The following is a 54247-nucleotide window of genomic DNA, read 5'->3' on the forward strand; positions in this document are numbered from 1 at the left end:
GGCACGGCCGCGAATTTTTATAACAGTAATCACGGAACACCCTAACAAACGTCTCACGTCATGAGCAGCAGCAGGAAATACGAAGGACTGGTCATCCTCAATCCGAAGACCGAAGGTGCAAGCATCGACGAACTCGTGAAGTCCGTCGGCAAGGAACTCGAAGCCGAAGGCGCCAAGCTGGACCAAGTCCAGGAGATCGGCCGCCGCAAGTTCTCCTACACCTCGCGCCACCTTGAGAGCGGTCACTACGTGAACTACTTCTTCAAGGCTGAGCCGGATGCGATCGACCGCATCAAGGCCAAGCTCAAGCTGAACATCAACGTGCACCTGCAGCACTACCAGCGCGTCGCTTGATTGATCGGATTTCGCTGCGCGAAAAAGCTGTTCAAAAGAACGTCTCCCTAGTCTGATCGACCTGCTATGGCCAATCTCAACAAAGTCCTCCTGCTCGGCAACCTGACGCGCGACCCGGAGGTCCGCTACACGCCCAAGGGGACCGCGGTCGGTGATCTCGGCCTCGCCGTGAACCGGCGGGTGGCTGACGGCAATGGCAACTGGTCGGACGAAGTGACCTTCGTGGACGTGACCGTATGGGGCACGAACGCGGAGAACGCGCAGAAGTACCTGACCAAGGGCCGCGGCGTCTTCATCGAAGGCCGCCTGCAGATGGACACCTGGGAGGACAAGCAGTCCGGCCAAAAGCGCAGCAAGCTCAAGGTCGTCGCCGAAGTGCTCCAATTCCTGCCGGACGGCAAGGGTGGCACCCCGGGCGGCGGTGGTGGTGGCGGTGGAGGCAACTACCAGCAGCGCGATCCTGGCTATCAGGGTGGTGGCGGCGGTGGCGGCCAACAGCGCTCCGGTCCGCCGCAAGGTGGATCCCCGGCCGAGCCCGGGGACTACCGGGATGAAGAGGACGACATTCCGTTCTGATTTGATTTACTGAAAAGGCCGGGCGCTTGCCCGGCCTTTTTTGTTGGAGGAGAGGGAGTGCAACCTGCCATATCTAACATTCAGCCAGAATGAAAACTCGTTCGAAGCACCAACCACTGTTGATCACGTTTGTCTCCATCTTGTTCCTCACAGGCTGTGATCGGAGCGGCTCAGGTTCGACAGGCGGCCAATCGTCCGCTCACGAACAAGCACCCGGAGCCAAGCACGCCGGCGGGGATGCGACGGACACGGGAGAGCGCGGGGCGCAACCTGCAAGGGTTCAGGATCGGGTTCCAACCCCTGAGTCTCAAATGTTGAGAGGCGTAACAGGTCAGCTGGATGAATTGCAGTCCCAGAGACGACTGCTTGAGCCAGCAGAGCAATCCAAGCGAGAGGCATTGAACTCGCTGCGAGGCGTCCCAAAGGAAACCAAGATCGATGTCGAGACCGATCATATCGCTGGAGGAAATGGTCGAGACGCTGTTCCGGGGGAACAGGAGGCCTTGGATGCCTACCTTACCGTGGCACTTGAGCTTCAAACGCTTGAAGCAAAGGAGAAGCTTTTCAATGAGCAGCTCGAAAGGCTCAAGGCGCGCAAGGCAGACAAATCAAAGACGGAATAGTCCGGGATATCCGACGCCGACAGGCCGTGAATTTGAGCTGCTCCGTCCCATACGCGTGTGCGGACTACCTCACTCGCGGTGGAGCAGGGCGTTCTTGATGAGCTGGACGCGCTTGAGGGCGTCGTCGACTTCGGCGCCGAGGAAGTTGGCATGCCCCATCTTGCGGCGGCCGATGGCGCGGCGCTTGCCGTAGAGGTGGAGGAAGGCGGAGCCGTCGGCGAAGAGGGGGGTCCAGTCGGGCGGGTCGATTTCGCCGGGCCACATGTCGCCGAGGAGATTGAGCATTACCACCGGGGAGAGCAGGCGGGTGGAGCCGGCGGGGAGGCCGCAGATGACGCGGACCTGCTGCTCGAACTGCGAGGTGGCGCAGGCGTCGAGGGTGTGGTGACCGGAATTATGGGGCCGTGGGGCCATTTCGTTCACCAGCAAGGAGCCATCCGGCAGGTAGAAGAATTCGACGCCCATGATCCCTTGGTAATCAAGGGCGATGGCGACCTCACAGGCGATCACCTTGGCCTCGGCGGCGACGGCGGGGCTGACGCGGGCGGGGACGATCGAGACGTCGAGGATGTGGTGGCGATGGCGGTTTTCGGCGGGGTCGTAGACCGCCAGGGAGCCATCGGCCGCGCGGGCGACCATCACGGAGAGCTCGCGCTCGAAGGGGATGAAGGCTTCGAGCACGGCGCGCTCGGTGCCGAAGTTGGCCCAGACTTGGGCGGGGTCCTCGCCGCCTTCCAGCTTGAGCTGGCCCTTGCCGTCGTAGCCGAAGGCAGCGGTCTTCAGGACCGCGGGGGTGCCGATCTTCGCGATGGCAGCGGCGAGTTCTTCGGCGGAGGCGACGACCTCGAAGGGGGCGCAGGGGATGCCGTTGGCCTTGAGGAAGGTCTTTTCCCGCTCGCGGTGCTGGCAGATCGCTACGGCATTCGGCGAGGGGTGGAGCTGGATCCGGGCGGCGACGGCTTCGAGGGTTTCGCGCGGGATGTTCTCGAATTCGACGGTGGCGACGGCGGCCTTGGTGACGAATTGCTCCAGCGCCTCGGGCGAGTCGAAGGGCGCGTCGATGGCCTCATCCGCGACCACGATGGCCGGTGCCTCGAGGCCGCCGGTCCAGACGAGGGTGCGGTAGCCCATGCGGCGGGCTTCCATGCAGAACATGCGGCCGAGCTGGCCGCCGCCGAGGATGCCGAGCACGGAGCCCGGCGGGATCACGGGAGATGGGTTCACCGTTGCCATTCAGGGGGGCGAAGGAAAACCACGGAATGCGCGGAATACACGGAAAAAAGACAGGTGCCGGGTGATCAGTGAGTGGTGATCGGTGGAAGAGGCTTGGGTGTGCGCAGCTGTTGGTCAGCCCAGATCGGGGAGTTGGGCGGCCTTGACGGTCTCGTTCTGCTGCTTGCGGAAGGCTTGGAGCTTGGCGAGGAGGGCGGGGTCCTCGCCGGCGATGATGGCGACGGCGAAGAGGGCGGCATTGATGGCTCCGGCCTTGCCGATGGCGAAGGTGGCGGTGGGGATGCCGCCGGGCATCTGGACGATGGAGAGCAGGGAATCCATGCCCTTGAGGGCGTGGGACTCGACGGGGACGCCGAGCACGGGAAGATCGGTGATGGCGGCAGTCATGCCGGGCAGGTGGGCGGCGCCGCCGGCCCCGGCGATGATGCATTTCAAGCCGCGGCCACGGGCCTCAGCGGCGTAGGAGAAGAGTTTGTCGGGGGTGCGATGGGCGCTGACAACCTCGGCCTCCCAAGCCACGCCGAAGTCCTTCAGGGTCTTGGCGGCGTGCTCCATGGTCGGCCAGTCCGAGGTGCTGCCCATGATGATTCCGACGAGTGGGGTTGCCATGCGCGGAGCGCAAAACAGAACGTGGGAGCTTGCAAGTGCCGAGTGATCAGTGGGCAGTGATCCGCGAAATGCAAAAGGCACTTTTGGCGGGCTTTCCACGGATCACCGCTCACTGATCACCTGGCACTCTCCTGCTGACCGCATTCGCGCTCGCGCGTGGGGCGGCGGGCTGCTACGCCCCCCGCGCTCATGCTGAAGGAAGCCATCCAGGAAGTCCGCGTTTTCGCGCCCGCCACTGTCGCCAATGTCGCTTGCGGCTACGACGTGCTGGGCTTCGCGATTGACGCGCCCGGGGACGAGATTGTCGTCCGTCATTGTGACAAACCCGGCCTGCACATCACTAAGATTACCGGTGACGAGGGCAAGCTGCCGAAGAATCCGGAGAAGAACACGGCCGGTGTGGCGGCGCTGGATTTGCTGCGCCACCTCGGCATGACCGACCGCGGGATCGAGATGGAGATCCACAAGAAGATGCCTTTTGGGTCGGGTCTCGGATCCTCTGCGGCCTCGGCGGTGGCGGGTGCCTTCGCAGTGAACAAGCTGATCGGCGAGCCGCTGTCCAAGAAGCAGTTGCTGCCCTTCGCGATGGCCGGTGAGGCCTCTGCGGATGGAGCCTGGCACGCGGACAACGTGGGACCCTGCCTGCTGGGGGGAATCGTTTTCATCCGCTCGAACGACGAGCTGGACGTGGCGCAATTGCCCGCGCCGAAGAATTTGTGGGCGGCGGTGGTGCACCCGGACATCGAGGTGCTGACCAAGGTCGCCCGTGAGATCCTGCCGAAGGACATCCCGCTGGTGAATGCGACCCAGCAGATCGGCAATCTGGGCGGTCTGCTCTGCGGGATCATCCAAGAGGATTACGGCCTGATTTCGCGCTCGATCCACGACGTGATCGCCGAGCCTCGTCGCCAGAAGCTGATCCCGGAATTCTACAAGGCGAAGCGCGCGGCGCTGGCTGCGGGTGCGCTGGGCTTCTCGATCTCCGGTGCGGGTCCGAGTGTCTTCGCGCTCTGCGAGGGTGAGGAGACGGCGCGCAAGGTGGGTGAGGCGATTTCGAAGGTGTTTTCGGCGATCCCGCTGGGGAACCAGGTTTACGTTTCCAAGATCAATCCCCACGGCGTGCACGTGGTGGAGGAGAAGGCGGCGAAGTGAGGGGGTGGCATCATCTACGGGGATGGGCTCTTGAAATGCTACCGGCGTTTGGAATCGTCATAACGGTCATCCGGCGATAGACTGCGCTGGTGGACCCTATTCTTAGATGGACAGGGGAGCTTGCCCGGAGTCCACAGGTAGGGAATTTCCTTCTGAATCGCACCCGGGTTGGAGAGGTCGGTGCCATCCAGCTTTCAAACTTGGAAGGAGGAGGCGTCTTTTACAGGGCCGCCAAGAGGGCAGTGACATGGATTTCACGGTACTGCCCGCAGCGCTACCATCGGCTGGTCCGGCGCATCGGGTGGTTGGAAAACCGGCGATTGGTCCAAGGACCGGGAACCTTCGTGCTATACCTGCCGTGGAGAGTGCTGACGATGGATTTCAGGGATTTAGGGGATGAAGATTTGTCTGCCGCCTATCTGGCATGCGGCTTGGTTGTGCAGGCTTTCCTTCTTAAGCATCGCTACAAGAGAGGAGACATCTCCGATGAGCAACTGGTGAGGCTCGGGCGCGTGGCACACCGCGATGCCGCCCGCTTTCTCAAAGGGCTGGAACGAGATCGTCCGGAGCTCGCGCGGAAGGTGAGGGAAGTTTTTCCGGAGTTTGATCCCGGCCTTTTCCTCGCAGGGCAGCGCATGCCCTTCGCCCGGAAAATCAAATTTGTGCGGAAGAGAAAGCTGGCCGCACCTCGTGCTAATTGAGGAGTGCAGGAGCCAGCGGTTTGCGCTAAAGCTCACTCAAGACAATGACGGGGAAATTCGACGTCGTGATCGAGATGGATGCCGAAGGCTGGCTCGTGGCGAGCGTGCCTTCGCTGCACGGTTGCCACACTCAGGCCCGGTCCTTCCATGGGTTGGAAGCGCGGATCCGCGGAGCGATCGAGCTTTGCCTGGATGACGATGACGCCTCCTGAGGTGGAAATGACGCGGGACGATCTCCGGGAACTGTTTCAATTGGGTTTAAGCTTCCCTCGTCTTGCACGATCATGCTCTACCAATCCGCGCTCTTGCCGAAGGTGAACCGGGCTTTTCGGCTCGCAAATTCCGGTAGATCGCGGATTATCTCCACATGTCCAAGGACCGATGCGAAGAAATGCGCCAAGCTCGCTTGAAGATGCCGCGGCGCAGCTCCGCCGAGGCATGGGCGCAGCACGACGCGGCCGTAATAGCCTCCCGGAACTTCGGGACCTCGAGCGCGGAGTCCTCAAGGACTGGTTCGCCGGTCAAGGAAGGATCTTCCAAGAAGACCCGACGCTGAAGCTGGAGCGCTGCCAGTCGCACGGCGAGCACCGGGTCGGCTTTCATCACGACACCGACTGCTGGTGGAAAACCACGCATCCCGGGAAGTGTGGAGTTGGTGCCGAATTCGACTACGGCGATCTACCTCCCTTCGAGATAGCAGGAATCTCGGCGCGGGAGCTTCTGCCCTCAGAGTATCTGGACCGTCTCTTGCTTTTTAACCGCGAGTTCGGTGACGACATTCGGATCGAGGGTTTCTTGGATGCCGACCTTCCAAGCCTGGTGATTTCGCAGCCTGACATCGTTGGCTCACCTGCCACTGCGGAGCAGATGAAAGACGAAATGCTGGTTTCGGGCTACAAGACGCTTCCCGGCGTTCAGTTGGGAAAGGCTGGGTCCATTTCCTTCTACAATCCCGAATCGAGAATCGCGCTCTTTGATGCTCATCCCGGAAACTTCTTCCATGCCAAAGGCATGACTCTGCCCATCGACGGGATCATTCTACAAATCACCAACGATTCCGAACATGACTGGCTTTGCGCACGTGCAGCAGTGCCGAATTCGTTCTGATTGGCACTTGGCACTTCTTCTTCACCTAGCACTTCCATGCTCTACCACTCCACCAACAATCCCGCCCACCGGGTCGATCTGAAGGAAGCGATCCTGCGTTCGCTGCCGCCGGACAATGGTCTCTACATGCCGGATAGCATGCCGGTGCTGGGCCAGGATTTCTGGGCGATCTGGCGGGAGCTGAGCTTTCAGGAGATCGGCTATGCGGTGGCGCATGCGTTTTTCCATGAGGATGTGCCGGCGGCGGATCTGAAGCAGATCGTGGAGGGCACGCTATCTTTCGACGCGCCGCTGGAGATGCTGGCGCCGGGGGATCATATCCTGGAACTCTTCCACGGGCCGACGCTGGCCTTCAAGGATTTCGGAGCGCGCTTCATGGCGCGGCTGATGGCCTGGCTGGTGCGCGGCGACAACCGTGAGCTGACGGTGCTGGTGGCGACTTCCGGCGATACCGGGGGGGCGGTGGCCTCGGCCTTCCACAAGGTGCCGGGGACGCGGGTGATCATCCTCTACCCGGAAGGCAAGGTCTCCGGACTTCAGGAGAAGCAGCTCACGACGCTGGGTGACAACGTCAGCGCGTTGGAGATCGATGGGACCTTCGATGACTGCCAGCGTTTGGTGAAGTCGGCTTTCTTGGATCGTGCGTTGGCGGAGCGGTTGAATCTGACTTCGGCGAACTCGATCAATCTCTCGCGCTTGGTGCCGCAGAGCTTCTACTATATCCATAGTGCCCGGCAGTTGCCCTTGGGAGTGGAACCTGCCTTCGTAGTGCCTTCGGGGAACTTCGGCAATCTCACTGCCGGTCTGCTGGCGGTGCAGCTTGGCCTGCCGGTGAAGAAGTTCCTGGCGGCGACGAATGCGAATGACGTGGTGCCGGCCTATCTGAAGAGCGGCGATTACCAGCCGCGGCCGAGCACGGCGACCATCTCGAATGCCATGGACGTGGGCGCGCCCTCGAACTTCGCGCGGATGCAGGCACTCTTCGGCAATTCGTGGGAAGCGATGCGCGGCAAGATCGAGGGCATGACCTTCACGGATGATCAGACGCGTGCGGCGATCCGCGAGGTGAAATCACTCTACGACTACGAGATCGACCCGCACGGGGCGGTCGGCTGGCTGGCGGCACGGAAGTGGCGCGCGGCGAATCCCGGCAATGCCACCATTACGCTGCTGACTGCGCATCCTTCGAAGTTCATCGATGTGATGGAGCAGGAGATCGGGAAGGGCAGCCTGGAGATTCCGGAGCGTCTGGCGATCCTGGCAGACCGGGAGAAGGTGGCAGGCAAGATGCCGGCGGATGAGGCGACCTTCAAGGAGTGGCTGGCTTCGGTGCACTAGGGTGCGTCGAACAGCCTGTGAACCACGAATGAAAGGCAGAGGGCCTGCCTTCATTCGTGATGGGGATTTGGTGATCCAGGGGACAGTCTTGGGCCTTGGCTGGCTGCGGGTTCAGATGGAGTTCAGGAACTCGGGGCTGCAGCCTTTGACAGTGAACCAGCCGTCCTTGTGCTTGCGGACGCTGACGGCGTTGGTGATGGCGATGACCACGAGGCTGGCGACCATAAGGATCGCGGCGACGATGGCGACGGGGCCGGCGGCGGAGTTCTCCAGGTAGACCAGACCGGCGATGAGGATGGCCACGCCGGCGAAGAAGCCGAGGGTGGCGAGGGTCTTGCGCTTCACCAGGCGGCTGCGTTCCTCGCGGCAGAGAGTGTAGGTGACCTTTGCGCGCTTGCTCATGAGCGAGGCGAGGAGGAGCACGGGAAGGAGGGCGAAGGGGAGGAAGATATAGATCCAAGGCGGAGTCCAGGTGAGCTGGACCTGCTTGTTCCAGTCCTTCACTTCCTGTGGCTGGTTGGTCTTGATGCAGCGGGCTGGCAGCACGGCTCCATCGCGGATCATGAGGAAGTTCTCGTGGCGGTAGAACAAAGAGCCAGGCGGAGGGGCCGTATCGGTAGTGGCAGGCGCGCTGTAAGGATTCGGTTGAGGAGAATTTTCCATGGAGATGATATTCAAGTTATAGCTTGGATCGCGCTCCGGCGGCGAGAAAAAATCGCCGGGAAGGGCGCCGCATGCAACGAGCTTGGATCCACTTTCCGCAAAGCGGAATCGCTGGCGACCCCTGTAAACGCTCCAGATATCGGGCGCTTGCGGGTTACGGCAGGGGGATGATTTCGCCGAAGATCTCCTTGAAGCGCTTCGCGTCTGCCGCGGTCAACATCAAGGGGTGTCCCGTGGCGGGGTCAGAGTAGGCAAGTCCGATCAAGGCATCTGTAAGTGAAGACGGTACTGTGATCTTCACGTCCCTGCGGCCGAAGGCGGCGAAGTAATCCTCGATATGCATGCCCGCCAGCATGGCGTCGGCGGCTTCCTTGCCGAAGGCTTCCCGGAGCTGCTTCCTCATCTGGACAAGGACGGCATCGCCCGAGGCTTGGTCGCCGGAGATAAAATAGACCTTCTCACCCTCCTTGGCGCCGGGATCGGTGCCCGGGCGAACTCGCTCCGTGAGGAGGCTCTCCATGTCCTTCCATGCCTGGTCGAGGATAGTTTCGGCCTTCGGCCGGTCGGCCTCGGTGAGGCCGGCGTCGATGAGAGCCGCGACCGGCAGGCGCCGCAGTCTCGGGGACGTAGGGGTGCCGGGAGATTTGGTTTTGGCGGCCGTCGTTTTCGTGGACACCAGCAGCGGGCTGGTGTCATGGGCGCTGGCCGGATCCTTGGCCGAGGGAATGATCCAATGCTCCTTGGCCGGCAGCTCGCCGGGATCCTTGCTCAGGCGCAGGGGCCAGCCACCGGGGGCCAGGGCCTTGCCGAAAATCAGCCAGCCGCCCGCCAGCCCGAGAAGGGTGTAGGTCAGCCAGTTGGTGATTCTGACGAGCTTGGATTGCACCGGTAGTAGCTTGGTTGATAGCAGGGCCCGGGGTCGGGCGCAAGAGGACATGGAGCCCGACGGCTAGCGGGCCTAGAGTGAGTCCAGGAATTCCCGGGAGCAGCCTTTGAGCGTGAACCAGCCGTCGTTGAATTTCTTCACGCTGAGCGCATTGGTCACCACCAGAATGATCAGACTCACGAGCAGAGTGAGAACACCGAGACAGGCACCGATTAAGGCCAGATTGCCATTCAGGGTGATGATGGAGACCGTCCCGCCAACCCCGCCGGCCACGGCGGCGAGGAGGGAGATGCTCCGGCGCTGAATCAGCTTCCGGCGGGCTTCGCGGCTCATGCTGTAGGTAACGAAGGCCTTCTTCGCGATGCAGAGTGAGACGATGACGGCGACAAGGAGGTGGATTAGGATCAGGGCCCACACCCATGGCGGAGTCCATGTGAACTTGGTCCGCTTGGTCCAGTCATCCGGGCCGATCGGACGGTTGGTATGGACGCAACGGAGTGGGAGGACGGCGCCATCGCGGATTACCAACATATCACCTTCACGATAAAAGCTGCCTCCGACGGGAGCCGGCGGCAGGTCCATGGCGAGAGGTGCCTGGTAGGGATTGGTGGGTGAACTGGGATCCATTGGGTGGCCGTCTCTTATCGATCGCTGGAGAAAATCGCCAGCCAAGAAGCTTCCAGGAACAGGGGTCGCGGGTTATCAAAGGGTGATGGATGATGTCACCCGCGTGCTGAATGCGATGGCCGCCGGGGATGAGTCCGGCTCGGCGGAATTGCTGGCATCGATCTATGGCGAGCTGCGGCGGATGGCGGCGGGGAAGATGGCGGGCGAGAGGTCGGGGCACACCTTGCAGGCGACGGCGCTGGTGAATGAGGCCTACCTGCGGTTGGCGGGCGGGGCGGGGGATTGGGCGAACCGGCGGCATTTCTTCGGCGCGGCATCGGAGGCGATGCGGCGGATCCTGGTGGAAAACGCGCGACGCCGGGCGACGGACAAGCGGGCGGGGGTGAAGATGGATCTGAATGAGGAGATCCATGAGCTGCAACAGGATGAGAAGCTGCTGCAGGTGCACGAGGTGCTGGATGAGCTGGAAGCGGAGGACCCGCTCAAGGCGAAGATTGTGAAGCTCCGGTTCTTCGTGGGGTTGGGGCACGATGAGATCGCGGCGCTGCTGGAGGTGAATGAGAAGACAGTGCGGCGGCACTGGGAGCTGGCGCGGGTGTGGTTGTTCCGGGCGATCAAGGAGGGCTAGGCGTAGCCCGGAGGAGGGCCTTGAAAAAAGTTTCTTCCGGGTGTCCGTTTTTCGCTCAAGATGGCGCACGTGGGGTCATGATGGATACACATGACGACATCTTCGCGGTGGCACGGGAACTTCCGGCTGCCGAGCGGCGGGCTTATCTGGAGGCGGCTTGCGATTCGCCGGAGCAGATGAGCCGGGTGATCGCGTTGCTCGGCGATGCCGAGGAGGCGGACCAGTTTTTCGCGGTGATGGAGCCGCCGACGGCACCGGAGATTGCCGAGAAGCCGGGCGAGATGGTGGGGCGCTACAAGCTGCTGCAGAAGATCGGCGAGGGCGGCTTCGGGGTGGTCTTCATGGCGGAGCAGCGCGAGCCGATCATCCGGCGGGTGGCGCTGAAGATCATCAAGGCCGGGATGGACACGCGGCAGGTGATCGCGCGCTTCGAGGCGGAGCGGCAGGCGCTGGCGATGATGGATCACCCGGGGATCGCGAAGGTCTTCGATGCGGGATCGACGGCGACCGGGCGACCCTACTTCGTGATGGAGTTGGTCCGCGGCTTGCCGATCACGAGCTTCTGCGACCAACAGCAGTACGATACTTCCCGTAGGATCGGGCTCTTCATGAGTGTGTGCGCGGCGGTGCAGCACGCGCACCAGAAGGGGATCATCCACCGCGACCTGAAGCCCTCGAACATCATCGTGGGCCTGGATGGTGACACTCCGATCCCGAAGGTGATTGACTTCGGGATCGCGAAGGCGACGCAGCAGCAGCTGACGGACATGACGCTGTTCACGCGCTTCGAGCAGTTCGTGGGCACGCCGCTCTACATTTCGCCGGAGCAGGCGAGCCTTTCGGCGATCGATATCGATACGCGCTCGGACATCTACAGCCTGGGGGTGCTGCTGTATGAGCTGCTGACGGGCAAGCCACCGATCGATGCGAGCGAGTTGCTGGCGGCGGGCTTCGACGAGATGCGGCGGATCATCCGCGAAAAGGAAGTGCCGCGGCCATCGACGCGCTTTGGCACGATCGGCGATGAGGAGCGGCGGACAATCGCGCAGGCGCGGCACACGGAGCCGAAATCGCTCAGCTTCATGATCCGCGGCGAGCTGGATTGGATCGTGCTGAAGGCGCTGGAGAAGGACCGCAGCCGGCGCTATGGCACGGCCACGGCCTTGCGCGAGGATCTCGAGCACTTCATGCGCAACGAGCCGGTAACGGCGGCGGCACCGAGCCGGATCTACAAGTTCCGGAAGTTCGTGGTGCGAAACCGCGGTGCGGCGGCGGCGGCAGCGCTGGTCGCGCTGGCGCTGGTCGGCGGCACGGCGGTGTCCTCATGGCAGGCGGTGCGGGCGAAGAAAGCCGAGCAAGCGATGAAGGCGAGCTTGGTGGAAGTCGAGAAGTCCAAGCGCGACTCCGAGGATCTAACAGGTTTCCTGACGGATATCCTGAGCAATCCCGATCCAGGCAGAGAAGGCAGCACGATCACGATGGCGGAGACCCTGGGCCGGGCGGCGAAGCGACTGGAGACTGACTTCCCGGATCAGCTGGACCGGCGGGCGCGCTTCCGTTTGGCCCTGGGGAGCGCTTACTATTCGCTCGGCCTCTATGGTGAGGCGGAGACGCTGCAGAATCTGGCCTACTGGCACTACCGCGACACGGTGGGCGAGGATGATTCGCGGACGATGGCGGCGATCGAGGACCTGTGCCTCTCCTATTACATGGGCGGGAAGCCGGGCTATTCAGTGCAAATGCAGCGGCAGGTAGTGGAGAAGCGCCAGCTCCGCGATGGGTCTGATGCTCCCGGGACCTTGGTGGCGATGCACCGGCTGGCGAATTATTGTGCGGCCAGCGGGCACCCGACCGAGGCGAGGGACCTGCGGACCACCGTCTATCAGAAGTACAAGCTGAAGCTCGGCATGGATGCGCGGGAGACGCTGAATGCGATGCAGAACCTGGCGATCTCGCTGGATGAAGCGGGCAAGGCGAAGGACGCGCTCCAGATGCGGCAGGATGTAATGGATAAAATCAAGAGCGCCGGCCGCACGGAGTCGCCGGACGGCGTGCGGGCGATGGCAAACTTGGCGATCTCCTACGAACGTGCCGGACGTCATGCGGAAGCCTTGAAGCTACGCGAAACGGCGCTGGAGACGAGCCGCAAGATCTTCGGGACCGAGCATCCCGAGACGGTGCGGGCGATGGGCGCGTTGGCCGGCAGCCTTAGCCATGAGGGCCGTGCGGAGGAAGCCAAGACCCTGGCGCAAGACGCGGCGCGACTGCGCGGCAAGGCGCTGGCATCGCCACGGGTGAAGATGCTGGAGGAGATCGCCGAGGTGGCGACCGCTTATGAAAACGCGGGCCTGCCGGAAGAGGGGGCGAAGCTGCGCGATGAGATCGCGCGGCGTGCCGAGTTGGAAGTGCCGCCGAATCCGGACTACCAATGGGTTCATTGGCTGATGCCGCGGGCCGAGGCGCGGCTGCGCGCGGGAAACTGGAAGGGCGCGGCGGAGGATGAGGAGATTCTCTCCGGATTCCCCGGAGGCGGTAGCAGCGATCGGCTCATGCACTGGGCGGCGGTGGCCTTGCGCGCTGGTGATGCGAATGCGTATGCCAAGGTGCGTGACCGGGCCATTGCGGAGCTTCGGGGGTCGCCGTATCTGCTCAATACCGAGCGGCTGGCGAAGATCTGCTGGCTGATGTCGGCACAGGGCTTGGACAAGGAGCAGGCGAAGTCCTGGAACGTGCTGGCGCTGCAGATCGAGGGCTATCAGCGCTCATGGGCGGAGTGGAACATGGGCCTGGCGGAATATCGCTGTGGGAACTTTGCCGCGGCGGAGCCGCTGCTGGAGAAGTGTCTGGCCGCGAACCTGTCGGGCGAGTGCCGCAGCAGCGCGCTGGCGGTGCAGGCGATGGTCTTGCATGAGCTGAAGCGCGAGCCGGAGGCGCGCGAGGCTCTTTCCAAGGCGGCTGCGATCTTGGGCGATACCTTTGCGCAGCCGGATGGAACGACGCAGAAGGTCGCGGCGGGGCAAATGTATGATTGGCTGATCGCTCGTTGCCTTTATCGCGAGGCGGAGAAGGCCTTGGGCCCGGCAGAGGGCGTGGAGCAATAGGCAAGCGGTGATTGCCTTCCCGCGCTTTGCCTAACATGCTGCCGGGAGATGTGGGATCAGGATCCGGACAAGCGGGCTTTCGTCGAGGCGGCGCTGGCGCCCTTGCCGCCCGACGAGGCTGCGCGCGGAATGCTGGAGGAGTCAGTGCAGGTGGCCGGTGACTGGATCGAGGGCGGCGGGGGAAGCGAGGCCCGCGAGGCCGGGGCGAGGATGCAAGCCAGTGCGGCAGGCTATAGGATGCGGCGGCTTGTGAGGCGGGTGCTGGGGCTGGGTGTGATGCTGGCGATCGCGTGGTTCATGCTGTTCTCGCCACGAGCGCTGCACTCCTTGCGGGCGATGCTGGCGAGCACGCAGTTGTCAAAGGAAGTGGTTCCGCGATTCGTCGGGAAGGCTCTCCTTGGCGACGATGCCATTGAGCAAATGTACCGCGAGATGGTCGAGCGTTTCCCGCCGGAGCGGCGTTTGCTTATCGGTGGTGATCTGGCCGCGAGGACAGGTCCTTTGCAGCGTTGGAAGCCGGTGTGGGATCAGCATCCGGATGATCCCGCGCATTTCCTCGTCTATGCGGAAGCGCACCTGCGCAGCAATGGGAAATGGCCTGAAGGCTTTGTGGAGACCGGGGAGAGGCTGGCACCGGGCAACGGGTGGTTTCGATTGCTTGGGACGATGGCCCGCGGTGCGGGGATGGTGCAGCCGGGGACGCCTGGGGCGAGAGGATGGGGTGGCAGGCCTGCAACACCGGCTGTGCCGCCATCAATCAAGAGTGGCTCGGATCTAGCGGCGATTCTCGGGGATTGGGATCGGGCCTTGGAGATGCCGCAGTGGGACGATTACCAAGCCAAGTTGCGGACCTTGCGCTTGAGTGGATGGCCTCAGCCAAGAAATCAGACGGAGCTTGCGCTATCGATCGCTTTAGCCTCCGGGCTGCCCGAGGGCGGCTCAATGTTCTGGAAGTCCAGCCGGGGCTTCGGGGATTTCATATCGGCCTTGGCAGGACAGTATGCTGACAGCGGCGACAAGGAGGGATTGGAAGCTCTGGGGGAGCGCTATGTGAAGACTCTTGAGCGCCTGGAAGAAGACACTCCGGATTTCCGCCAGTTGCTTCAGCAGCGCTTTGCCGTTGCGTCGGCCAAGGGCTTGGGGGCGGCATTTGGAAAGCTGGGAGACGCGGCACGTGCCACGCCCTTCAATGCACTGGGATTGCGGCTGGATCCGAAAACCCTGAGGCCACCGGGGATGATCAGTAAGGATGCCTTGGCGCAGGGGCGCGGCGGCATGATGGCGGGCTATCTCGGCGCGCAGACTTTCCGTGTCACGCCGGTGGAAGAGAAGGATCTGCGTGGTGCTCGCCTGGCCGAGTATGCGATGACCGAGCGGCTGCTGATGTATGCCGTGGTGTTGCTGCTCTCTCTAGTGGTGCTGTGCGTGTGGCTAGCGGGATATCGCGAACGGCGGGGACCGCGGGAGTTATGCGGGCGCTTGTGTGGTTTGTTGCGGCCGGTGGACCGGCTTTGGATCCTGGTGCTTGGAGTCGTTTTGCCCTGGGTGATGTATGTCGCGTGCCTGCGGCTCCCGTGGCTGAAGATGCGGGACTTCACCTTGAATGAAGAGCACGGGCTGCCGATGCTGGCCTTGGGATATGGGCTCTTCCTGGCGCTGGTGGTGTGCACAGTGGAGGCGGCGCGCTGGCGCTTGTCGCGTTGCGGCGAGATCGCGGGCTTTGGCTGGAGCGGGTTTAATCCCGGCAGATGGATCGCGATCATGACCTTGATGGCGATGCCAGCCGCTGTCGCAGGTTGCAAGGTCTTCGTCCACCACTCGATGGATGAGGAGCGGATTCTCTTGCTCTTGGGCTCGCTGGGCGCCCTGCCGGTGCTGTGGATTTTGTGGATCTGCATTGGCTTCTTTGCAGGTGCGGGTCACCGGCGCTTGCAGCGGCTGACGCTGGGGCGCGCTGCCTTGCCCTTCATGATCCTGGCTGTGTTGCTGGCGGCGCTGGCGATGTCGGCACTTCACAAGGAAGAGGAGTATTGGGCACACCGGATCGTCTACGAAGCGGTCAGCGAGCGGAACCCGGTTTTCAACGGTGGCGCGGGCGATGCGTATCTCGCGTGGCTCCAAGGTGAGATCCGGGAGGCGGTGGCGGAGTTGGTGCGCGACCTGCCGTGATCGCGGGAAGGTGCAATGTGACTACCTTGTGGATAAGGCGCGGAGAATACTGAGGCGCTGTTGCGAAGGACGATTGATTCCGAGTTGGTTTGCCATCCATGGTGCGAGCCTTGGATCTCGATCCGGACAAGCAGGCTTTTGTGGATGCGGTGATGGAACCGCTGGGGGATGATGCGCCGCGGCGGGAGGTTCTGGAGGATTGTCTCGGCATGGCGGAGTCTTTCCCGTGGGTTTCGCGCGGGGATTCGATGGCGCTTGCGACGGAGCGGATGAGGAAGACTGCCGGGGAATTCGGAAGAAGCCGTAGTGTTCGGATTGCCGCTTGGTGTGGCGCAGTGGTAGGTGCGGCTTGGTTTGCGGTGGCGGGGTTGCCGGCCCTGAGGTCATGGGACCGCATCATCTTGGCCAACCGGATGAGCGGGACGATCAGCACCATGTGTTGTGAGCACGGAGATATCCCGTCCTTCCCGCGGATCTTCGATGACCCGCCGGAGGATGAGGAAGGCCCCTCTTTCCGGCGGTTGCTTGAGCGGATGGATGCGGACCAGCGCTTGATCCTCACCGGAGACCGTGATCACGGCGACATGGCGCAGTGGATGGCGGTGTGGGAACGCTATCCCGGTGATCCGGCTCACTACTACGCCCATGCCTTGCGCCACTTGGAGGAGTGTGAGCGGTGGCCGGATCGCTTGGTGGAAAACGGCGAGAAGCTGGATCCCGAGAACGGCTGGTTTCGCGTGATGGCCGGAAGTGATCTCTTGAAGTCTGCCATCGGGGAGCCGAAACCGCCGAGGCTGACGCCAGCGGAACGCCGCGCGCTTGCGGCGGCTCCGCCTGTGTCCGCTCGGCGCGGCCCGCCTCCGCCGCCAGCAAAGCCGAAACGGGTGATCCTGGATCAAGCCGCTTTCGAGCGGGCTTTTGATCTGTTAGGCGAGGCGTTGGCGATGCCGCGCTGGGATGACTACGGAGCTTCCCTCGACCGCATTCGCTTCAAGGCCACGCCGGTGGCGCAGGACTTTTCCGAATATACCGCCTTGCGGGCATTGTCTTCCGTGCAGCCGGAAGACCTTTCTAGCGCAGCGGTCGGGTTCCGTGCTTACATCGAGGCCTTCGCCTTTGCCGCGGACAAGGCGGCCAAGGATGGAGACAGCGCGCGGTTGGAGGAATTGGGAAAGACCTTCCTCCGCTCGGCCGAACGATTGTCCGAGATGGAAGGGTCTTTGCTGCACCGCCTGGTTCTCAGGAGCTTTGTCGTTGCGGGCAGTCGGGAGATGGCGAAGGCGTGGAAGGAACTGGGGAATCCGGCGCGTTCCTTGCCCTACGAGCTCGCCGCCAGTGCCATTGATCCGAAGAAGTTGAAGTCGCCGGTGCCTGCGCCGGATGCCTTGGAGCAAGGTCGAGGCAGCGGATTCATCAGCAAGGGCTACCTTGGCACCCGGCGTCCTCATTCAAGCGCCGTGACCGAGCCCGAACTGCGCGGCGGGCGCCTGGCGGAGTATGCCTTGTATGAGCGCTTCATGGTTCATGCGGGTGCCGCGGTTCTTTTCGCGATAGCGATCTTTCTGGGGATCGCATGGCGGAGTGATCGCAAGCGGCTCGACTTGTTGCCGGCGCGGCTGATGGGTTTGCTGAGGATACGGGATCATGCTTGGATCCTGCTGTTAGGTCTGGGTTTGCCGCTGGGTCTCTATGTGCTTGCCACTCGCGCAGGGTATCTAGGCGCGCGGGAATTCGCCTTGGGGGGAGAGAGCTTTATCCTGTGGCTGCTACAGATGCTGTCGCTGGTGATTGCGATTATACTGGTCTCGTTGCTGGCGGCGCGCTGGCGATTGTCGCGGCGGGCACCGATGCTGGGGATGGGAGGGCGGTGGATGGAGCCCGAGGTGTGGGTGGCGGTTCTCGCGTTGAGCATGATCCCGGTGGCGGCGCTATTGCCAAAGTTGCTGGCGGCCGGTGGCAGCCTCCTTGAGATGCTGGCTTGGGCAGGCGCTGGCTTTATGGCGGGGGTGCCCCTGATCTGGTTGCTCTACCTCTCCGCCTATCAATTTGCGGGGAATCCGGAGCGGCGCTTGCACCGCGCGCTGCTGACCCGCGGCGCGGCCTGGCCGGTGGCCTTGGCGATGGTGCTTGCGGCCGGCGCGATTTACGGGTTGCACCAGGAGGAGAAATATTGGGTCGCGCGGATGGACTACGATGCGCTGGATGAGAAGACCAATATGTTCAGTTTGCGCGGGGATTGGGAGGAGGCAGAGTGGATCAACTCGGAGGTGAAGCGGGAGTTGAAGAGCCTGAAGTGAGTGGTTTCAGGTGCCGCATGTTTCGATGACGGGTGGCCTCCTTGTCCCCTTTAAGGGGGCCTCTCGAAGGCGCAGCCCCTCACTCCCGCTCGATCACTGCCTTCTCGCGGAGCTTGGTGGCGAGGTCCTTGAGAACCCGCAGGCGGCGGTCCCGTTCGACCTCCTCGCGGATCTCCGCGCTCACTTGCTCGAAGGGCTGGACGCTGGCTTCGCGGGCTTCCACGACCTTCACGAGGTGGAGGGCCTGCTCGTAGAAGAAGACGGGGCTGACTTCGCCTTCGCGCAGGGAGAAGAGCATGGCCTCGAAGGGATTGAAGATCCGCTGTTGGTCGATCCAGCCGAGGTCGACCTCTCCGCCGCGTTTCTTGGTGTGGGCCTTGGCGAGTTCCGCGAAGTCTTCGCCATCGAGGGCGCGCTTGCGGAGATCGAGCATGGCGGCGTAGTCGTCCCATGGGTCCGAGCCTTCCGGGAAGCGAACCAAATGGAGCGCGTGTGCGGTGGGCGGCGTGCGGAAGCGGGCGACGTTGGCCTGATACCAGGCGTGCAGGTCATCCTCCGTGAGCGCCGGCAAGTCCTGCCAGAGACTGGTGGTGAAACGCTCCATGCGCAGCCGCGAGATGGTCTCCGCGCGCAGGGATTCGCGCTGGGCATCGAGAAGGTCCCAGGAGGCACCATGCTCGCGCCATTGCCGCAGGGTTTGCTCGAAGGCGCTGCGTACTTCCTCAGCCTCCGGGGGCGGGATCCGCTCTTCAGCCTCTTGGGCGAGCAGGATGCCATCGATGGTTTCCTCCTCGGCTTGGAGGCGGAATTCCTCGTCGCGCTCGCAGCAGGAAACCTCGCTGAGCATTTCGGCCTCTGCCTTGAAGCGGGCGAAGGCATCCTCGATCAGGCCGGGATCGGCGATTTCGCCATTGATGCGTAGCATGAGCGGCGGGGGGATGAATCAGCGGCTCGACGTCGGGGTCGGCATCCGCCTGGACGACTCGATGAAGGAGATCCGCGCCTCCTGTGCCGCGCGGTACTGGGCGAGCTGTCCCGGGGTGAGAATGCCGCTCAATCGGCTCAGGCGCTCCTCCATGGCGGCACGTTTGCCGCCGATTATCCGGTTCTGGACCTCCTCGGAGTTGTTGAGCGCTTCCGGGTTGTCGAGGGAGCCGCTCATGTCCTCGAAGGCATCGACATAGGCACCGCCCATCACGCTCATGGTGTCGTTGATCAGACCCCAGCCCTCCGGGCGCTGGGCGAAGGCGGCGGTGCTGGAAGCGCGCAGGGCCTCTGCGGCTTGATCTCTCTGAGATGGGGAAAGATCGATCTGCCCCACGAGGTCCGAGAGGTTGCGCTGGGCGCGGGACTCGATGTCATTGGCCTTTTCGCGGGCCTTGTACTGATCGTAGGCGGTGACTTGCTCGTCATCGAGGATCTCCCTCACGGCCTTTTCGTAGATGCGCTCGGCATTTGCGGCCTCTGCCACCATCTGGGCGGGATTCTTGCCGCGGCCCTGGAGGTCCTTGAAGCCCTCGCGCCGGCCGGACAGGAGGGCAGACATGGAGTCCTTCTGGTCGGGGCTGAGGCCGAGGGCCTCCGCGAGGCGGTTGAGCTGGGCGGTGCGGGAGCGGTCGCCAGCGCTGGAGAAGGTTCGGTTGAAGGCTTGCTCGGCGGCGACCACCTTTTTATCCGCTTCGATTGGGCCGCCGCCCTTGGCCTTGCGGACGAGTGGCGGCTCATCATCGCGGTCGCTGGCCTTGCCGTCGCGGGTGGTTGTCCGCTTGCCTCCATTGCCAGCGGTTTCCGTGGCGGCGGTGGGGACAGGGGCCTCGCCTGCCGGCTTCACCAGCCAGCCCACGGCGAAGCCCGTGAGGACGCAAGCGACGGGGATGATGGCAGGTGATTTCATGGACATGCGTATAGCGCTACCGAAGGCCGGATTCGTCCCTTTTCAAGCCTCCCGGATGGTCCGAATGGCGACGGCCATGTCCGGGGCGCGGAAGGTGGAGGAGCCGGCGACCATCACATTTGCCCCGGCTTTCGCGCAGCGGGCGGCGGTCAGGGCGTCGATCCCGCCGTCGACCTCGATGTGAAAGGACAGCCCGCGTTCCTCGCGGACCTTGGCGGCGGCTTCGATTTTCGGCAGGACCTCGGCCATGAAGGCTTGGCCACCGAAGCCCGGGATCACGGTCATGCAGAGCAGCAGGTCGACATGGGCCAAGTAGGGCAGGGCGGCCTCCAGCGGGGTGGCGGGGTTCAGGGCGAGGCCCGCCTTGCAGCCCGCCTCTTGGATTTTGCGCAGGGTGCAGCCGACATCGTGCTCCGCCTCCACATGCACCGTGATAAGGTCGGCGCCGGCCGCCACGAAGCGCGGCAGGTAGTGGTCCGGGCGCGTGACCATCAGGTGGACGTCGAGGAAGATGTCGTTGGTTTCGTGGACTGCCTGGACCACCGCCGGGCCGAAGGAGATGTTGTCCACGAAGTGGCCGTCCATGATGTCCAGGTGCATCCAGTCCGCCCCGGCATGGATGGCGCGGGTGACTTCCTCGCGGAGACGGGAAAAGTCGGCGGCAAGGAGGGAGGGGGCGATGACTCGGTCGCGGCAGGTCGGCGGGATCACGCGGGGAAGGTGGAGTCCCCCGGGGGACGTGCCAAGTGCCAAGGGAGGCAGAAATCCGCGCTTCTCCGGCGAGCCCTGTCTTGGCGCTTGGAACTTTCTGGCCCGGCTTTATCCCTGCCGCGTGGAGCCGATCATCGATCTCGTCAGCGACGACTATTTCATGGGCCAGGCCATGCGCGAGGCGCGGCGGGCCTATGCCGCCACGGAGGTGCCGATCGGCTGCGTGATCGCGCACGAGGGCAAAATCATCGCCCGGGCTTGGAACCAGGTGGAAACGCTGCGGGATGCGACCGCCCACGCCGAGATGCTGGCGCTGACGGCCGCCCAGAACGTGCTGGGCGACTGGCGGCTGGAGAAATGCACCCTCTACGTGACCAAGGAACCCTGCCCGATGTGCGCGGGGGCGATCGTCCACTGTCGGCCGGAGCGGGTGGTCTTCGGTTGCTCCGACCCCAAGGGCGGGGCGGCCGGTGGCTGGATCAACCTGCTGGATGCCAATCCACCACTGAACCACCGCTGCGAGGTGACCCGCGGAGTGCGGGGCGAGGAATCCGTCGCCCTGCTGCAGGGTTTCTTCCGCGAGGCCCGCGAGCGCAAGAAGGCAGGGGAGGAAAAAAGCCGCCCGGGCGGTAATGGCGCATCATTCGATCCGTTTGGAATTTCCTGAAAATTAGTTAAATCTAACCCCTTCATTTTCGGATTTCCTAACAAGCTGTTAGCCGCCTTGTTCCTTGGATCTGAAGCACTTGAAAGTTGACAAAAGCGAATGGAATGAGTTACAGGTGCAGTACCCATGAAACTAAGCATCCCCATCCTTCTGCTTGCTCTGGCAGCCCCCCTCATGGCCGGTGATTCCGGCCCCAAGAAGAACAGCCGGACCGCGGTGTTCACCTTGTATTTCCGCAACGCCGATCTCAACAGCGACGGTGTGATCGACTGGGAAGAGTTCCAAGGCACTGTCGGGGCCAGCGACATCCCGGTGCTGACCGAATGGCGCTTCCTCTATATGGCCGACTTCATCAAGACGGCGTCCGTCCGCAGCAGGGCCGCGATCCCTGAAGGGATCTTCCTGGATACCTACATCCGCTACGCCGGCGGCTTGCGGGTTCCGAAGCCGTCCAAGATTCAGCGCTTCAACCTGGCCGACGACAACGACGACGGCTTCTTGAACATCGACGAGTATCGCCAGACCCGCAGAACGGCCGCCGCGACCGATGGCAGCATCGGCAAGTCCTTCAATAAGATCGACAAGAACCGCGACGGCAAGATCTCCCCACAGGAGTTCGGCATCACGAAAGTCTGATCTCCCGGTTTTTGCAGAGCCTTGATTTCCAATGCCTGGCTGGTTTTCCGGCCGGGCATTTTCGTTTCCGGAGCTTCCCCGGCTTGCCCACGCCCGCGCCGGGCTCTAGACCTCGCGCGTGGCCGCCAAGTCTCCTATCTACGCCGTCATCGGCAGCGACGATGGTCGCGTGAAGGAGGAAGCCCTGCGCCTGCACCGCGAGCTGACCGGCGGGAATGACGACGGCTTCACCCACGAGACGATCGAGGGCACCGCGGACAATTCCGAGGGCGCCTTCCAGCTCTGCCGGGCGGTAGTGGAGGCCTTGCAGACGCTGCCCTTCTTCGGCGGCGAGAAGGTGGTCTGGCTGAAGAATGCCAGCTTCCTGATCGACGATGTGACCGGGCGCTCAGAGCGGACCCTGTCCGGGGTGGATTCGCTGAAGAGCTGCCTTGAGGCCGGGCTCGGCAAGGGCGTGGTCTTCTTGCTGAGTGCCACCGGCATCGACAAGCGCCGGGCATTTTGGAAGTTCCTGGAGAAGAACTCGCAGGTGAAGGTCTACGACAAGATCGACACCTCGCGCGAGGGCTGGCAGGAGGAAGTGGCAGGTCTGGTCGAGGGTCGCGCCAAGGATCTGGGCCTACGCTTCCAGCCGGACGCGCTGGAACTCTTCGTGATGCTGGCGGGCGAGGCCACGCGGCAGATCGGCAACGAGCTGGAGAAGATCGACCTCTACCTCGGGCCGGACCGCCGCGAGGTGGTGCTGGACGATGTGCGCCGAATGGTGCCGCTGAGCCGCGCCGGCGTGGTCTTCGAGATCGGCAATGCGCTGCAGAATGGCGATGGCGCCCGGGCGCTAGAGCTGATCGACCAGCAACTGGAGCGCGGCGAGAACGCGATCGGCCTGATGCGGGCCTCGATCATTCCGACGGTGCGGAATCTTTTCATGGCCAAGGTGCTGGCGGAAAAGCGCCTGCCGATGCGGAACTACAAGGACTTCGCCGCAGCGGTGGACCGCCTGCCCGAGATGGAGCGGATGTGGCTGCCGCAAAAGAAGGCGGGCGGGGTGAACATTTACCCGCTGTTCCTGTGTTTGCGTGGTGCGGAGGCCTTCACGATGGAAGGGCTGCGCGGCGCAATGGAGTCGGCGCTGCGGGCGGACAAGTCGCTGGTGACGACAGGATTGGATCACCGGCTGGTGCTGCATCGGCTGGTGGCGGAGGTGACTTCCGCGGCGCGGCGGAGGTAAGGTAGTCCACTCAGTCCTCTGAGCGGACGAAGCAGCTATTGAGGCCGAAGGCACCAGATGCCCCGAGTGCGCTGCGACCACTATCTCTCGGCTCGGCTTCAGTGGGAGCGGGTGGTTCGAGCCGCCCCTTTTGCGGCGAATCAGTTTTGATGGCTATTGGAGATCCGGTGCCCCCAGGAAACGTCATGTTTCATCTTCCTCCCGTCGCCGCGACCCCAACGCCGGTTGCTCCCGCTTGGGGTCGCTTCACCCGAGGGCCTCGAGTGAGGTCCGCCGTTAGAACTGCTTCGTCCGCACAGAGGACTGTGCGGACTACTTCGCCTCGTACAATTCCAGCGGCAGCCCGTCCGGATCCGCGAAGAAGGTGAAACGCTTGCCGGTGAGTTCGTCCACCCGCACGGCCTCGACCGCAACGCCGTGGTCTTCAAGATGCTTCACCGCCGCATCCAGGTCTTCCGTGGCGAAGGCGAGGTGCCTCAAACCCTGGGCCTCCGGATAAGAAGGCCGCGGCGGCGCTCCGGGAAAAGAGAACAGCTCGATCTGCGTGCCATCTGGCAAGGCGAGGTCCAATTTATACGAGTCTCGTACGTCGCGGTAGGTTTCTTCGATGATCCTGAATCCTAGGACTCCGGTGTAGAAGGCCTTCGATGCCGGATAGTCGGAGGCGATGATCGCCACGTGGTGGATGCCGCTGAGGTTCATTTGCGTTCGGGAAGCCTGCTCTCAAGGTTTCGCCTCCAGGACCTTGAGTAACTCCGTGCGCAAGGATTGTGCTACCGAATACTCGAAGCGGTTGGTGGCGGGCACGCTGGGATCGATCTTCGACAATGTCTCTCGCCCGATCCAGTAATTCTCCAAGGCGTGCTGGCAGGGAATAGCGATGGCTGTGAGGATCATCGCGAAGGCGTAGGCGGGTAGCACTGCGCGGCAGCAGGTGATCCAGTGCACGGCTTTGCTTCTCTTGGTGAAGAAGGCAGCAAGTGGCAGAACCATGCCAAAAACTACTGCGAGAACGAGCCACGCGAGTGGCCAGCTTGAGCTGTCGGGGTTGTAGCGGTTCGCTTCCGCACTTCCTCCAGCCAGCCAAGCGGCGATACCCACGATGCTGGCGAGGAACACCGGCACGAGAGGTGCGGTCCAACCCAAGCCTCCGAGCCGTTTCACCAGACGATTTCCCGCAATGGTGGCAGGCAGCGCGGCCATTACCACCGAGAGGGCGAGGATCCGCGCGAAGTCTCCGGTGACCGATGCTGCGACGCTGAACGTCCTGCCGCCGAAAGGAGTGGCTTGTTCGACGATTTGGAAAACCAGGAAAGGCAGCAGGACGCCCGCGACCCAGATCCATGCATGGTCGCTTGGCTTCAGAATACGAAGCAGGATCAGCGAAAGGCTCCGGACTTGTTTCCCGTGGCGAAATCTGAGCAAGGTGGTCGCCACTGCCGCTGTTAGGAAAAAGAGCCAAGCCCCGGCGGAGAAGAAGCGGGCGAACATTGCGTGGTCTGCCATCCTTGCGGGTTTCAAATCAGAATCGGAGATGGGCGGCGGATCGGCGACCTGACGGCTCACATTCGCGAACCAATAGGCACCCATACCACCGCGGTCGACGATCCAGGAATTGTCGCTTCTCGCTTTCACGGCCTGCCTTCGCGCTTCCGAGTATTCTTGAAGTCGTAGGAATCGCGCCGTCTCCTCTTCCAAGTGCAAGTCCTTCGCGGCCGCTCCCAAATGGCCGCTGGCAATGGAGATCGCGCCGCTCACCGGGACCAGTGCGCTCCAATCGGAGGCGGCTTGTGTCAATGCGCGCCGGCAGAAGAGATCCCAAGAACGGGCGAGATTCCGGAAGCCATCGGCATCTCCCTTGGCCGCAAGCTCGAATCCCCGGACCGAGACCGCTTGGATGAGGCTCCGCGGAAAGGAGGGCCTAGCGCAGCTCATGTTGATGTACTCGCGGGCGAATTTCCGGCCGAGCACATCATCTCCGGCGGGCAGGATCGCAAGCCGACGCAGGAGAAGGTCGCTATAGTAGCAGTGGTAATCCGGTTGTTTGCCAGCCTCCTCCATGAGCGTGATGGCATCGTCAAGCCGAGCGGGCTTAATGACTTCGAAAGGTGGAGGGCCTGCCGATGTGGAGCGGGGTTTCGCGGTCAGCCGTTGAGCCCCCAATGCTTCCCATGCCGCAATTTCTGCCGCATAGTAGCGAAACCATGAGTTTTGGGGTGCCAGTCGGTCAGCGGTGGCAAGATAGTCAGGTGGCAGAAGCTTCTTCCACTGGGTTGAGGAAACGATGTAATCCGCGTAGAAAGCGGGATTCTCCGGGTCGCTATCGGCTAAGGGTTTGAACCTTTCCTGATAACCCTTCGATAGGTCACCGAAGAGCAGCAGCTTCTCCTTCTTGGTGAACTCGCCGAAAATTCCTGGAAGCCGCTCTTCGTCCGTCCCTGTCAAAGGAATGGCTGGTAGCTGGGGGAATGGGTCGGTCATAGCAAACAGGTTCCGGCCCGCGATCTGACGCCGGTAGCAATCGCGAGCTACCGGGACCAAGGCCGCCACGGATAGGAGCGCGGCGAAGAGATAGAGCGCCGTCCGCCACTTCCATGATGAGGAAGCCGCCTCCAAATCTGCGGCGGCTTCTGCGAGGGCCTTTTCCGAGCCTGGCGAATCCGCAGTGTTGATAGCTTCCGCCAGCTCGCGGGAAGCACTCATTTGCAGCTCCGCATTGTCCGCCAGAGGGGCGGTGGCGGCGGCGATGAAGCGTTCCACGGGGCTAGGCATTTTCACGGGATTTAGCAGAGCCAGGCGAGGAGGGGAATGATGCTGCGTGCCGGTAGGCACAAGTGGCTTGGCATCAACGAAAAATCAAAAGTTAGAGCGCCGGTCGCAGCGTCCGCTTGCCGAGCGAATTTCCCTAGGCCACCCTCCGCTGCCGCCGATGTCCGATTCCTTTGTCCACCTCCACCTGCATACCGAATATTCGCTTCTTGATGGCATGGCCCGCACCAAGGAGGTGGCGGCAAAGACGAAGGAATTCGGGATGCCGGCGGTGGCGATGACCGACCACGGCAACCTCTTCGGTGCGATCGAATTTTACCTGTCTTGCAAGAAGGCGGGGGTGAAGCCGATTTTCGGCTGCGAGATCTACCTCGCGCCGCAATCGCTGGCGGACAAGAAGGACATTCCTGGCCGCAAGCGCTCCTGCCACATGACCCTTCTGGCGGAGACCGACGAGGGCTGGAGCAACTTGCAGAAGCTGGTATCGCTCGGCCACTTGGAAGGCCTGTACCACGGCAAGCCGCGGGTGGACCGCGAGGCCTTGCGCAGGTTCTCGAAGGGCATCATCTGCCTCACCGGCTGCATTTCCGGGCCGGTGAATGAATGGCTGCTCGCCGGTGATGAGGGCAAGGCCCGCGATACGATGGCCGAGCTGGTGGACATCTACGGCAAGGAGAACACTTACGTCGAAATCCACATCCACGACCTTGAGCCGCAGCGCAAGGTCACGCCGGGTCTACTCAAGCTGGCGAAGGAATTCGGCCTCAAGCCGGTGGCGGCGAATGACGTCCACTTCCTGAACAAGACCGATCACGATGCGCACGATGTGATGATCTGCATCGGCACCGGTCGCCTGAAGATCGATGAGAACCGGATGCACTACACCCCCGAGGTCTATTTCAAGACCGCGGAGGAAATGCGCGCGCTGTTCGCGGAGATCCCGGGGGCCTGCGATGCGACGCTGGAGATCGCGGAGCGCTGCAACGTGAGCATCAAGCTGGACTCAACCAGCTCCGAGAAATACCCGCAGTTCGGCACGCCCGACGGCTCGCCGCGCGAGGAATACCTGATGCGCGTGTGCCAGGAGGGCATGGTGAAGCGCTATGGCGAGGAGAAGGCCGCGCTGCCGGAGATCCAGGAGCGCCTGCGCTACGAGGTGGGCATCATCAACCAGCTCGGCTTCGCTTCGTACTTCCTCATCACCGCGGACTTCATCCAGTGGGCGCGGGATCACGACATTCCGGTGGGTCCGGGCCGTGGATCGGCCGCCGGTTCGCTGGTGGCCTATGTGATGGGAATCACGAATATCTGCCCGCTGCAGTTCGGGCTGCTGTTCGAGCGCTTCCTGAATCCCGAGCGCGTCAGCCCGCCCGACGTTGATATCGACTTCTGCCAGAGCCGCCGCCCGGAAGTGATCGACTACGTGCGCCACAAGTACGGCGAACGTAGTGTCTCGCACATCATCACCTACGGCACCCTCGGTGCGAAGAGCGTGCTGCGCGACGTGGCACGCGTGATGGGCGTGAGCTATGGCGAGGCCGACCGCATCGCCAAGATGATCGAGGCGAAGCCCGGCGTGACCCTCAAGGGTGAATATGACGCGAAGCCGGAACTGAAGGAGCTGATCGAAAGCTCCTCGACCTACGAAGAGCTCTGGGACTACGCCTTGAAGCTGGAAGGCCTGACCCGAAACGTCGGCATCCACGCCGCCGGTGTGGTGATCGGTGACCGCGAGCTGGACGAGCACGTGCCCCTGACCCGCGGCAATGAAGGGGAAGTCGTCACCCAGTACGACATGGGTGCCATCACCGAAGTCGGTCTGCTGAAGATGGACTTCCTCGGCCTGAAGAACCTTACCGTGATCCAGGATGCGGTGGAGCACATCAAGCGCCACACGCCGGACTTCGAGATCGACAAGGTGCCGCTCGATAACCAGGCGACCTTCGAGATCCTGAACCGCGGTGAGACGATGGGTGTGTTCCAGCTGGAATCCGGTGGCATGGTCGAGACCTGCCGCAAGTACCAGATCGAGAAGATCGACGACATCATCGACCTTCTCGCGCTCTACCGTCCGGGCGCCATGCAGTTCATCGACCAGATGATCGAGGTGAAGAAGGGCCGCAAGAAGCCCTTCTACGAGCACCCGCTGCTGGAGCAGGTCTGCGGCAATACCTACGGGGTGATGATCTATCAGGAGCAGGTGCAGAACGCCGCGAAGGTGCTGGCGGGCTACACGCTCGGTGGTGCCGACCTTCTGCGCCGCGCGATGGGCAAGAAGGACCCGAAAAAGATGGCGGAGGAGCGCTCGAAGTTCGTCGAGGGCGCGGGCCGCGTGAACAACATCAACGAGAAGCTGGCCAACGCGATCTTCGAAAAAATCGAGATGTTCGCCGGCTACGGCTTTAACAAGTCGCACTCCGCCTGCTACGGCCACATCTCCTACTGGACCGCTTACCTGAAGGCGAATTTCCCGGTCGAGTTCATGGCTGGCTTGCTTTCGAACGAAATCAATAACACCGACAAGATCGGTGTCTTCGTCGCGGAGTGTCACCGCATGGGCATCGAGATCCTGCCGCCGGACCTGAACAAGTCGAAGCTGCGCTTCGCGCCGGAGCAACTTGCTTCCGGGGCCTTCGCGGTCCGCTACGGCCTCGCCGCGATCAAGAACGTGGGTGAAGGCGCAATGGCCCAGGCGATCGCCGACCGCGAGGCGAAGGGTGCCTTTGCTTCGCTGGAAGATTTCTCGAACCGTCTTGATTCGAAGTCGGTGAACAAGCGCATCCTCGAAAACCTGGTGAAGGCCGGGGCGCTGGATTGGACCGGCGAGACCCGCGCGCAGATGTTCAGCCGCCTGGAGCAGGTGGTGGCCAGTGCTTCTTCTGCGCAGAAGGACCGCGCGGCCGGTCAGGTTTCGCTCTTCGACACCATGGACTTCGCCGCGCCGCCACCGGCAAGTACGGCGACAGCCGTAGCAGTGGAGGAGTGGAGCAAGGACGAGCGACTCGCCCAGGAGAAGGAGCTGCTCGGCTTCTACGTCACTGGTCACCCGCTGGATAAATTCCGCGGCGTGCTCGATTCCGATAAGTATTTGAAGCTCGGTCTCCTCGATGAGATCGATGTCAAGAACCCCCGCGACCGCTTCCCCTTCGCGGGGATGATCCGCACGCTGGAGAGCAAGGTTACCAAGAGCGGCAAGCCCTTCGGCGTGATGATCGTGGAAGACTTCACCGGCTCCGCGGAAGTGATCATGTGGGGCGAGTCCTTCGTGCCCGCCCGCGATGCCGGGACCCTGGTCCCCGGCAAGGTCATCAAGTTCAAGGCGGCGATTCAGGTGGACGACCGCACCGAGTCACGGCGCCTGACCGGTTCCGAGATCAACGAGCTCAAGCCACGCGGTAGCTCTGCCAGCAAGGGTGCGGTGGAGCTCACGCTCTGGACCGCGCGCCACTCTGAGCGCGACCTCACGGAGATCCGCACGGCCCTCACCGCCAACCCGGGGAAAGTCCCGGTCTTCCTGCATTTCCAGAACAGCGCGGGCAAGCGCGCCACCGTGGAGTTGGGCGAGAGTTACCACGTGAAGCGGACCGAGGTGCTGGAGAAGGCTTTGGGGCGCTGGATGGACTAGTGGGACGCGCTGCGGTAGTAGTGATCGGATTCCATGCCGCGATCGATACCCATCCGCAACTGTGCAGTCACCTTCCGGAAGGTTTGCCCCTACCAATGGGACAAGCTGAATCCCACGGCGGATCCCGCGGTGCGGAACTGCGACAACTGCAGCCGTGAGGTCTACCTCTGCGAAAGCGATGAGGAAGCACTTCACCACGCGAAGGCAGGCCATTGTATCGCCAAGTCCGAGCCGGATGCATCGGGCCTGCCGCAAATGTTCCTTGGAGAGCCTGATCCTCCGCCTCCCGAACCAAGCCCGGCTCAGATGGCTCTCCTCAAAGAGTTCCAACGGGAGCGGGCGAAGACCGATGCCCTGCGGAATCTCGAATACAGTTCGCGCTTCTGCTCCCCAGTGCGGCTATCCATGCCCGGACTGGAAGCCGGTTTGCCGCGTCTGCGATTTCGAGATCGGACGGATACGGTTTTCTGATGGCCGACCAGAGAAAGAGCCCTCGGGAGATGAATCCCGAGGGCCCGATTGAATCTCGCTTTCGAAGGAGCGGCTGTTGATCAGAAGCCGATCGATAGCTTCTCGTCATCCGCGGCCAGCGGTTGCTTGGCGGCTTCGGCCACATATCGCACCGCTTCTCCTAGGGGTACGTTCCTCAGCCGCAGCTCTTTGATCTTCGCGTCGCGCTTCGCCTTGGGAGTGAGGACCACCTGAGGGACCTCTGCGCCATTGGCAAGTTCCTTGGCCCGCAGGTTCAGGAAGTCCACCGTCTCCTCCAAGCTGGCACCATCGATATCGACGATTGGAATGATGATCTTGGAGGCGGCGAGCATTGCCTTCGTCGGTGGCTTATTCTCCCGGGCTTCGGGTGCCGCATCAGCATCGCCTTGCGGTGCTAGGGTCACTGCGTAGGCATCGACGGAGAGCCGCAGGCCGCTAAGCTCTGCTACGTTTTCCAGCGCCTTGCGAAGGGTCACCTCCTTGAGGTCCAAGGTGAGTCGCTTCGGCTGCAAGGGCGGCCCTGTCCGGGCTGCACGGATCACGAAATTCACGCCCTTCTTGGCAGGTTCGCTTTCAGACTTGTCGAGTTCCTTGCTCCGGATGCGCAGGAAGTCGATGGCTTCCTCGATCGAGGTATCCTCGAATTTCACCATCGGGATCACGATTGCATCGAGCTTCTTTTCGATCGCCACCTGCCGCGGATCCTTGGGCACCTTTGCATCCTCCTTGGTGGTCTCGCGCTGGGTCTTGCGCTCCTGTGCTTCGGTGGCTCCCAGCAGCGTGAGCGCGCCGATGAGGCTCAGTCCCGCAGCCTTCCATGCCGGATGAGCCTTGCGGTGGCTGGAGATGTCGCGGATCCGCGTCTTCAGCTCGGAGTTGCGCTCGAAGATCCCGACGAAGCCGAGATTGAAGCCAGCTTGCGGCGCGGCCGATTGCAGCTTGAGCAGCGCGTGGCCGTAGTCGGAGCGATGGTCGTCCTGATCGAGCGAAAGCACCTGGGCGTCGCAGGCGGACTCGCGGTCCGCACGCAGACGGGCGAAGGCGAACCACAGGATCGGATTGAACCAGTGCATGGCTTGGAAGACGCAGGTCAGCCAGTTCACCGGCAAGTCGAGCCGCTTCAAGTGCGTGAACTCGTGCAGCAGGATCAGGCGGGCCTGCGATTCGCTGAAGCCAGTTGGGAAGCCAGCGGGCAGTAGCAGCGCGGGCCGCAGCAGACCGGTCACGGCGGGGCTGTCCACGGCGGTGGAGACGATCACCAGCGTCTTGCGCTGCAGGCCCACCTCGCGGGAAGCCCGGGCGAGCGACTGGCGCAGGGAATCATCCATAGGCACAGCGGCGCGCTTGATGCGACGCATGTTCCGCTGGTAGCTGGCGATACCGATGCCCAGCATGATGACACTGCCCGCGAGCCAGGCGAGCGCCCATTGATTCACCTTCGGTGCGGCGGCAGCAACTACGGGAGCGGTAGTAGCTTCCATGGCCGGGAGGGCACTCGTTGCCGGTGCGGCGACCTGAAGAGCCGGCGCTTCATTTGCCGGAGAAGATCGTTGCGGGAAGATCCCGAAAGGAACCTTGGGCAATACCGGCAGTGCCAGCACCAGCAGGAAGGGCACCCACAGTGCATGACGCCACTGCGGAGGCAGCCAGCGGCGCAGCAGGAATTGGATCCCGAGGATGGCCACCGCCATGGCGGAAGCCCGGAGAGTCGTGGCAAGCAGCCACTCAAACATCGATTCGATGAAGTTCATGGTAGGAGCTTATTTGGACTTTTTGTCCGTGGTGGATTGATCGAGGAGCTTCTTGAGCTCCGTTACTTCATCCGGCGTGAGCCGGGCATTCTTGGCGAAGTGGACGAGCAGCGGCTTGGCTGCGCCCTTGAAGATGCGCTCCATGAAGGACTCGCTCTCGGCCTTTACACAGGCCTCGCGCTTCACGGCAGGGGAGTAGAGCTTGGGCGAGCTGCTCTCGTCATCGACTTGCAGCGCACCCTTCTCCACCAGGCGGGTGATCAGAGTGCGCACGGTATTCTCTGCCCAGCCGGTTTCCTTCTTGAGGCTCTTGGCAACGTCCGAGGCGGAGCGGGGCGAGGAGTTCCAGAAGACTTCCATTACCGTCCACTCGGACTCTGAGATATTCGGGGCATCCATGATCGTGTCTATTCACCACGCTTGTAGTGAGTTTGTCCACTACAAACGTGGGGATTGCGAAAAACCGGGCTTCCTCAGCGCCGCGTGATCCGGATTTCGGTGTCGTTCGCGGTGATGGAACTCTTCGTCACCTCGGAGAGGTATTGCACGGCAATGGTGAGCGGTACATTCCTCAAGCGCAGCTCCTGGACCTTGGTCTCACCGTTCACCTTGGCATCGAGCACCACCGGAAAGACCGGCTGACCTTTGGCGTTTTCCTTGGCCTGTTTGTTCAGAGACGCCACCGCTTCCGTGAGGGACACATCCACGAACTCCACCGTTGGGATGACGATCTTGAAGTCTGCTTGGGCAGCCTTGCCCGCAGGCAGTTTCGGTGGAGGGGGATCTGGAAAGCGGATTTCGTCCAGCTTCTCGATATCGGTCCCCGGCGGCAGGTTCTGGAATGTTTCTTTGTGGTCGGCGGGGAGGAAGGTCAGTCCCGATTCATCGACGGAGAACCTGAGCTTGGTCTGGTCGGCGATTTTCTGCAGGGCTGAAATCATGGTCACGTTCTTCAGGTCCATGGTGATGCGAGCTTTGCCGGGATCCGGGGCACCGCTTCCTTCCCGCGGCATGCGGATGATGAAGTTCACACCCTTCTTGGCCGGATCCTTCTCGGCGGTGTCGAGCTCCTTGCTCTTCGTCCGAATGAAGTCGACCGCTTCTTCCAAGGAGGTGTTCTCGAACTTCACCACGGGAATCACGATCGTCGTGAGCTTGTTGGAGATGACTCTAGTCGGATCGGCTGGCGCTGCATCCTGAGTCACGGGAGGAACAGCGGGGGGCTTTTCTGGTTTGCGCTCCTGAGCCTCGGTGGCTCCGAGGACTGTGAGCGCGCCGATCAGCGTTGCCCCCGCCAGTCGCCATGCGGGATGAGCCTTGCGGTGGCTGGAGATGTTGCGGATCCGCGTCTTGAGCTCGGAGTTGCGTTCGAAGATCCCGACGAAGCCTAGATTGAAGCCAAGCTGGGGTGTGGCCGATTGCAGCTTCAACAAGGCATGGCCGTAGTCGGCGCGATGATCCGCCTTATCCAGCGAGAGCACCTGGGCATCGCAGGCGGACTCACGGTCCGCGCGCAGTCGGGCGAAAGCGAACCACAGGATCGGATTGAACCAGTGCATCGCTTGGAAGATGCAGGTCAGCCAATTCACCGGCAGGTCGAAACGCTTCAAATGGGTGAACTCATGCAGGAGGATCAAGCGCGCCTGCGACTCGCTGAAGCCGGACGGGAAGCCCGCGGGCAGCAGCAAGGTGGGGCGCAGGAGACCAGTCACCGCCGGGCTATCCACGGCGGTGGACACGATCACAAGAGTCTTGCGCTGCAGGCCCACTTCGCGGGCAGCTTGGGCGAGCGATTGGCGCAAGCTGGCGTCCAGCGGTACGACGGCGCGCTTGATGCGGCGCATGTTCCGCTGATAGCTGGCGATGCCGATGCCCAGCATGATCACGCTTCCGGCGAGCCAGGTGATCGCCCATGGATTCACTGATGATGCGCGAGCTGCGATAGGGGCTGCAGCGGCAGGAGCTTCGGCAAGCGGGAGTGCGCTTGTTTCTGCTTCAATGGCCGCGCCAGAGACTTCTGCATTCGCTGCCACCTTCTGCGGGAAGATCCCAAACGGCACCTTCGGCAAGACCGGCAGTGCCAGCACCAGAAGGAAAGGCACCCACAGTGCGTGCCGCCATTGTGGCGGCAGCCAGCGGCGGAGCAGGAACTGGATCCCGAGAATCGCCACAGCCATGGCGGAGGCCCGGAGAGTCGTGGCAAGCAACCACTCAAACATCGATTCGATGAAGTTCATGGTAGGGGCTTATTTGGAGTTCTTGTCCGAGGTGGATTGATCGAGGAGCTTCTTGAGCTCCGCCACTTCATCCGGGGTGAGCTTCGCATTGCGGGCGAAGTGGACGAGTAGCGGCTTCGCCGCACCTTTGAAGATGCGGTCCATGAAGGACTCGCTCTCGGCCTTCACGCAGGCCTCCCGCTTGACCGCGGGGGAATAGAGCTTGGGTGAGCTGCTTTCATCGCTGACCTGCAGCGCGCCTTTTTCCACTAGGCGGGTGATCAGCGTGCGCACGGTGTTCTCAGCCCAGCCGGTTTGCTTCTTGAGCGCCTTGGCGACTTCCGAAGCGGAACGCGGGGATATGTCCCACAGGACTTCCATCACGGTCCACTCGGATTCGGAAATGTTGGGAGCCTCCATGCTAGGGGTGGAGTGGACCGCAAGAATGCTTGCAAGTCCACTACAATTGTAGGGCTCGGCGACACGATGATTGAGGAATGGGAGGGCTGCCACTCCGCTCGCACACGCAGGAGCGGCTATCGCTTTTTGATACTCGGTATTTCGATTCATGGTTCTGGCTTTGGTCGATTTTGGTAATTCAAGGAAAGATTCCCTACGGATGTAGTGGATCCTGGGATGGCGGTTCTGAATTGCGGATATGGAGCTTGGCAAGGGGAAGGAAGATCGAGGCGATGCCGTGCTCTGTTCCTACTTCACTACAATCGTAGTGAATCTGTCCACTACATTTGTGAGGAATCTGGGAAATATCCAAAAAAGAAGGCCGCATCGTCGGATGCGGCCTTCTTCCGTGAACCTTTGATCTTTGCGGCGTTTCTCAGCCCCCCGTCGCCTTCTGCGAGACGAGGAACTCGATCAGCGAGGTGAACTCCTCCACGGTCAGTCCCGCGGCCAAGCCTTGGGGCATCATGGACTGTGACAGGTGGGTCTCCTCCTTCACGTCCTCACGCTTGATCTTGGTGACCGTGCCGGTGATGTCACGCACCTCGACGATGCCGTCCGCTTCACCGGTGACGAAGCCCATCTTGGAAGTGCCATCCTTCATCGCGAGCACCGAGGTCTGGAAGCCTTGGGCCACCGCCTTGTTCGGGTCGAGGACCGAATCGACGAGGTAGTCGCGGGTGAACTTGGCTCCAGCGGCCCCGAGATACGGGCCCTTCTGCTCGGCCTTCGGATCGATCGAGTGGCAAGCAATGCAGCCCTGTGCGGTGAAGAGACGCTGGCCGGTGGCCACGTCGCCCTTGCCGGTCATGGCGGCCTTGACCACATCTGCCACCGGGAGTTCGGCGACCTTCTTGCCGGAGCCGCCACCCGCCGCCACCGCGGCTTGGGCTGCCTTTGCGGCATCGATGATCTTGGTGCTATCCCACTTGATGCCCGCCTCGATCTGCTTGTCGAAGCCTGCAAGCTTCAGGTCGGCGATCGCCTGGAAGAAGCCTACTTCCTTGGGGTTCTTCTCGACTTCGCGCTGCACCTGCTTCTTGGCGTCCTCCTTGGCCAAGGGGCTATTCAGCACCGTCAGCAAGGCCTTCCAGGCGATCCGGCTGGCGGAGTCACCCTGCTTCGCCGCGATGTCGCGGAGCGCCTTCACTTGCTCACCACGCACCGAGGCATTGACGAAGTCGGTCACGTAGGGAGCGGACTCGCCGCCAGCCGCTTGTTCCTGGGACCAAATCGCCAGCACCGCGAGGCGGTAGGGCATCGACATGTCTTCGCCGCCCTTGAGCAGCGCCTTGTAGGCATCCGCCCGCTGTGCGAAGGGGCGCTTGTTGTCCTTGGCCGCATCCACCAGCAGCATGAGCTGGGTGTTGTTGAGCTGCTTCGCCTCCATCGCGACCAGCAGCGGATCCGCGCCGGAGAGTTTCATCTGGGCGACCGGCAGGCGGTTCTTGCCGAGCAGGTCCAGCAGCTCGTTCTGGCGGGCCTGCGGAATTGTGCCGAAACCCTTTTCGATGGCTGCGGTGATCTTGTCACTCGCATCCCATTTCACCGGGTCGTAGTAGGGGCCGCGGTCGTCCGGCTGCGTGCTCCACCATGCCTTGTGGTCCCATTCCTTCTCCGTGAAGTTCAGGCGGGCCAGAGCGCCCATCACGTCGAAGCGCAGGTCATAGTCGTTCGCCGCCAGTAGGGCGATCAGGCCGTCGACCACTTCCACCTTGTGGACGCGTTCCAGTGCCCGCAGGGCGAGCTTGCGGGTAGCCGTATCGTTTACGGCCTTCAAGCAGGCCGGAATGTTTTCCAAGGATACCAGGGCCTGCATCGCCGTGTGCTCCAGCCGCGGGGAATCACCTTCCTCGCGCCAGCCGGATGAAGCCGTGAAGATCGCCGGGGCGGCGGTCTTGGCGTTCAGGCGCTCCAAGCCGATCAAGGCATGCAGCACCACCCGCGGGTTCTTGTCCTGGAGTGCGTCCACGTAGAGTTTCGCATCCACGCCATCGAGCTCGGACTTGATGTCGGTCATGGCGCGCAGCGCTTGCTCGCGCATCGTTTCGTCCGCCACCAGCTCGGCCAGGTACTTGGTGCTACCCTTGCCGTAGAGCTGCTTGAAGGTGAAGATCGCAGCAGTCCGCACCGCCACCGATTGCTTGGAATCCTTTGCGATCCCGAAGATGCCTTCGGCGAAGGGCGGCTTCTTGCCGCGCTCGAGGATCTCGCGTTGCGTTTCCAGGCGTTGGACCGCACTGGGCGAGGCCAGCAGCTTCACCAGATCCGCGTCGCTGGCCTTGGCGACATTCACATACTTGGCCGGCGTGCCCTTCGGATAGGTCACGGAGAAGATCATGCCGACCGGCTTGCCGGGACCGGCGAAGTCGAAGCTGCCATTGCGCCAGTCCGCCATGTAGAGGCGGGAGTTGCCGTCCACGTCGATGTCGGTGGCGTGCGGCAGCTTCTCAAAGGTCTTCTGGTCGATCTTGAAGCTCGCGCCGGTGCGCTGCCAGGGGTGGTAGTGCACCGTGCCCGTGGTCCAGTCGGTGGAGAACAGGGCATCCGTGAACTCGGGCGGGAAGCCCGGCTCGCTCAGCCACAGGGAGCCGGTGCCAGAGCCGCCGCCGTAGTCCGCCAGCGGCTTGATCGCTTCGTCCGCGAAATTCTTGTACATCCGCGGGTAGCCGTGATCACCAAGCTGGGTGAAGTGGTGGAAGCGGGTATTCCAGCCCTTGCCGTCGTTGGTGTTGTCCCGGCTGAAGATATCCAGCTCCGGGGAGATGGCGGTGTCGCAGATATTGCGGGTCATCACCGCGTAGGGTTCCACCTGTGAGCCATCCGGACGCACGCGGATCACCCCGCCACCATGCAGCGTGTAGGTCGAGCCATCGGTGCCCTTGGCCGGGGTGGTGCCGAAGTCACCCACGGCGATGTAGAGCCAGCCGTCGATGCCCATGCGCACGCCGTTGGTGGTGTGGTCGGCACCGCGCGGGTGCTCGATGCCACCGCCGAGGCCGGTGAGCAGGGTCTTCTCCTCGTCGACCTTGCCGTCGCCGTCCTTGTCGCGGTAGCTGCTGAGGAAGGGCGGGTGGATCAGGTAAAGCGTATCGCCCACGAAGTGGCCGCCGCGCGGGCTGCTCACATCCGGCACGAAGTGGATGAACTCGTCGGCCTTGCCGTCGCCGTCCTTGTCACGGCAGCGGATGATCCGGCCCATGTGCTCCTTGTGGCCCAGCGAGCCGTTTTGGTCGGAGGACACGTAGACGTCGCCATTGGCCGCTGCGGTGATGGCCGTCGGGTAGTCCGCATTCGGCGGCCCGGCGAATTCCTTCATTACGAAGCCATCCGGCACGGCGGAGGCACTGCCGGCAGCGGCAGCCCAAGAGAGCAAAAACAGGGTGGAACGGTTCATCGGCGGAGCGGATTACGGGCTAGCGCTGGGGATTTCTCAATCACTTGTGTGTGTTACCCGATTGGGTGGGACCCGGAAATGCGGGAAGTGGCCAACTACCCCCTTGGGGAGGCGAGATGAGGCCAGCGTGGCGTGTTGCAGGGATTCTTGCCCGAGCGGGACCTCGCCACGAAATCCCTTGCCCACAGCCGCCAAACCCCGGAAACCCGGCGCGTGATTCGCAAGGCCTTCCTTCCCGGTGCCGGGCTCGGCACGCGCCTCCGGCCGCTGACCGATCTGCTGCCGAAGCCGCTGGTACCGCTCTTCCACCGCCCCCTCATTGAGTGGGCCATGGAGTCCTGCCTGGCGGCCGGGATCACCGACTTCGCGATCAACACCCATCACCTGCCGGAGAAGTGGAGCTACGGCGAAAGTGAGGATTCCGGCATGGTGGCCGGGAATGGAATTTTTCCGCGAAAGGGCAGTTTTCTAGGGTGTCCGGTCCATCTCTTTCACGAACCCGTCCTTCTTGAGACCGGCGGCGGGGTCAAAAACGTCTCTTCCTGGATCGGAAGAGACAGCGTTCTGGTCCATAATGGCGACATCTACTCCTCGATCCCGCTCGAGCGCCTGATCGCCGCGCACGAGGCCTCCGATTGTGTCGTGACCCTGGCCCTGCGCTCAGCCGGCGTGGCCACCCACATCGCTCTGGATGAGACCGGGGAGCGGGTCATCGACATCCGCGCCAAGCTCGGCATCGCGGAAGGCACGCACGTCTTCACCGGCATCTATTGCTTCGATCCCGAGCTGCTCGACCTGATCCCACCGGGCGAGAAGATCGCCGTCATTCCGGCCTTCCTGGAACTCATCAAGCAAGGCCGCCTGGGTGCTGTCGTCCTCGATGAAGGAGATTGGCGCGACCTCGGCGACCATCGCGAGTATCTCGCCGCCCACCGCGAACTGGCCCTCGCTCCGGCGATCCATCCGCAGGCGAAGCTGGACCCTAGCGCCAGGGTTGAGTGCGGAGTGGTAGGCCCCGAGGCGGTCATCGGTGCAAATGCTATTCTTCGCGACTGCGTGGTGTGGCCGGGCGCGCAGGTCGCGGCAGGGGAGACCGTGGAGTCCCGGGTGGTCTATTGATCCGGCGGCAAGAGCCGCTCTTCCTTCAAGAGAACGGCAACGCCGTTCCATCCTAAAGCCCGGGGTTGGCCGACGCAGGAGGACTACCCTGGGTAAACCCAAAAAACGGACTCAACCCTGAAGGGGTTGCCGCGGGCCCTGCGTTACTCCGAATTCTCCCGCCAATAACCCAAAGGCTCCAGAATCGACCGAGCCTCCTGGAAATCCGCGAATTCTTCCCCACCCGCATCCGGGATCGAGGAAATACTACGGATATAGTCCTCCACGTAATCCGTCGGCAGCCCGTGCTGCTCCGCCCCCGCAAGGACCAATCCCTTGTACCAGTGGTAAGGGCGCAGCGCCTCGCCGGTCTTCACCGCCACATACACCGCGGCCTCGACTTCGCCATGCTCCGCGGAGCTGAGCTTCACCATCACCCGCCGGTAATCCCCGCTGCTCACGCCTTCCACCCGGTCCAGAGCCTCGAAATCCGGCACCTCGTAGAGCACGCCATACACCGCGCCATCCGGGTGCTCCACGATATCACCCTTGCCCGAGCGGCCGCCATTGCTGCGGATGCTCAACTTGCCGAAGGTAAGCTGGTATCCATCCAAGCGTGCCACACCTTTTAGCACTGCCGCCGGAACCCGCGTGGCTGCCGTGATGCGTTCGACCAGCATGTTCGAGCCGTAGGCGAAGTAGAGGGGCATGGCGTTGAAGCGAAGACGGACCATAATAAGGGCGAGGTCTTTGGAAAGCCCGACCGGTTCCCGCTTTGACACCCACCACCGCTTGCCCCGATACCGGATGAGTGCGTGTTCCTCCGCTGCTCCTGCGCCGTGTTCTGCCGGTCTGTGCCGTGCTGGGGCTCGGCGGAGTCCTTGCAATGCGTGGCTGCCCGGAGGAGACCTCGCAGGCCCGGACTCCCCGGGCACCCGCGAGCAAAACCCATCGCTCCGATCCACAGACCCGGCTCGCCAAGTGGTCGGAGCGCTTCGACGAAAAGAAGCCGCCGCCGGCCGAACTCGTCCGGGATGCGGCCACGCCCGCCGGGCAGCTTGAGAACGGGTTGCGCTACATCCTGGCACCGCAGGCGGACCAGCCGGGCGAAGTCAGCTTGCGCCTGATCGTGCTGGCCGGGTCCATGCACGAGAGGGAAGGGGAGCACGGGCTCGCGCACTTCGTGGAGCACCTCGCCTTCATGGGCCGCAGGAGCCGCCCGAATGGTCACGCGCTGGAGGAGTTCGAGCGCCTCGGCCTGACCCGTGGTGCGGACTCGAATGCCCACACGGCCCGCGACCACACACTCTACCGCCTCGATCTACCGCAGGCCGATGCCGCCGCTCTCGCGGAGTCTTTCGGCTTCCTGCGCGACATCGTGGATGGCCTGCTCTTCCGCGCGGAGGATGTGGACGCGGAGCGCCGCGTGGTCCTGCGCGAGTTGGAGGATACGAAGGATGGCCAGCCCTTCGACCTGCGTGCCGCCGCCATTTTGCCGGGAGTGCCCGCCGCCAGGCTCGGGCCCGGCGGCCTGACGGAGGAGGTCGCGCAGGCCACGCCGGAAAAGCTGCGGGGCCTGTGGCGGCGCACCTATCGGCCGGCTCGCATAGCACTCGTCGTGAGCGGGGACTTTGAGATGGAGGCAATGACTGCGCGCATCCGCGAGACCTTCGGTAGTCTGCCCGCGGGCAGCCCGGAAGCGGTTCCGGATCCGGGCAATCCCATGCAGCCCCGTGGCCCGGCGCTGGACTTCGTCCCGTATCCTTCGGATGAAGGAGTGAGGCTTACCGTGGCAGCGCGGCTTCCGGTCAAGACCTTGCCCGACGGTCCGGAACTCCGGCGTCGCCAGCTCACGCGGGAGCTGGCTCTGAAGATGCTGGCCCAACGCTTGAGCCGCGATGCGCAAGAGCGTGACGCGGCCCGCGTCGACAAATTCCAAGCGCTGATCGAACTGCTGCCGGGGATCACGTGGCTGGAAGTATCTTCCAAGGTGGCTCCCGCCAGTGCCATCCGCCTGCTCGATCCCTTCCTGCGGGATTTTCTCTCCGCCCGCGACAGCGGCTTCAGCGACGTGGAATTCGCGGAGGCCCGCGGCGACGTCCGGCGCGCAATCCGGGAGAATTTCAGCGAGCGCCTCAGCCAGTCGAATGAAAGTCTCGCCACGCTGCTGGCGGATTCCATCCGCACCGGCCGGCTGGTCGAGTCTCCGGAAGACGAGGTGAACCGCGCCCGCACCGATCTGCTCTCCATCACCCGCCAAGAATGCGAGGCCCTGTTGCGCGATGAATGGCGGGATACCTCGCTGAGCATTTTGCTCTCCGGGGAGGTCGCGGACCTCTCCGAAAACAAGGCGCAGGAGGCATTGGAGCGTGCCCTTGCCGCCTCGCGTCAGCCGGCCCCGGAGCATGGGAAGATCCGCCCACTCCTCATTGACCCCTTCGGCACGCCCGGAACTCTGGTCCGCCAGGATCTCGACGAAGGGCGCGGCATGCTGGAGGCGGAGTTTGCGAATGGCGTGCTGGTCCGCCTGCAGCCCATGCCCTCGCTGGGTGGCATCGTCGAGGTAGGGGTGGATGTGGGGCACGGCATGCTGTCCGTGCCAGCGGACCACCCGGGTCTGGGCATGGCCGCCACCTTCCTTTGCAACTGGAACCCCTTCGGGGATTTTTCGGAACTGCAGCTCGATGCGGCGATGGCGGATCGCGAGCTGTCTCATTGGTTTTGTACCGGGACCGACCGCTTCTTCTTGGAAGGCAGCACCGACCGCGACAACCTCGCTACCCAGTTGGAAATCCTTTGTGCCTCAATTGAGCGTCCGGGCTTGGTCAAGCGGCCAAGGCCATGGAAGGCCGGCGAGCGGGACCTAGCCTATATCAAGCAGCAGACCAGCGATCCCTTCATCAATCGCTTCCGGCAACTGCGCCATGGCGAGGATCCGCGGATGGACCTCTATTCGCCCGACCTCATGAACTGCGACAGCGCCATGGTGGCAAAGTGGCTGCTGCCCATGCTGGCCAAGGACCGCCTGCGGGTGCGGATCGCGGGCGACTTCGCTCCCGCGGAGGCGCTGGCCGTGCTGGCCAATACCTTTGGGGCGCTCCCGCTGCGCAGCCGGTGGCGGGAAGGCTCGCCTTATCCGCTCCCGCCCGCCACGCCCCCGGGCCAGTACCGGTATGTTGCGGGGAGCGGGGAGGAAAAGGGGAAGGCTTGCCTGATGCTTGCCGCGGCACCCGCGGACAACCCGGAGGAGGATATCCGCCACCAGCTCCTGCAGAGCCTGTTGAAGAGCCGGGTGGAATCCTTGCTCCGGGACAGTCTGGGCGAGAGCTACCTGCTCCGCGGCCTGCGCATGGACGTGGCCGGCCGACCGCGCGAGTGGTTCGGCCTTCTGTCTTTCTGCGCCGTCGACCGCTGCGAGGTCGTGGCCGGGAAGCTCCGCACCGTGGTGGAGGGCGTGAGGCGCGGCGAGTGGTCCGCGGATGAATACCTGCGCGCCTACCGGCCGCTGCAACCCGCCTTCCGCAAGCGACTCCGGGATCCGGATGAGGTGCTCGCGCAGCTCACGGAGCTGGAGACCCTACCCCGCCTGGCGGATCTGGATCCCGCCAAGCTGGCCGCCATGGAACCCGCCCTGCGCAAGCTCGCGGCCCGGGTGCTGGATCTGGAGGGGGCCGTGGAACTCCAGACCCTGCCGCCGGAGTAGGTTTCTGCGGCCGGACTTTCCCCTTGTCCCCCGGGCGGTCTTTCCAAGAACCTCCCGCCGCGATGCCGACCGACGCGATCCTCCACGCCACCCGACAGTACCTCGGGATCGATCCGACCGTGACCGTAACCATGACCCCGATCAAGAAGGGGGCCTCGGGGCGGACGATCGTGCGCGTGAAGACTCCGGGCCGGGATCCCTTCATCGGCATCCACTGGACCGACGACCGGCCGGACAGCGACAATTTCCTGCCAGTTGCCAAGTTCCTGAAGGCGACCAAGATCAACGTGCCGGAGATCTTCCACGAGATCCCGCACCGCCGGGTCGCGCTGGTGCAGGATCTCGGGGATATCGATCTCTACTCGCTGAAGGATGCAGCTTTCGAAGAGCGCGAGCCTTACTACCGTTCCGCCCTCCAGCAGATCGACAAGCTCTTCTACTCGAAGGGGCCGAAGGACTTCGAACTGATGCCGCCCTTCGATGAGACGCTCTACCGCTGGGAGCAGGAGTATTTCTTTGAGCACCTGGTCGAAGGCCTGCTCGGCATGGAGGCGGACGAACTACGGGAAGGCTCGGAGTTCAGCGACCTCGCCAAGCGCCTCGGGGCCTCCGCAAAGCATCTGGTCCACCGCGACTTCCAATCGCAGAACCTGCTGCTCCACGAGGACAAGGCCTGGTGGATCGATTTCCAAGGCATGCGCCGCGGCCGTCAGGAGTATGACATCGCCTCGCTGGTCTACGACCCCTACATGGACCACTCGGAAGAGGACCGCGAGAAGATCCTGGATATCTGGGAGGACATCTCCGAGGACCGGCCGGAGGAGACGATTTTCCGCCAGTGCGCGGCGCAGCGCCTGATGCAGGCGCTCGGGGCCTTCGGCAATATCATCCGCAACCGGAGCGATGAATGGTACGCTCCACACGTCCCCGTGGCTGCCCGTTTCCTCGCTGAAGTGACCGCTGGCACCCCGTTGGAAAAACCCCTCGCTCCGGTGCTCGCCAAGGCGCGAGACTATGCCCCGTGAGCGCCTTGCCCCGCCGGCCCTTCGTGAATGCCGCCGTGATTCTCGGCGTCGGCCTCTTTGCGCTTGGTGCGGCGTCCGGGATCCCGGCCTTGCAGAAGCTGGAGCTCTCGCTGATGGAGAAGCTCTCGCTCAAGCTCGACCCCACGCCATCCGCCTTTACCGGGGACGGCAGCCCGGTTCACCCGTGGCAGCGCTGGAAGTCCCGGCCTGCGCCCGCGCCGGAGCCGGTGCGGCTGCTTTCGGTCGATGACGATGCGGAGGGCTATTTCCGCGAGTCCCCGCCAGCCCCAGACGATTGCGCGATCATCTTCCGCCGCCTTTACGATGCCGGGCATCGCACGGTGGCCTGTGGCTACCTGATGGCATGGGAGGAGCCCGACCCGCTAGCCGTCGTTGCCCTGCGCAAGCAGCTCGACCGCTTCGATGCCGCGGTGCTCGGCCTGCCGCTGTCGCGTGGGGCTGCCGCCGCGCCGCTGCCTTCGCCCTTCCTGCGCCTTTCGATCCTGGCCGCGAAAGTCGACGGTGATACGAGCGCCCTACCGCAGGTCAACAAGGTGGCGGCACCGGGGGCCGAACTTGGCGGCGACAAGACCTTGGCCGGGTTCACCCTGCTGGAGAACGAGCGCAAATCCGAAGATGGCCGGCTGCCCTTGCTCGCCCGCTGGGGTGACCGCGTGATCTTCGCCCTGCCGCTGGCTGCGGAGATCGCGGCGATAGGGCTTGATCCCAGTGAAGTCCGGGTGGCACTGGGCCACGAGATCCGGCTCGGACCTGATGGTCCGGTCGTACCGATCGATGCTCTGGGCCGCACCACGCTGGCAGACAAGCCAGCCGTAAGCGATGTCCCGGCCTGGAAGCTGATCGCAGAGGATAGCCCGGTTCCTCCGGCGTGGTCGCCCTTGCTGATCCGCGATGGCCGGGCGGAAATGTCGGTGGCGGACAAGGCATGGTCGGATTCCCTGGCGGGACTGTCGGCAAAGATCCACTCCTCCCCTCGCTACGATAGGCCGCTGACCTTGCCGCGCATGCCGGTGCTGGTGGAGATGGGCCTTGTGCTTTTACTGGCGTTCTTCGCTGCGTGGGCCACTTGGATGAAGCGCTTTTTCTGGCGTTTGGTGGCGGTGCTTGCCGCCGCCGCCTTCGCTGGTGAGTTGGTTTTCCTGCTCTCCAGCCGTTGGAATCTCTGGCTCCCGCCCCTGGCGATCGCGGGCATGAGCCTTTCTTCGCTGCTGCTCTCCATCTACCGCGAGCCCAGCGACGTGAAGAAGCCGTTGGTCAACCCACGGCCATGGGAGGATCCCAACTACAAGCCGCAGCGGCCGCTCGTTCAGGAGCCGGAGGTGCCAGCCCCTGCGCCCGCTCCGGTCCCGATTCCCGTGCGTGGTGCGCCTGCCTTGGCCCCGCTAACACCCTTGGTCCCGCTCCAGGCGGTGGTGCCTGAAGTCACCCCTGCGGTGGTGTCGGTGGCCCCTGCCGCGGCACCCGAGGCTCCAGAGCCACCACAGGGGCCGCCTCTCACGCGGGTAAAATTCTCCGCCGGGCGGGTGGTCCTACCGGTCTCCGCGCATGAGATCTGGGGAAGTCCCGAGCCCCTGCCGGAGGTGGAGGAGCCAGCGCTACCCGCCGTGGAAGCGCGGGTGGAACCGGTGGAAGTCCCGGCGGCCCAAGAGGAACCGCCGTTTGAGCTGGCTGTCTTGGAGAAGGTAGAGGAGGAACCCCGTGCTGAGCCGGAAGCTGAGCCGGAAGCCGAGCCGGAAGCCGAGCCGGAAGCCGAGCCGGAAGCCGAGCCGGAAGCCGAGCCGGAAGCCGAGCCGGAAGCCGAGCCGGAAGCCGAGCCGGAAGCCGAGCCGGAAGCCGAGCCGGAAGCCGAGCCGGAAGCCGAGCCGGAAGCCGAGCCGGAAGCCGAGCCGGAAGCCGAGCCGGAAGCCGAGCCGGAAGCCGAGCCGGAAGCCGAGCCGGAAGCCGAGCCGGAAGCCGAGCCGGAAGCCGAGCCGGAAGCCGAGCCGGAAGCCGAGCCGGAAGCCGAGCCGACTCCTGCCGCTGCCGAAGCGCCAGTGGCTAGCCCGCCCGTGGCGCCTCCGCAGAGCCCTTCCACTGCACCCAAGAAGTTCCCGCCGCCGCATAAGAAGGGCTCCGGCAAGCGAAAGAAGAAGCGCCGCTGAGCGAGTGAGCTCGCCGCCGAATTCTTCCTTGGAACTTGAAGCCCAATCTCCCGATCTTCCTTCTCACCTCGCACCCACCCACCGCATGGACCTCCAGCATCCCATCGAGAAAGCCGAAGCCCTGATCGAGGCTCTGCCCTACCTTCAGGCCTTCCGCGGCAAGACCTTCCTGATCAAGATGGGCGGCTCGGCGATGGAGGACCCGGATCTCGTCGCCAAGGTCATGCGCGACATCGTTTTCCTCGAGGTGGCCGGCATCAATCCGATCGTCGTCCACGGCGGCGGCAAGGCCATCTCCGCAGCCATGAAGGAGGCCGGGCTTGATGCCGAGTTCGTCGGCGGCTTCCGCGTGACCTCGGATGAGGCGATCGACATCGTTGAGAAGGTGCTCTCCAACGAGATCAACCCCGGCCTCGTCCGCATGATCCGCGACTTCGGCGGCAAGGCGGTCGGCATCGCCGGGACGGATGTGTTCCTCGGCGAGAAGATGCACGCGACCGATGCCCAAGGGCAGCGCGTGAACCTCGGCCGGGTGGGGGAAGTGGTCGGCTGCCAGCTCAGCCAGATGGATGCAGCCCACAGTGCAGGCATCGTGCCGGTGATTTCACCGCTGGCCGCGGAGCTCGCGACCGGGCGGCCGCTCAATATCAATGCCGACCTCGCAGCCGCCGCGCTGGCCAAGGAACTGCGCGTTGCCAAGCTGGTCTACCTCTCGGATGTGCCCGGCCTGATGATGGATCCCTCCAAGCCGGAGACCCTGATCAAGTCCGTGAGCCGCGCCCAAGCGGACGACCTGATGAGCGATGGCACCATCTCCGGTGGCATGATCCCGAAGATCAAGAGCGCCATCGATGCCCTCAACGCCGGGGTCCGCAAGGTCCACTTTATCGATGGACGTCTGCCGCATGCCTTGCTGTTGGAGATCTTTACCGACGGTGGCATCGGCACCGAGGTGACGCGCTAAGATCCCGGCAAACAAAAACCGGCCGCCCCACGAAGAGGCGGCCGGTATGAAATGGTCCAGTGCTCCTCAGGGATTCTCCCGACGGTAGAATCCGCGCGAGCCTACCTGCGAATCCCGGGAAGCGGCCCGTCGGGACCGACAGCTTCAGCGGAAGATGCGGTGTCCCAGCAGGCGCGCCGTGGGAACGGTGGCGGTTTTGGTATGGGAGTGCTTGCCGTCCTCGATCTGGAAGCCCAAGCGCTCCAGAATGGTGATCATGCGCCGGTTCTCACTCTGAACCTCGGTCCTGAACTTCCCGAGGCTCCGGGCTGAAGCCCATGCATGGGCTATCTTCAGCAGGGTGACGAATATTCGCGATCCCGCTCTCTCCGGCACGATCTGCATGGAGGAAATGTAGAGGCCATCCGAGTCCCGATAGTCGGGCAGGATCTCCAAATAGCCGCACAAGCGGTCGTTCCCAAAGGCTCCGAAGAATCGCGTTTCGCTTCCGGTCAAACCGGCGATGCGCTTCTCCCACGGAAAGTCCGGAAAGCCGGATGCCGCCATAATGGGAAGCATGTTGGCACGATCCAACTCGAGTACGGACTCCAGCAGCGCAGGATCTCCCCCGACTTCGCTTCCGGAAAGGTGCCGGAAGCAAAGGGGAGATTTATCCGGGAACTCTCCCGGCCTCACTTGTCCGCCGTCTCGGGGGCGGGATCAGTAGTACCCTTCGGTGGCTCGATCAGTCCGCGGAACTGCTGGCCCCAGTCGCGGGCCTTCGGGTGGGTCACGTGGGCTTCGATGTGCTCGAGCATCTTCAGCGCCGAGCGCTTCTGGTCGCCCGACTTGTAGAGATCCATCTCCATCTGCCACTGCAACTCCGGCAGGGTTTCCACCACGAATTTTTCGTAGTCGGGGTTGGCATCCTCGTGCGGTTTGCCCTTCTCCCCACCACGCTCGCCGCGGCGACCCCCGCCGCCGCCACCGAAGGACTGGCGCGCGATCCCCTCATAGCGGATCCGGCGGGCCCACTGCTCGCGCATCGCGTCGAAATTCTGCTTCGCCCGCAGAGGCGGCATGATCACCTGCTCGAAAACCGCGGCGTTCTCCAGCGGGGAGGGGGGCCACTTCTCAAGCTTCAGGCCGCCGAGGCTATAGGCCCGCGCGAAGACCGTGGAGGTCACCGGCTGGCGCAGGGAGTCGGCATCCCCTCCGAATTGATCGGGGTTGTCGTAAATCGATGACAGCGCTTCAGACGCCCGCGGAGCGAGATCAGCGATCTTTTCCGGCTTCTCGGCAGCTTCAAGGGTCATCACCAGCCAGCGCAATTGGTGGCGCAGGGTGACCTTGAAGCCCGGATTGTCGAGACGGTCGGCCTGGCGGCGCTTCCACTCGCGGAAATCTTGGGAGCTTTTCTTCTGATCCTCGAAGTCGACCTTCTCCACGCACTTCAGATACAGCTCCATTGCGGCGTCATCGCTCGCCATGGCAGTACGAAAGGCAGCCACGGCACCTCCTACGCGGCTCATTGCCTTCGACTTAGCCTCGTCGCGCAGGGTATCCAGCTTTTCCAGCAGGGCCTGTTTATCGGCTTGGGACAGCGGATCGGCGTGGCAGAGCGGGGCGGCGAGTAGGAGGGCGAGGAGAAAGGGACGGTGCATTGGGTTTGCTGGATTTCGTGGTGAGTTGAAACGCCGGACAAGCCCCGATGTTTTGCATCGATTGCGGAAATTACAGGAATTTCGACGCTGCGCCCGCCACTTGCTGAAAATCATGCGCTCCGGGATGGATCGCGTGACCGCATGGTAACTACGGGCCCGCCGGGCGCTACCTGCATTCCCTCTTTGCGGAAGGTGGACAGTCCGGGAGTCCTGTTTCAAGCTCCTGCCCATGTCCAAACCACGCATCGGAGTTGTCGGAACCGGCCGGATGGGCGCGAATATGGCGCGCCGCCTGAAAGACCAGGGCTATGAGGTCACCGCGGTCTACGACGCTTTCCCGCAGATCGCCGCGGAGCTGGCCACCGAGTTGGGAGCCAAGCACGTCGCCACTCTCGCCGAGGTGACCGCTGCTGCCGATGTGATCCTGACGGTGGTCACGGACGACGCCGCAATGCGGGCGATTTTCGCCGCAGAAGGGGACTCGCTCCTCAACGGGGCCGCAGGCAAGACCTTCATCAATTGCGCCACCGTCAGCCCTGAGGTGCATGTCGCCGTGGATGCCGCGGCTGCCGCCAAGGGAGCTACCGCCCTTGAGGCCTGCATGGCCTCCAGCATCACCCAGGCCCGCCAAGGCACGCTCTACCTCATGGTCGGCGGCACGGCGGATGCTTTCCAGAAAGTGGAAGGCGTGCTCAAGGATCTCTCCTCCTCGCTCCGCCATGTCGGCGGCACCGGCCAAGCGGCGAAGGTCAAGGCGCTGGTCAACATGGTCATGAACATCAATACCGCCGGCCTCGCGGAGGGCCTCGGCCTCGGCGCAGCGCTGGGGCTCGACCTAAAGATGCTCAAGGAGGTCTTCTCCCAGACCGGCGCGAATTCCCGGGTGCTGGAGACCGATGGCGACGACATGATCGCCCGCGAACACGATTGCTACTTCTCCGCCGCTCACGCTGCGAAGGACAGCGGCATCGCCAATGCCCTCGCCGCCGAAACGGGCGTGAATGTCCCGCTGTCCCTGGCCACCGAGGCGCAGTATCACCGCCTGACCGAGCTGGGACTGGGCGAGCTTGATAAATCCGGCATCGCCGAATTGACCTTCCCCGGCCGCACAGTTCACTGACTTCCCACCTGCGATGCAGCTTCCTGAATTCCGCAACCGCTTCGGCGAAAAGCTTGATACTGCCTTCCACGAGGGCAGCCGCGAAGGTGTGCTCGTGCTGTTAGGCCACGGCGTGACCGGCAACAAGGACCGCCCGCTGTTGGTGAATCTGGCCGAAGGCCTCGCTGCCAAGGGCTGGCCCTGCTTGAGGATCTCTTGGGCCGGCAATGGCGCCTCTGAAGGAAAATTCGGCGACGCCACCATCACCAAGGAAAGCGGTGACCTGCGGGACATCCTTGATGTGCTGCCGCAGCGCCTGAAGGTCGCCTACATCGGCCACAGCATGGGCGGTGCGGTGGGCGTCACCACTGCCTCGGGGGACGATCGTATCCGCGTGCTGGTGAGCCTCGCCGGGATGATCCGCACCGAGGAATTCTCCGAGCGCGAGTTCGGTTCCGTGATTCCCGGCCAAGGCTTCATGTGGGACGAGCCCGCTTGTCCACTCTCGCAGAAGTTCATGGATGACATGCAGTGCACCGGCGATCTCTTCGATGAGGTGGGTCAGGTCACGGCGCCTTGGCTGCTCATCCACGGCACCGCCGATGACGTGGTGCTGATCCAAGACAGCCGCGATGCCTACGACACCGCCGAGGAGCCGAAGCGACTCGTCGAGATCCAGGGCGCGGAGCATTCCTTCGATGAGAAGACCTATCCGAAGGTGATCGGCGAGACCGCGGATTGGCTGGAGGAGTATTTGGTCTAGCAGAACTCCCGGTGGGGATGGGGTTGGCGCGCCCAACCTATGGAGAATGGGAGGGTTACAGGCGTGGGGCATGCAGCTAAAGATGCAGGCTACCTTGGCCCCGTGTATTCGGGGTTGAAACCCTCATACCTCCATGCTCCACCATTTGACCCGTGGGATCGCGTTGCTAATTGCCAGTGCGGCTATTATCCTCAGTTCTGCGACTTTATCGAATGCCCAGGCCACGGTGCGGGTAATGCCGCTGGGCGATTCCATCACCTATGGGATGGGCAATGGCACGGAGCAGATCCCCGGCGGTTACCGCGAGCCCTTGGCCCATCTCTATGCCGCGGGCAGCATTCCCTTTCTCTTCGTCGGGAGCGACACCTCGAACAGCACGTCCTATCTGGTCAGTACTGGCCAGCAGGCGAATGAAGGCCACACCGGTTGGCGGATCGACCAGATTCAGTCCTTCATCAATGCCTGGCAGAGCAGCGCGAATCCCGATGTCGTGCTGCTTCACATCGGCACCAACGACATCCTCCAGAATTTCAATCTCGGTAGCGGTGCCGGCAATGATACCTCCGCGGCGATCGGCCGTCTGACCACGCTGATCAATACCCTCTATGCGAACAAGCCGGGCCTGAAGCTGGTGCTCTCCACCTTGATCCCGATCCAGGATGGCCGCGATGAATACGTGAAGAACTACAATGCCGCGCTGTCCGCAACGGTGGTCCCGAACTTCAGCTCGCAGGGCAAGAGCATTGTGCTCGTGGACAACTACGCGAACTTCGTGAATGGCGACCAGAGTTGGAAGGCCTCGCAGTTCGCCGGCTATGCACACCCCAATGCCACGGGCTATGCCGCGATGGCCGCAACTTGGGCCACGGTGCCGCTGCCAGCGGTTGAGGGAATCGTCTTCACGCCAAGCTCCGCTGCCACCGCCTCAGGCAAGGACTCCGCCATTGCGGTGAACTTGGTCCGTGCCGGTGAAAGCACCCTGTCCAGCGTGACTGCTCCCACGGGTTCCTTGAATGGCACCTTTCTGGTTGCCGGGCTGAATGATGGCGGCGCTGCCACCAATCCCCAAATGACCTACTACTCCGTGACCGATGGGAATGGCGGCGCTGCCAAAATGCCGGACACGGTGAGCTTCGAGCTGAATACCACCGCCAATGCCTCCGGCTACGACATCAGCAGCGTGCAAGCGATCAGCGGTTGGGGTGACCACAACCTCGGTGCGCAGAGCTTCCAGCTCTGGATCGCGCGGAACCATGAGGAGTATGTGAACTTCGGCACCTTCACGAACGCGGCGCTGGTCAATGGCGGGAATTCTTCCTTCCTCTCCACCGTCAGCCATAGCACGGGCGTGCTGGCCAGGAATGTCACTGGCGTCCGCTTCGTGATGATGAACCCCGATTCCTCATCCGGTGCCACTGTGGTGGGCAGCACCCAGGCCGGATCGAGCGGTGGCACGGTGGTGCGCGAGTTGCAGGTTTTCGGCGCGCCCTCCGCGGCCTTGCCTCCGAAACCGCTGACCGCCACCTACTCCACCGCGAATCTCGCGACGGGCAAGGACAGTGCAGTGGCGGTGAACCTCCTGCGTGCCGGGCAGAGCTCTCTCGCAAGTGTGGTCGCCCCGACCGGCTCGCTGAGCGCGCTGTTCCCGGTGGCCGGGCTGAATGACGGCAGCGCCGCAGGCAACGCGAATTGCACCTACTACTCTGTCACCGATGCCAATAGCGGTGCGACGATCATGCCCGTGACGGTGACCTTCAATCTCGACACCACAGTCAATACCGCGGGCTACGACCTCACCAGCTTGCAGGCGATCAGCGGCTGGGGTGACCACAGTCTCGGGGCGCATCGTTTCCAAGTGCTGCTCTCCATCGGCAACGGGCCTTTCACGGACTACGGCACCTATCGAAATGCGGATGTGGTGAACGGCGGCAACTCCTCCTTCCTCACCACCCTTACTGCCGCCAGCGGGACCACCATCGCCAGCCATGTCACGGGCATCCGCTACGTCTTCATGAACCCGGATGCGGGCAGCGGCGCGGGCGCGGTGGGCCCCAGCCAGGCTGGTGGTGGCTCGAGCGGTGGCACTGTGGTGCGTGAGCTGCAGGCCTTCGGCACGGCCTCTGCGGCGACTCAGCCTTCCTATGCGACATGGGCAGCCGACCACGGTCTGAGCGGAAATGATGCCTCGCCCGACGCTGATCCCAATGGCAACGCGCTCAGCAACCTGTTGGAATACGCCCTCGGTGGCGATCCGGTGGCTGCTGGGGCCGGGCCTCTCCCGATGCAAGACATCGCCGCAGATCACCCCCGCCTCTCCTTCACCCGCTTGGTGGACCGCGCCGACCTCACGTTGACGGTGCAGGCGAGTTCGACCTTGGATTCGTGGACCGACTTGGCGAAGAGCACTGGTGGCGCGGCTTTTGCCACCCTTGCCGGGGGTGTAAGCGTGAGTGAGACCGGCACCGGCAATACCCGCACCGTGATTGTGACTGACAACCTCACCGTGACCGGTACCGCGACCCGCTTCCTCCGCCTGAAGGCGGAGGATTGAGGCGGCCTGCCTGTGGTCGAAGGATCGTATTTCCGGCCCCGCTGGCTCGCCCGGCGGGGTCTTTTTCGTGCCATTCAAAAACCGAAGTCCAAAGTTCAGCCTTCAAACTTCGGGATTCCTCCCGTACCACCCGCCCCGTGCTCGCCAAACGCATCATTCCCTGCCTCGACGTGACCGATGGACGCGTGGTCAAAGGCGTCAATTTCGTCGATTTGATCGATGCCGGTGATCCGGTGGAGGCAGCCATGGCCTACAACGCCCAGCAGGCGGATGAGCTGGTCTTCCTCGACATCACGGCATCCTCCGACAATCGCGGGACGATGATCGATGTGGTCCGCCGCACCGCGGAGCATTGCTTCATCCCGCTCACCGTGGGCGGGGGCATTCGCAGCGTGGAAAACATGCGCGAGATGCTGCTGGCCGGAGCGGACAAGGTGGGCATCAACACCTCAGCGGTAAAGGAGCCCGGCCTCGTCGATGCCGGGGCCAAGGCCTTCGGTAGCCAGTGCATTGTGGTGGCGATCGACGCCAAACGCGAGGGCCCAGGCAAGTGGGGCGTCTACACTCACGGCGGTCGCACCCCGGTGGGTTTGGATGCCGTGGAGTGGGCCAAGGAAGTCTGGCGCCGCGGGGCGGGGGAGATCCTTCTGACGAGCATGGATGCGGATGGCACCCAAGCCGGTTACGATTGCGAGCTGACTGCCGCGATCTCTGAAAGTGTGGGCATTCCGGTGATCGCCAGCGGTGGCGCGGGCAATCTGGACCACATGGTGGAGGTCTTGGAAAAGGGCAAGGCGGACGCTGTTTTGGCGGCCAGTATCTTCCACTTCGGCAAGCACACCGTGGGTGAAGCGAAGCGTTATTTTGCCGAGCGCGGCATCCCGGTTCGCCCCGAAATCGTGTGAGTTGCTGAAATTCAAGTTCGCCGCGCCTTTCAAACGCGACGAAGGCGCTTGATTTATGAGCTTGCCCTAGGATCGGCGACCGTGTAGCGGGGGAAATGTCCGGCGACCTCAGTCGGGCTCGCTTCACCCAGCCTTTGCGCCATCGGCTGACGAAGTGGTTCCGTGAAATGGCGTTGAGACTACAGACAAGATGGACATCTACGTGGGCAACCTGCCCTTCAGCGCCACCGAAGAAGAAGTGGCTGAGCTCTTCGCCGCCTTCGGGCCGGTGGAGAAAGTGAAAATCGTCACCGATCGCGAGACCGGCCGCCCACGCGGGTTTTGCTTCGTGACTTTGGCCGACGGCTCCAAGGCAAAGGAGGCTGCTGAGGCGGTGGACGGCAAGGACTTCGGCGGGCGTCCGCTCCGCGTGAACCCGGCTGAAC

At 63.2% G+C, this 54247-nt stretch carries 44 protein-coding genes and 1 pseudogene (1 of these 45 running past the window's edge); 27 read left to right on the forward strand and 18 right to left on the reverse strand.

Features of this window, described 5'->3' with window-relative positions; all coding sequences use genetic code 11:
- The 4 genes from pth to BV071_RS19940 form a co-directional block, all read left to right on the forward strand.
- A protein-coding gene (gene pth / locus BV071_RS19925) for an aminoacyl-tRNA hydrolase (RefSeq protein WP_035611065.1) crosses the window boundary here: on the forward strand, positions 1–45 show its end. Its footprint begins 543 nt before the window's first position; 45 of the gene's 588 nt are visible here — the last part of the coding sequence; its start codon lies beyond the left edge, outside the window; its stop codon occupies positions 43–45.
- Between the two features lie 15 nt (positions 46–60).
- Positions 61–354: a 30S ribosomal protein S6 gene (gene rpsF / locus BV071_RS19930; protein WP_035611067.1), complete on the forward strand. Its 294-nt coding sequence runs from the start codon at positions 61–63 to the stop codon at positions 352–354.
- Positions 355–420: 66 nt separating this feature from the next.
- On the forward strand, positions 421–930 hold the full coding sequence (gene ssb / locus BV071_RS19935; RefSeq protein WP_035611069.1) for a single-stranded DNA-binding protein: 510 nt from the start codon (positions 421–423) through the stop codon (positions 928–930).
- Between the two features lie 89 nt (positions 931–1019).
- Positions 1020–1553, forward strand: a complete 534-nt coding sequence (locus BV071_RS19940) for a hypothetical protein (protein WP_035611072.1) — start codon at positions 1020–1022, stop codon at positions 1551–1553.
- Positions 1554–1622: 69 nt separating this feature from the next.
- Here BV071_RS19940 and BV071_RS19945 read toward each other — a convergent pair whose 3' ends face one another.
- Both BV071_RS19945 and purE read right to left on the reverse strand, forming a co-directional pair.
- Positions 1623–2786 carry a 5-(carboxyamino)imidazole ribonucleotide synthase gene (locus BV071_RS19945; protein ID WP_265594659.1) on the reverse strand — a complete coding sequence of 388 codons (1164 nt, stop codon included), beginning with the start codon at positions 2784–2786 and terminating at the stop codon, positions 1623–1625.
- Between the two features lie 114 nt (positions 2787–2900).
- Entirely contained in the window at positions 2901–3395 is a 495-nt protein-coding gene (gene purE, locus BV071_RS19950; RefSeq protein WP_035611075.1) for a 5-(carboxyamino)imidazole ribonucleotide mutase, read from the reverse strand.
- A gap of 189 nt (positions 3396–3584) precedes the next feature.
- Between purE and BV071_RS19955 the strand changes: the two genes are divergently transcribed.
- From BV071_RS19955 to thrC, 5 genes are all read left to right on the forward strand, one after another.
- Positions 3585–4547, forward strand: a complete 963-nt coding sequence (locus BV071_RS19955) for a homoserine kinase (protein WP_035611077.1) — start codon at positions 3585–3587, stop codon at positions 4545–4547.
- Between the two features lie 365 nt (positions 4548–4912).
- On the forward strand, positions 4913–5248 hold the full coding sequence (locus BV071_RS35585; RefSeq protein WP_265594660.1) for a hypothetical protein: 336 nt from the start codon (positions 4913–4915) through the stop codon (positions 5246–5248).
- Between the two features lie 44 nt (positions 5249–5292).
- The gene (locus tag BV071_RS34400; RefSeq protein ID WP_075090967.1) at positions 5293–5460 is read left to right on the forward strand and encodes a type II toxin-antitoxin system HicB family antitoxin; all 168 of its coding nucleotides are present in this window, start codon (positions 5293–5295) and stop codon (positions 5458–5460) included.
- Positions 5461–5686: 226 nt separating this feature from the next.
- Positions 5687–6355 carry a hypothetical protein gene (locus tag BV071_RS19965; RefSeq protein ID WP_035611081.1) on the forward strand — a complete coding sequence of 223 codons (669 nt, stop codon included), beginning with the start codon at positions 5687–5689 and terminating at the stop codon, positions 6353–6355.
- A 36-nt stretch (positions 6356–6391) separates the two neighbouring features.
- Positions 6392–7693 (forward strand): threonine synthase, encoded by a 1302-nt coding sequence (gene thrC, locus BV071_RS19970; RefSeq protein ID WP_035611083.1) that lies wholly within the window; start codon positions 6392–6394, stop codon positions 7691–7693.
- A gap of 111 nt (positions 7694–7804) precedes the next feature.
- On the opposite strand, the gene BV071_RS19975 is transcribed toward thrC, so the two are convergent.
- The 3 genes from BV071_RS19975 to BV071_RS33330 all read right to left on the reverse strand — a co-directional run bounded on the left by BV071_RS19975 (position 7805) and on the right by BV071_RS33330 (position 9869).
- Positions 7805–8356, reverse strand: coding sequence for a hypothetical protein (locus BV071_RS19975; protein WP_265594661.1), 552 nt, complete (start codon positions 8354–8356; stop codon positions 7805–7807).
- 154 nt (positions 8357–8510) lie between these two features.
- Positions 8511–9242: a hypothetical protein gene (locus BV071_RS19980; RefSeq protein WP_035611087.1), complete on the reverse strand. Its 732-nt coding sequence runs from the start codon at positions 9240–9242 to the stop codon at positions 8511–8513.
- A 72-nt stretch (positions 9243–9314) separates the two neighbouring features.
- Positions 9315–9869, reverse strand: a complete 555-nt coding sequence (locus BV071_RS33330) for a hypothetical protein (RefSeq protein WP_052573647.1) — start codon at positions 9867–9869, stop codon at positions 9315–9317.
- An 85-nt stretch (positions 9870–9954) separates the two neighbouring features.
- Here BV071_RS33330 and BV071_RS19990 point away from each other — a divergent pair, with 85 nt between their 5' ends.
- The 4 genes from BV071_RS19990 to BV071_RS20005 all read left to right on the forward strand — a co-directional run bounded on the left by BV071_RS19990 (position 9955) and on the right by BV071_RS20005 (position 18064).
- Positions 9955–10497, forward strand: a complete 543-nt coding sequence (locus BV071_RS19990; protein ID WP_035611089.1) for an ECF-type sigma factor — start codon at positions 9955–9957, stop codon at positions 10495–10497.
- 77 nt (positions 10498–10574) lie between these two features.
- The gene (locus BV071_RS33335; protein ID WP_052573648.1) at positions 10575–13598 is read left to right on the forward strand and encodes a serine/threonine-protein kinase; all 3024 of its coding nucleotides are present in this window, start codon (positions 10575–10577) and stop codon (positions 13596–13598) included.
- 48 nt (positions 13599–13646) lie between these two features.
- Positions 13647–15767, forward strand: a complete 2121-nt coding sequence (locus BV071_RS20000; RefSeq protein WP_035611091.1) for a hypothetical protein — start codon at positions 13647–13649, stop codon at positions 15765–15767.
- Positions 15768–15865: 98 nt separating this feature from the next.
- Positions 15866–18064, forward strand: a complete 2199-nt coding sequence (locus BV071_RS20005) for a hypothetical protein (protein ID WP_035611093.1) — start codon at positions 15866–15868, stop codon at positions 18062–18064.
- A gap of 79 nt (positions 18065–18143) precedes the next feature.
- Here BV071_RS20005 and BV071_RS20010 read toward each other — a convergent pair whose 3' ends face one another.
- From BV071_RS20010 to rpe, 3 genes are read right to left on the reverse strand one after another with little or no spacing between them, the layout of a single operon-like run.
- On the reverse strand, positions 18144–18989 hold the full coding sequence (locus tag BV071_RS20010; RefSeq protein WP_035611095.1) for a peptidyl-prolyl cis-trans isomerase: 846 nt from the start codon (positions 18987–18989) through the stop codon (positions 18144–18146).
- An 18-nt stretch (positions 18990–19007) separates the two neighbouring features.
- The gene (locus tag BV071_RS20015) at positions 19008–19958 is read right to left on the reverse strand and encodes a hypothetical protein (protein WP_265594662.1); all 951 of its coding nucleotides are present in this window, start codon (positions 19956–19958) and stop codon (positions 19008–19010) included.
- A gap of 42 nt (positions 19959–20000) precedes the next feature.
- Positions 20001–20669: a ribulose-phosphate 3-epimerase gene (gene rpe, locus BV071_RS20020; RefSeq protein WP_265594663.1), complete on the reverse strand. Its 669-nt coding sequence runs from the start codon at positions 20667–20669 to the stop codon at positions 20001–20003.
- Between the two features lie 130 nt (positions 20670–20799).
- On the opposite strand from rpe, the gene tadA reads away from it, so the two are divergent.
- The 3 genes from tadA (at position 20800) to holA (ending at position 23200) form a co-directional block, all read left to right on the forward strand.
- Positions 20800–21336, forward strand: coding sequence for a tRNA adenosine(34) deaminase TadA (tadA, locus tag BV071_RS20025; RefSeq protein ID WP_343123407.1), 537 nt, complete (start codon positions 20800–20802; stop codon positions 21334–21336).
- A 126-nt stretch (positions 21337–21462) separates the two neighbouring features.
- Positions 21463–21972 carry an EF-hand domain-containing protein gene (locus BV071_RS20030; RefSeq protein ID WP_081886120.1) on the forward strand — a complete coding sequence of 170 codons (510 nt, stop codon included), beginning with the start codon at positions 21463–21465 and terminating at the stop codon, positions 21970–21972.
- A 118-nt stretch (positions 21973–22090) separates the two neighbouring features.
- Positions 22091–23200 (forward strand): DNA polymerase III subunit delta, encoded by a 1110-nt coding sequence (gene holA, locus BV071_RS20035; protein ID WP_035611101.1) that lies wholly within the window; start codon positions 22091–22093, stop codon positions 23198–23200.
- 312 nt (positions 23201–23512) lie between these two features.
- Here holA and BV071_RS20040 read toward each other — a convergent pair whose 3' ends face one another.
- Both BV071_RS20040 and BV071_RS20045 read right to left on the reverse strand, forming a co-directional pair.
- A complete protein-coding gene (locus tag BV071_RS20040; protein ID WP_035611103.1) occupies positions 23513–23902 on the reverse strand; it encodes a VOC family protein in 390 nt (129 codons plus the stop codon).
- 21 nt (positions 23903–23923) lie between these two features.
- Complete coding sequence (locus tag BV071_RS20045) at positions 23924–25972, reverse strand: hypothetical protein (RefSeq protein ID WP_265594665.1); 2049 nt, start codon at positions 25970–25972, stop codon at positions 23924–23926.
- Between the two features lie 157 nt (positions 25973–26129).
- Between BV071_RS20045 and dnaE the strand changes: the two genes are divergently transcribed.
- Positions 26130–29594: a DNA polymerase III subunit alpha gene (dnaE, locus tag BV071_RS20050; protein ID WP_035611107.1), complete on the forward strand. Its 3465-nt coding sequence runs from the start codon at positions 26130–26132 to the stop codon at positions 29592–29594.
- A 551-nt stretch (positions 29595–30145) separates the two neighbouring features.
- Here the strand turns inward: dnaE and BV071_RS20060 are convergent.
- From BV071_RS20060 to BV071_RS20080, 5 genes are all read right to left on the reverse strand, one after another.
- Positions 30146–31837, reverse strand: a complete 1692-nt coding sequence (locus BV071_RS20060; RefSeq protein WP_035611110.1) for a M56 family metallopeptidase — start codon at positions 31835–31837, stop codon at positions 30146–30148.
- A gap of 9 nt (positions 31838–31846) precedes the next feature.
- Positions 31847–32236: a BlaI/MecI/CopY family transcriptional regulator gene (locus BV071_RS20065; protein WP_265594666.1), complete on the reverse strand. Its 390-nt coding sequence runs from the start codon at positions 32234–32236 to the stop codon at positions 31847–31849.
- 74 nt (positions 32237–32310) lie between these two features.
- Positions 32311–34074, reverse strand: a complete 1764-nt coding sequence (locus BV071_RS20070) for a M56 family metallopeptidase (RefSeq protein ID WP_035611114.1) — start codon at positions 34072–34074, stop codon at positions 32311–32313.
- Between the two features lie 9 nt (positions 34075–34083).
- Positions 34084–34473: a BlaI/MecI/CopY family transcriptional regulator gene (locus BV071_RS20075; protein ID WP_035611117.1), complete on the reverse strand. Its 390-nt coding sequence runs from the start codon at positions 34471–34473 to the stop codon at positions 34084–34086.
- Positions 34474–34888: 415 nt separating this feature from the next.
- Positions 34889–37909: a c-type cytochrome gene (locus BV071_RS20080; RefSeq protein ID WP_035611119.1), complete on the reverse strand. Its 3021-nt coding sequence runs from the start codon at positions 37907–37909 to the stop codon at positions 34889–34891.
- Positions 37910–38056: 147 nt separating this feature from the next.
- On the opposite strand from BV071_RS20080, the gene BV071_RS33340 reads away from it, so the two are divergent.
- On the forward strand, positions 38057–39028 hold the full coding sequence (locus BV071_RS33340) for a sugar phosphate nucleotidyltransferase (RefSeq protein WP_265594667.1): 972 nt from the start codon (positions 38057–38059) through the stop codon (positions 39026–39028).
- A 143-nt stretch (positions 39029–39171) separates the two neighbouring features.
- On the opposite strand, the gene BV071_RS20090 is transcribed toward BV071_RS33340, so the two are convergent.
- Complete coding sequence (locus BV071_RS20090; protein WP_052573651.1) at positions 39172–39741, reverse strand: gamma-glutamylcyclotransferase; 570 nt, start codon at positions 39739–39741, stop codon at positions 39172–39174.
- Positions 39742–39818: 77 nt separating this feature from the next.
- On the opposite strand from BV071_RS20090, the gene BV071_RS20095 reads away from it, so the two are divergent.
- The 4 genes from BV071_RS20095 (at position 39819) to argB (ending at position 46861) form a co-directional block, all read left to right on the forward strand.
- The gene (locus tag BV071_RS20095) at positions 39819–42710 is read left to right on the forward strand and encodes an insulinase family protein (protein ID WP_035611121.1); all 2892 of its coding nucleotides are present in this window, start codon (positions 39819–39821) and stop codon (positions 42708–42710) included.
- Positions 42711–42772: 62 nt separating this feature from the next.
- Positions 42773–43735, forward strand: a complete 963-nt coding sequence (locus BV071_RS20100; protein ID WP_035611123.1) for a phosphotransferase — start codon at positions 42773–42775, stop codon at positions 43733–43735.
- The gene (locus BV071_RS20105) at positions 43732–45897 is read left to right on the forward strand and encodes a hypothetical protein (protein WP_035611125.1); all 2166 of its coding nucleotides are present in this window, start codon (positions 43732–43734) and stop codon (positions 45895–45897) included. The genes BV071_RS20100 and BV071_RS20105 overlap by 4 nt, the downstream gene beginning before the upstream one ends.
- A gap of 28 nt (positions 45898–45925) precedes the next feature.
- The gene (argB, locus tag BV071_RS20110; protein ID WP_265594668.1) at positions 45926–46861 is read left to right on the forward strand and encodes an acetylglutamate kinase; all 936 of its coding nucleotides are present in this window, start codon (positions 45926–45928) and stop codon (positions 46859–46861) included.
- A gap of 144 nt (positions 46862–47005) precedes the next feature.
- On the opposite strand, the gene BV071_RS20115 is transcribed toward argB, so the two are convergent.
- Both BV071_RS20115 and BV071_RS20120 read right to left on the reverse strand, forming a co-directional pair.
- On the reverse strand, positions 47006–47419 hold the full coding sequence (locus BV071_RS20115; RefSeq protein ID WP_265594669.1) for a GNAT family N-acetyltransferase: 414 nt from the start codon (positions 47417–47419) through the stop codon (positions 47006–47008).
- A gap of 113 nt (positions 47420–47532) precedes the next feature.
- Positions 47533–48504: a hypothetical protein gene (locus BV071_RS20120; protein ID WP_035611129.1), complete on the reverse strand. Its 972-nt coding sequence runs from the start codon at positions 48502–48504 to the stop codon at positions 47533–47535.
- A gap of 199 nt (positions 48505–48703) precedes the next feature.
- Between BV071_RS20120 and BV071_RS36145 the strand changes: the two are divergent.
- The 5 genes and pseudogenes from BV071_RS36145 to BV071_RS20145 form a co-directional block, all read left to right on the forward strand.
- A pseudogene (locus tag BV071_RS36145) lies at positions 48704–49624 on the forward strand (NAD(P)-dependent oxidoreductase); the annotation flags it as partial.
- A gap of 13 nt (positions 49625–49637) precedes the next feature.
- Positions 49638–50366, forward strand: coding sequence for an alpha/beta fold hydrolase (locus BV071_RS20130; RefSeq protein WP_035611133.1), 729 nt, complete (start codon positions 49638–49640; stop codon positions 50364–50366).
- Between the two features lie 133 nt (positions 50367–50499).
- A complete protein-coding gene (locus BV071_RS33345; RefSeq protein WP_081886121.1) occupies positions 50500–52917 on the forward strand; it encodes an SGNH/GDSL hydrolase family protein in 2418 nt (805 codons plus the stop codon).
- 137 nt (positions 52918–53054) lie between these two features.
- Positions 53055–53822 (forward strand): imidazole glycerol phosphate synthase subunit HisF, encoded by a 768-nt coding sequence (gene hisF / locus BV071_RS20140; RefSeq protein ID WP_035611135.1) that lies wholly within the window; start codon positions 53055–53057, stop codon positions 53820–53822.
- Between the two features lie 190 nt (positions 53823–54012).
- Positions 54013–54247, forward strand: a 235-nt coding sequence (locus BV071_RS20145) for an RNA-binding protein (protein ID WP_035611137.1), incomplete at its 3' end; no start/stop codon positions are given.

It is taken from the genome of Haloferula sp. BvORR071 (assembly GCF_000739615.1).
Lineage (GTDB): Bacteria > Verrucomicrobiota > Verrucomicrobiia > Verrucomicrobiales > Akkermansiaceae > Haloferula.

What these genes read in the sequence shown, in the direction of transcription:
- BV071_RS19940 (WP_035611072.1), top strand. Translation starts at nt 1,020, where the DNA reads ATGAAAACTCGTTCGAAGCACCAACCACTGTTGATCACGTTTGTCTCC.
- purE (WP_035611075.1), bottom strand. Translation starts at nt 3,395, where the DNA reads ATGGCAACCCCACTCGTCGGAATCATCATGGGCAGCACCTCGGACTGG.
- BV071_RS33345 (WP_081886121.1), top strand. Translation starts at nt 50,500, where the DNA reads ATGCTCCACCATTTGACCCGTGGGATCGCGTTGCTAATTGCCAGTGCG.
- BV071_RS33335 (WP_052573648.1), top strand. Translation starts at nt 10,575, where the DNA reads ATGATGGATACACATGACGACATCTTCGCGGTGGCACGGGAACTTCCG.
- BV071_RS20060 (WP_035611110.1), bottom strand. Translation starts at nt 31,837, where the DNA reads ATGAACTTCATCGAATCGATGTTTGAGTGGCTGCTTGCCACGACTCTC.
- BV071_RS20120 (WP_035611129.1), bottom strand. Translation starts at nt 48,504, where the DNA reads ATGCACCGTCCCTTTCTCCTCGCCCTCCTACTCGCCGCCCCGCTCTGC.
- BV071_RS20000 (WP_035611091.1), top strand. Translation starts at nt 13,647, where the DNA reads ATGTGGGATCAGGATCCGGACAAGCGGGCTTTCGTCGAGGCGGCGCTG.
- BV071_RS19965 (WP_035611081.1), top strand. Translation starts at nt 5,687, where the DNA reads ATGGGCGCAGCACGACGCGGCCGTAATAGCCTCCCGGAACTTCGGGAC.
- BV071_RS19945 (WP_265594659.1), bottom strand. Translation starts at nt 2,786, where the DNA reads ATGGCAACGGTGAACCCATCTCCCGTGATCCCGCCGGGCTCCGTGCTC.
- BV071_RS19975 (WP_265594661.1), bottom strand. Translation starts at nt 8,356, where the DNA reads ATGGAAAATTCTCCTCAACCGAATCCTTACAGCGCGCCTGCCACTACC.
- BV071_RS20005 (WP_035611093.1), top strand. Translation starts at nt 15,866, where the DNA reads ATGGTGCGAGCCTTGGATCTCGATCCGGACAAGCAGGCTTTTGTGGAT.
- BV071_RS33330 (WP_052573647.1), bottom strand. Translation starts at nt 9,869, where the DNA reads ATGGATCCCAGTTCACCCACCAATCCCTACCAGGCACCTCTCGCCATG.
- BV071_RS20040 (WP_035611103.1), bottom strand. Translation starts at nt 23,902, where the DNA reads ATGAACCTCAGCGGCATCCACCACGTGGCGATCATCGCCTCCGACTAT.
- BV071_RS20115 (WP_265594669.1), bottom strand. Translation starts at nt 47,419, where the DNA reads ATGCTTCCCATTATGGCGGCATCCGGCTTTCCGGACTTTCCGTGGGAG.
- BV071_RS20090 (WP_052573651.1), bottom strand. Translation starts at nt 39,741, where the DNA reads ATGGTCCGTCTTCGCTTCAACGCCATGCCCCTCTACTTCGCCTACGGC.
- BV071_RS20045 (WP_265594665.1), bottom strand. Translation starts at nt 25,972, where the DNA reads ATGCCTAGCCCCGTGGAACGCTTCATCGCCGCCGCCACCGCCCCTCTG.
- BV071_RS20075 (WP_035611117.1), bottom strand. Translation starts at nt 34,473, where the DNA reads ATGGAGGCTCCCAACATTTCCGAATCCGAGTGGACCGTGATGGAAGTC.
- BV071_RS19990 (WP_035611089.1), top strand. Translation starts at nt 9,955, where the DNA reads ATGGATGATGTCACCCGCGTGCTGAATGCGATGGCCGCCGGGGATGAG.
- BV071_RS20015 (WP_265594662.1), bottom strand. Translation starts at nt 19,958, where the DNA reads ATGAAATCACCTGCCATCATCCCCGTCGCTTGCGTCCTCACGGGCTTC.
- ssb (WP_035611069.1), top strand. Translation starts at nt 421, where the DNA reads ATGGCCAATCTCAACAAAGTCCTCCTGCTCGGCAACCTGACGCGCGAC.
- BV071_RS20100 (WP_035611123.1), top strand. Translation starts at nt 42,773, where the DNA reads ATGCCGACCGACGCGATCCTCCACGCCACCCGACAGTACCTCGGGATC.
- BV071_RS20065 (WP_265594666.1), bottom strand. Translation starts at nt 32,236, where the DNA reads ATGGATGCCCCGAATATCTCAGAGTCCGAGTGGACGGTAATGGAAGTC.
- rpsF (WP_035611067.1), top strand. Translation starts at nt 61, where the DNA reads ATGAGCAGCAGCAGGAAATACGAAGGACTGGTCATCCTCAATCCGAAG.
- thrC (WP_035611083.1), top strand. Translation starts at nt 6,392, where the DNA reads ATGCTCTACCACTCCACCAACAATCCCGCCCACCGGGTCGATCTGAAG.
- BV071_RS20010 (WP_035611095.1), bottom strand. Translation starts at nt 18,989, where the DNA reads ATGCTACGCATCAATGGCGAAATCGCCGATCCCGGCCTGATCGAGGAT.
- BV071_RS34400 (WP_075090967.1), top strand. Translation starts at nt 5,293, where the DNA reads ATGACGGGGAAATTCGACGTCGTGATCGAGATGGATGCCGAAGGCTGG.
- BV071_RS19955 (WP_035611077.1), top strand. Translation starts at nt 3,585, where the DNA reads ATGCTGAAGGAAGCCATCCAGGAAGTCCGCGTTTTCGCGCCCGCCACT.
- BV071_RS20130 (WP_035611133.1), top strand. Translation starts at nt 49,638, where the DNA reads ATGCAGCTTCCTGAATTCCGCAACCGCTTCGGCGAAAAGCTTGATACT.
- dnaE (WP_035611107.1), top strand. Translation starts at nt 26,130, where the DNA reads ATGTCCGATTCCTTTGTCCACCTCCACCTGCATACCGAATATTCGCTT.
- BV071_RS20070 (WP_035611114.1), bottom strand. Translation starts at nt 34,074, where the DNA reads ATGAACTTCATCGAATCGATGTTTGAGTGGTTGCTTGCCACGACTCTC.
- BV071_RS20080 (WP_035611119.1), bottom strand. Translation starts at nt 37,909, where the DNA reads ATGAACCGTTCCACCCTGTTTTTGCTCTCTTGGGCTGCCGCTGCCGGC.
- BV071_RS20030 (WP_081886120.1), top strand. Translation starts at nt 21,463, where the DNA reads ATGAAACTAAGCATCCCCATCCTTCTGCTTGCTCTGGCAGCCCCCCTC.